Genomic DNA, 57671 nt, shown 5'->3' on the forward strand with positions numbered 1-57671 from the left:
TCAAAATGATTGTTGTGCCGATTGTGATCTCCACGCTGGTGGTGGGTATCGCGGGTGTTGGTGATGCCAAACAGCTCGGGCGTATTGGCGCGAAAACCATTATCTATTTCGAGGTGATCACCACTGTCGCCATCATTCTGGGGATCACCCTGGCGAACGTCTTCCAGCCCGGTGCCGGGGTGGATATGTCGCAGCTGGCAACCGTCGATATCTCGAAATATCAGAGCACTACAGAAGCGGTACAGAGCAGTTCCCACGGTATTATGGGCACGATTTTGTCTCTGGTGCCGACGAACATTGTGGCGTCGATGGCGAAAGGCGAAATGTTACCGATCATCTTCTTCTCGGTACTGTTTGGTCTGGGGCTTTCCTCCCTGCCCGCGACGCATCGTGAACCGCTGGTGACCGTGTTCCGCTCCATCTCTGAAACCATGTTTAAAGTGACTCATATGGTGATGCGTTATGCGCCGGTGGGTGTGTTTGCGCTGATTGCGGTGACGGTGGCTAACTTTGGTTTCTCGTCTCTGTGGCCACTGGCGAAACTGGTGCTGCTGGTGCATTTCGCCATTCTGTTCTTCGCGCTGGTAGTGCTGGGAATTGTGGCGCGCCTGTGCGGGTTAAGCGTCTGGATCCTGATTCGTATTCTGAAAGATGAGCTGATTCTGGCGTACTCCACTGCCAGCTCTGAAAGCGTGTTGCCGCGAATTATTGAGAAGATGGAAGCCTACGGTGCACCGGCGTCGATCACCAGTTTCGTGGTGCCGACCGGTTACTCTTTTAACCTTGATGGTTCGACGCTGTATCAAAGTATTGCCGCTATTTTCATCGCGCAGTTGTATGGCATTGACCTGTCCATCTGGCAGGAAATCATTCTGGTGCTGACGCTGATGGTGACCTCGAAAGGGATTGCTGGCGTGCCGGGCGTGTCGTTTGTGGTGTTGCTGGCAACGCTGGGCAGCGTAGGGATCCCGCTGGAAGGTCTGGCGTTTATTGCCGGTGTTGACCGTATCCTCGACATGGCACGTACGGCACTGAATGTGGTGGGTAACGCGCTGGCGGTGCTGGTGATTGCCAAGTGGGAACACAAATTTGACCGTAAGAAAGCGCTGGCTTATGAGCGCGAAGTGCTGGGCAAATTTGATAAAACTGCGGATCAATAATTGAGGATTGCCGGGGACATACACCCGGCAATGTGTGGATGCCTGATGCGACGCTTGCCGCGTCTTATCAGGCCTACGCCAGACAGCGCAATAGCTTGATTTAGGGTGATTTTGTAGGTCGGATAAGGCGTTTACGCCGCATCCGACATCAATATCTGATGCGACGCTTACCGCGTCTTATCAGGCCTACGCCAGACTGCGCAATAGCCTGATTTAGCGTGATTTTGTAGGTCGGATAAGGCGTTTACGCCGCATCCGACATCAATGCCTGATGCGACGCTTGCCGCGTCTTATCAGGCCTACATTAACCGTTAGTTAATTTTTCAAACTCTTCACACCCGGTATCAAACCCTTCCATACAGCTCAGGTTCAGCCAGTGCAGCGCCTTCTGTTTGTTCTTCTCGATAAAACCTTCTTCACCATTTAAGAACATCATTCCCGCCCAGTACTCGGAATAACCGGTTCGGGAAATCGCAGAGCTGCGTTTGAAATACCAGGTTGCCTTGTCATCGTCGGCCTTAATGCCCACGCCGTTGGCGTAAATCAAACCAAGCAGCATTTGGGCATCGACGGCGGAGTCGTTCTCCAGATCTTCCGAGGCGTTTTCTAACAGCGAAATCGCCTTTGGATAATCCGGTTTACCCGCTTGAGTATTCACCAGAATATGCGCCAGCGTCACTTCACCTTCTTTACTGCCTGCTTGCGCCGCTTTCTCTGCAAGAACTTTTGCTTGTGGATAGTCCAGACTGACCGGATTGGTGATTTTGATCTGCGCTAACAGTGCGCAGGCATCAGCATCACCGCTGTCGGCGGCTTTCTGTGCCCAATATTCGGCTTTGCTCAAATCGCCGGAGCTAAACCAGCTGTCGGCAAGAAAATATTGTGCGCGTCGGTCCCCGGCCTCTGCTGCCTTTAAATACTGACTGCCAGGCTCGGAGTCGTTCGCGTGGGCAAAGAATGTCAAAAACAACATCAATGCGATAATTTTTTTCATTTTGATAATACGATTGGGTAGGGAGTGACCAGTATAAAGAGTTCGAATGGATAAAAAAACAGCCTCCAACAGGAGGCTGTAGAAAGGACTGTATTACGCCAATGCCGCTTCGCGCAGGCGAGTTTTCAACTTGTTGTACTCGTCAATCACGTACTGCTCGGCGGCGCGCTGATCGGCGATCGGCTCGACGCGCACGGCGCAGTATTTGTATTCCGGCGTTTTCGTAATCGGGCTTAAGTTTTCGGTAACCAGCTCGTTACAGGCACCAATCCACCACTGGTAGGTCATGTAAATCGCCCCTTTGTTCGGACGATCGCTGACCTGCGCACGGGTGATAATTTTGCCTTTACGCGAGTGCACCCAAACCAATGCCTCATCTTCAATACCCAGACGTTTGGCGTCTTCGGTATTGATTTGTGCGTAGCCAGGTTCATCAGCCAGCGCCGCCAGTGCCGCACAGTTACCGGTCATCGAACGGCAAGAGTAGTGACCGACTTCACGCACCGTTGACAGTACCATCGGATACTCGTCGGTGAGTTTGTCGATTGGCGCTACCCAGTCGCAGGTGAAGAACTGCGCCAGACCGTTCGGGGTATCAAACTTCTCTTTAAACAAATAAGAAGTCCCCTGATCGGCATCTGAAGTATCGCGGCAAGGCCACTGAATGAAGCCCAGTTCGCCCATTTTCTCGTAAGTCGCACCGTAGAAATCCGGGCACAGGTGACGCAACTCGTCCCAGATCTCCTGGGTGTTGTTGTAGTGCATCGGATAACCCATACGGGTGGCGATTTCACTGATAATCTGCCAGTCCGTTTTCAGATCCCACTTCGGTTCAACCGCCTTGAAGAAACGCTGGAAGCCACGGTCAGCCGCAGTAAACACGCCTTCATGCTCGCCCCACGACGTTGACGGTAAAATGACATCCGCCGCCGACGCGGTTTTGGTCATAAAGATGTCCTGAACGATGACCAGTTCCAGATCTTCAAAGGCTTTACGTACTGCCGACAGCTCCGCGTCAGTTTGTAGCGGATCTTCGCCCATAATGTACGCGGCACGCACTTCACCATGCGCTGCGCGATGCGGCAGCTCGCTGATGCGATAACCGGTATGTGCTGGCAAACTCTCTACACCCCAGGCTTTGGCGAATTTCTCGCGGTTAGCCGGATCTTTCACGTACTGGTAGCCAGGGTAAGTATCTGGCAGCGCGCCCATATCGCAGGCACCCTGCACGTTGTTTTGCCCACGAACCGGGTTTACACCCGCATGCGGCTTACCGAGGTTACCAGTCAGCATCGCGAGGCTGGTCAGAGAACGCACGGTTTCCACGCCCTGGTAGAACTGGGTTACACCCATGCCCCACAGGATGGCGGCGCTTTTCGCCTGGGCATACATCCGAGCCGCCTGACGAATCTCACTGGCGCTGACGCCGGTGATATCTTCAACCGACTCCGGCGTGTAGCCTTCAACGATTTTACGATACTCTTCAAAGCCTTCTGTACGGGAAGCGACGAACGCTTTGTCGTACAGATTTTCTTCAATAATGACATGGCCCATCGCATTCAACAGCGCGATATTCGAGCCGTTTTTCAGTGCAATGTGCATGTCAGCAATGCGCGCAGTTTCAATTTTGCGCGGATCGCAGACGATAATTTTCGCCCCGTTACGTTTAGCGTTAATTACGTGATTCGCCACGATAGGGTGGGAATCCGCCGGGTTGTACCCGAAAACGAACACTAAATCGGTATTATCAATTTCGTTAATAGCATTGCTCATTGCGCCATTACCGACCGATTGGTGCAGACCTGCAACCGATGGGCCGTGTCAGACACGAGCGCAGCAGTCAACGTTATTGGTACCAATAACGGCGCGCGCAAATTTTTGCATTACATAGTTGGTTTCGTTACCCGTACCACGCGAGGAGCCGGTCGTCTGGATGGCATCCGGACCGTACTTCTCTTTGATGGCGCTCAGGCGCTCGGCAACGTAATTCAGTGCCTCATCCCAGGAAACAGGTTCGAGTTTGCCGCCACGCTGGCGACGAATCATGGGGGTTTTCAGGCGCGGGGTCAGGATCTGGGTATCGTTAATGAAGTCCCAGCCATAATAACCCTTCAGACACAGGGTACCCTGGTTGGTTTTCCCCTGCGCTGCCTCCGCCCGGACGATTTTGCCGTTATCGACGACCAGGTTGATTTTGCAACCTGATGCGCAATAGGGGCAAACCGTGACGACTTTTTTCATCGGTCTCGCTCCAGTTAATCAAATCACGCATACGCGCTCTCGACTACAGTATGCATCTTTTATGCCACATTTTATTTGGGGTCATTCCCTGATATTACGGGCACTATTTGTTCAAAACTCTGACGAAAAACAGGCTGTCGTCAGTTTTGACGTGACGAAACGAAATACCGCGTGACAGCCATCACGCGGCTGACATTTTATTTTTTCTCGAAGACGGGAGCCGCCTGATACCCGCCACCCAGCGATTTCATCAACTGAATGCTTTGGATCACCCGGCGGCTGTCCAGCATCAGTAATGACATCTCCTCGGCAAGCACAGGCAACCGGGCTTCGGTGGCCTGTAAGCGGCTGGTTAAGCCGCGTTGATAGGCGGCCTCGGCAGCGCGCTGGGTGAAGCGCGTTGCTTCCACGCGTTCAGCCTGCATCTCTCGCTCGTCGTTGAGCGTTTGCAGACGCGTGCCGTTGACGGCAACGTCGCGCACCGCATTCAGCACTGACTGGTTGTAACGTTCAATCATCATGTTGCTGGCGGCGCGCGTGCCTTCGAGATTGGCATTCAACCGTCCACCGTCAAACAGCGGCAATTTCAGACCAGGAATGAAGTTGAACTGGCGACTGGTTTTTTTGAATAAGGTATCCAGGTGGATAGAATCCAGGCCGAAAAACGCTTTGATATCAAAGCTCGGATAGAACAGCGCCCGCGCGGAATCCACCTGATCTAATGACGCCTGAACATACCAGCGCATGGCTTGCAGATCCGGGCGTCTGGCGAGCAACTCATAAGAGAGTGTCGCCGGAATACCGGTCTGGACTTGCGGTAATGCCACCGGTTTGATCTCCGGCATATCGCTGGCTCCTGCGCCAATCAATGCACGCAGAGATTCTCGCGTTTCGGTGATTTGCCCTTTAACGGCAGCAATTTGTTTATCGACCGCCAGAATCTGCGCCCGCGCGCCGTGGAAAGGCACTTGCGCTTCCAGGCCGTGCGCCACTTTGCTCTGGTGCGCTTTCACCGCGTAATCAATCACATCGCGAGTTTGTTCTAACAGATCGAGCATCTGATAGCTGGCCTGCATACTGTAATAAAGCTGCGCTACGCCCGTGGTCAGCGATAGCTCTACTGCTGCGGTTTCTGCCAGCGCTGCATTATGCGCGCCAATGGCGGCGGCAACCGCTGAGCGATGCACACCCCACAAATCAAGATCCAGTCCGGCAAACAAACCGACTGTGGCTTCCGTATAGTACGGCCCGTCCATACCCAGTGCTGGCGCATCCATAGCATAAGGGCTTAAAAAGCCGTTCGCCGAGACACGTTGGCGGTTGAGCATCCCTAACGCTGCGACCTGTAATTGTGAACCGGCATCTAACAAATCGGCCTGCGACTGCGCTTTTTCTTCCCGCAGTTTCGCTTCGGCGAGGGTGTGTGAACCACTTAGCGTCCGTTGGATCAAAGCATCCAACTGCGGGTCATTGAGTTGTTTCCACCACTGCGCCTGCGGCCAACCGGAGCTGGCAAGATGAATATCATCGGCCAGTTTGATTTGTTCCGGTTTGAGCTGTTGATGAGGCGCAGAATCCTTACGTACCAGGGCACAGCCGGAAATCAGCGTCGTGCTGCCGAGAATGCTGCACAACAGCAGGCGTGAAAGTTGACGATTGATCATTGCGTGGCTCCTTGTGCCTGTTCCGTGGCGGGCGTTAATGCCGGGGCTGTCCAGTCTGGCAAGCGGGCGAAAAGCTGGCAGACGTGTTGCTCCTGTTTTAATAAGGTCGGCAGAATGGCCTGCGAGGCGGGTGTTTCTTCAAGCGTTATTTGAGGAGAACGACTGAATGCGCTTGCCAGGCCGGCGGCGTATTTCTCCAGTGCGTCGGCAAACAGGCCTGCTCTGTCCGGCTGTAGTGCGTTATCCAGCGCCTGCGCCGAGTTCCAGGTTGCATCCCAGGCGTGAAGAATATCGCGGCCCTGACGAATAACCGTTTGCGAACGTTCAATCAGTAACGCGCGTTCTTCGCTATCCAGTTGACGTTCCAGCGCCACGCGTTGGCACATCTCTTCACAGGCATTAAACGCCGCATGCAGACCTATGCGAATTTGCAGATAAGTGCGCAGAGCCGTGACTTCCTGCTGGCGTGGGATCCGCATTACTTTACTCAACATACCCAGCGCGCCAGCCAGTTTTTGCGGCAGTGTGCGCGCTTCACTTTCAGGCCAGACAAAGGTGTAAATCACCGCGGACACCACGGTACCAATGATGATACCCAGGGCGCGATCGCGAATTTCCACCAGGTCGTACACCGGGCCAAAAACGTTTTCGAGCGTGGCGAGCGCGAAGGTGACCACCATCTGTGTGCCGATATAAGAAGAGCGTTCAGAGCTGGTGGCAATCCATGCGCCCAACAGGAAAATCGGTGCCAGCACAAACAGCAATTCGACAATATTGTCCAGCCAGGGCATGACCAGTAGCGTGAATAACAGCGCCAGAATTGCGCCGCAAAAAGCCCCGCCAAAACGCAACACCATCTTCTGGTACGACGAACCGACATTGGGGTTAGCGACGATCACGCAGGTCAGCATACAGGTGTGAATGCCTTCCCAGTCCACGCCGCTGTAGAAGGTGTAACAGATCAAACAGGCGAGCAGCGTTTTTACCGCGTAGCGCATATAGTCTGGATTGGTAAAAGCATCGGCGACCATTGATGGCGGTTTGGCGGCGGGCGTTGGCGGCGTATTCGGGTCCATCTGACCCAGTTGCAACAATGTCTGGCAGATATTCTCCAGGTTACATTCCCGTGCCGCCATCGCTTCACTTTCAGTGATCCGCCAGTCGCTTTGCCAGCACTGACCTTCGGCAATGGCATGCTGCAGTTTGTTGATTTCTGAGGCTAATTTTTGCCGAAATTCAATAATTGCCTGAGAATCAGCAAAAGAGGTGGGATCGTAGCGATTCAGCGTCGAGTAAATGTAGGTTACCGTTGCCACGCAGCTTTGCCACCATGCGCTCTGAGTTCGCCAGTTGGCATCGTCCGCGAGGCAAAAGACATTGAGTTTTTGCAGCGCCAGCGCCTCTCTTTCAATCCGCGTTTCGGGTAGCGGTGCGAGGCTGTCCGTCAGGTGGCTAATGGCATCATCAAGCCGATCATTAAGCACCTGATGCATCTGCGTGATAGCGCGGCTGGGAAACCACAGCACGCCGATTAACGTCATCAATAACGTCGGGTAGAGGCCGACAACAATACACCACAGGGTTAAGCGCACGACCACTTCCGGATAGTCGAGCATGGCGGGGAAGGTTTGCCCGTAAATAGCGACAATGGCGACGGCGAAAAAGACCAGCCCCAACCGATGGGTGCGCATCAAAAACATACAGCCCATCAGGATCGGTCCGGCAATGATCAATCGGATCAACGGTTCGCCATATGACCATTTGTAGATCAAAAACAGGCTGGCGATTTCCAGCATCGTGGCGACCACAAACAAGATCGCGACAAATTTGGTGTAAAACGCGTTCGACTGAATACCGTAAAACAGCACTGCCAGTGATAACGCCACAAAAGGGATCTCAAAAGTCATCGAGATCAGAATCACCAGCAAGCAGCCTACCCAGAGTTGCATAGTCTGCGGCACGCGACCTGGTCGCCGCTCGCTTAACTCTTCATGAAAGAACGCCAGCAGCCTGACCACCGGTAATGGCAGGGAGTTGAGCGCGCTCATTATTGCGGCTCAAGATTAGCGACTGCCGAAGCGCCGATGCGGAACATTTCCGGGTCAGGTTTTTCAACCATGATTTTGACCGGAAAACGCTGGGCAACGCGGACCCAGTTAATAGAACGAGACACTTTCGGCAGGCCGCCCAGCACCAGGCCGCCGTCATCCGGTAGCACGCCGTAGCCAATCGAATCCACTTTACCTGCGAAGGTTTTGCCGCTGTCGCTCATCAGGCGAATCGTTGCGGGTGTACCCGAGCGAATATTTTTCAGATCGGTTTCGCGGAAGTTGGCGATCACGTACCAGTGACGGGTGTCGATTAGGGTGAAAATAGGGCGCATGGCAGAAGCAAATTGCCCAACCGAAGTTTTGAGGGAAATGACTCGGCCATCAAACGGCGCGCGAACGGTTGCCATTTCCAGATGCAACTTGGTCAGGGCGATATCCGCTTCAACAGCTGCACGTTGGGCAACGAGTGCATCAATGCCGCTGACAGCGCTGGCGGCTGACTGCGCCTGTAACAATACGGCATTAAGATCTGCTTCTGCCGCACGCTGTGCGGTTCTTGCGCGGTCAACGTCTTCCGCTGAGACAAAACCTTCTTTCAGTAATGGCTCGGTGCGGCGTAATGTATCGCTGGCCTGTTTCGCGGCGGCACGGGCTTTTTCTACCGTGGCATTAACCGAGTCGGCACCAAACTGTTGTGCGTCAACGCTACGCTGGGTGAGCATAATTTGCTTATCCAGCGCCGCGAGGGAGGCTTCGGCTTTCGCCAGATTGGCTTCGTACGGGCGCGGGTCGATGCGGAACAGCAAATCGCCCTGTTTCACCGCCTGGTTGTCGGTGACCGCCAGTTCTACAATGCGACCGCTGACTTCCGGCACCACATCAATGGTATCTGCTGACGCGTAGGCGTCATTAGTTGATGGCGCACTGTCTACGCGCCAGATAACGAAAACAAGGGCAACCAGCGCCAACGCAACCACTAACAGAGCAGGGAATTTACTGCGAGGAGCTTTTTTCGGCGTACTTTCCATGAGCGCGTCTCAAATAGATTAGAAAAATGCCAGCCAGAACAGCATGGCGTAGAGAGCAAAAAGGGCGGTATAAATAATTCCGACAAATGCCAGATTGATATTTGCCCGCTGAATAATTCGCCTCGTGATGAGCGTCAAAATAAGGCTGGCAATGGCGCAGAAAAACCAGCTGGGATAATAAGCGCCGATCACCGGGATTGCCGGAGATAATGAGCATCCCGAAACCATGAAGACGGGAATTATCCAGGCTGTTTTTTTGAGTTGCATCGCCATGCGAGAGAGAACTGTTGGCATATTAAATACATCCTGTCTGCTGCGAACAATATCTGTAGTGAATATCAATATCCATTGAAGGCGTCAGTATGGCTATTTTCTCGATGAATAAAAATAGCTTTATTCAGCCACCGCATTCATAACTTATATATTTTATGTATTAATTGGTTGTATGTATTTTTAAAATAAATACTTTTGGGGGCTTAAGCGCCCCCAAAAGTGAGTGGCATTAATTTGGGGTTACGATATTCACCCACAAATCGAAATTATCCAGACAGGCAATAATTTCTTCCAGTTTCGCGCCATTGCCAATAATTTTGGCTTTCTTCGCTTTTACCAGATCCGCTATTTTGGCTTGTCCGGTCAGCACGGCGTGAAGATCTTCACGGCTGATGTAGAAAGAGGCGTTGGCTTCAGGTTGCAGCGTTTTACGGTAGTTAAGCACGCTATCGTTCAGCGTCAGGTTGAGGTTATCGCCGTTGCTCATATTGAAGTTCAGGCTGATATTCTTACCTGCGGCTTTCGCGCTATCGAGGCGAACGGCCATAAAGTCGAACAGCATTTCGACCGACATCCCGCGAAGGGTGTCCGGAGAACCGGTGGTGCCGTGGCTGAACTTATGCACCCCTTCGCGCAGCTCTTTTGCGCCGGTCAGGTAGAAACCGCGCCAGGTGGCGGACTCGGCCTGATAACCCAACTGTTCAAAGTTATTTGCTTGCAGATTCTTCGCCACCTGGTCACCCGGATTGGCGGCAATCAATTGTTTCAGCAACTCTGCTGACCAGCGGTAATCCCCTTGCTTGTTCGCTTCTTGCGCCAGGTTGATGACACGGGCGGAACCGCCCAGCGCTTTCACGTAACGTTTGCCCATCTCCACCTGACCGTACGGATGTAGGTTAGCTGGATTGCCGTCATAATAGCCGAGATAGAAGTTATACACTGCACGGGCGTTGTGGCTAACAGAACCGTAATAGCCGCGGCTGGCCCAGTTATTGGCAAGCGCAGGTGGCAGCTTAATCATGTCGCCGATTTCATTCATGGTGTAACCCTGGTTCGCCAGGTGCAGGGTCTGGTCGTGAATGTATTTGATAGTATCGCGATATTTACCAATATAATCATTGATATGCTTATTGCCCCAGACCGGCCAGGTGTGCGGCATAAACAGTACTTCCGCGTCGTTACCCCACATATCCAGCGTTTCGTTCAGATACGCTGTCCACTTGCTGGTATCGCGGGTTTTCGCGCCGCGCAGGGTGTAGAAGTTGTGCAGGGTATGCGTGGCGTTTTCGGCGGTACACAGGGCTTTCAGGGCCGGAATATAGAAGTGCATTTCGGCTGGCGCTTCGCTACCCGGAGTCATCAGAAAGTCAAACTCCAGACCGTCGATAACCATCTTCTCGCCAGTTCTGACAATCGTTTTGGTTGGCGCAATAATGCTCGGGTCGCCCGTTGCCAGCGTCACGCCCAGGCCGTTGCCCACGTTGCCTTGCGCGTTGTGCGGCAGTAACAGACCGTAAGAGTAGAGCGCACGGCGGCTCATGATGTTACCCGCCAGCACGTTTTCGCTGATGGCTTCGTCCATAAAGCCTGCCGGAGCGATCACCTGCACTTTGCCAGATTTAACATCCGCTTCAGAGATAATGCCTTTCACACCGCCATAATGGTCGGCGTGGCTGTGGGTGTAAATAACAGCAACAATCGGTTTTTGCGGACGATGCTGGAAGTAAAGGTCAAGTGCGGCTTTTGCGGCAGGCGGTGTCACCAGTGGGTCGATAACAATAATGCCTTTCTCGCCCTCAACGAATGTAATGTTAGAGATATCCTGGCCGCGCACCTGATACATTTTATCGGTGACTTTGAACAGGCCAGAAATGCCGTTGATCTGCGACTGACGCCACAGGCTGGGGTTTACGGTTTCCGGCGCAGCGGCATTAATATCAAATTTGTAATCATCCGCGCGGTAGTAAACTTTGCCATTCGCATCGCGCAGAATACCTTCATCCAGCAGCGGGGCGATAAATCCGCGCTGGGCATCGTCAAAATCCTGACGATCGCTAAACGGTAATGATTTGGCGTAATTCTGATTAACCTGTTGGGTATATTGAGTGGCGGCTTTCGCTTCATCTGTTGCGTGAGCGGTATTTACCATCATGCCGCTGGCGGCAGTTAACGCAATAACAATCCTGCTCAAACGGAATAACCGAGAGTTATTCATATAAATCTCCATTTATCATTTGTGTCGTAAATATGTAATCCATGCAAAATACGTCATTTAAAGCTGGCGTTATCATAATTGGGAAATTGCGATTTTAATAAGTGGAAGTGTGAGCGGAACGAGCCATTTTATTAGGCATTTGTGCTGAAGAGGGAAAAGTATGCGAATTTATTATCTCTGTAAATAATATGAGGTGTTTTATATATTTATTATATATATTGTACTTCGGCAAATACTGAGCACAATTAATCAATGCAACCGGTGTTTCTTATTAAAAAACGTACCGGAGCAATGGGCGGTCATGTCGCTGGCACCGCAGGATTCTGCGTTGCTGTGCCAGCCTTTTATTCATGGTCAATGAGTGAGGGGATTGATAAAGAAACCAGGTCGTCAGAGCGCACTGATTATCCGCATTACGCCAGTGAAGTTGCACTGGCTTTTGGTTCACGAGTGGTTGGCCTCGAACTGGCAAAAATGATTGTGGATGCGTGGCTGGGCGCGCAGTACGAAGGCGGTCGTCATCAACAACGTGTGGAGGCGATTACGGCAATAGAGCAGCGGAAAAATTGAGATTCATCCACTACTTGCATGGATGAGTAATGACTAATGTGGATAGAGTTTCTTTTTGAGGTTGGCTAATGAAACGTTTTCCGCTATTTCTTTTATTCACCCTGCTCACGCTGTCCACCGTTCCGGCCCAGGCCGATATTATCGACGACACCATTGGTAATATTCAGCAGGCGATTAACGATGCTTATAACCCTGACCGTGGGCGAGACTATGAAGATTCGCGCGACGACGGCTGGCAGCGTGAAGTGAACGACGATCGGCGCAGACAATATGACGATCGCCGCCGCCAGTTTGAAGATCGCCGCAGGCAGCTGGACGATCGCCAGCGCCAGCTGGATCAGGAGCGTCGGCAGCTAGAAGATGAAGAGCGGAGAATGGAAGATGAGTATGGGCGGTGATGTTGAGTTTAGAGCAGGCATCGCCCCTCACCCATCACTCCACCCCAATCTCCATCCCATCAAACCCCGCCTCAAACCCTGACGGCAGTACGTTCTCCATCAGCCACACATCAAGCTGATGGCTGATATGTGTCAGAACCACGCGCGGCGAGCGGATAACTTCATTCAGCGCCAGCACGGTGTTTAAATCACAGTGATTGCGTGGCGAATTCGCGCGCGGTGGGTGACTGCAATCAATCACCATCACCTGCGGCTGATTATTGCGTAAAAATTTCACCGTTTTTTCCGGCAGGCCTGCGGTGTCAGACAGCCACGCCACCCGGCTATGTGCCGTTTCCAGTAGATAGCCGAAAGTGAGTTTCGAATGGTTGAGCGGCAGCGGCGTGACCTGTAATCCCTGCAAATCAAACATCACAAATGGCTCCACCGTGTGGCTGAAATCAAGCAGGCCCGGATGTTTAAACAGATCGTCGCAGCCCTGTTCATCCGGCGGGCCGTAGACCGGGATCGAATCGCCCACGCCCCAGCGCAGCGGAAACAGCCCCTGCACGTGATCCATATGGTAGTGTGTCAGCAAAAACTGCTGGAACGATCCGGGCGACCAGCGATCGGCGAGACCGTGCAGCCCGGCGTCGATCAGGGTGATCGCGTCGTTAAACTTCACGACGCCGCTGCATGGCTGGCGGCGATACTGCGGTGAGCGCCGCGCTCTGGCGCAGGCCGCGCACTCACAGCCCCATGCGGGAACACCCTGTGCGCCGCCAGTGCCAGTAAGTGTGAGGGTCAGGCTCATGTTACAGCGCCTTGGTGAAGCGGAAGTGGCTCTGCTCGTAGCCTTCGCGCAGATAGAAACGGTGCGCGTCGTGGCGCTTGACGTTGGTGGAAAGCTCGGTCATTTCGGCCCCGGCCTGGCGAGCTTCTTTTTCCGCCCATGCCAGCAATTTGCTACCCACGTTCAAACCACGTGCCTGCGGCATCACCACCAGTTCCTGAATTTCGCCGATCCAGTTGACATGATGCAGATGAAACTGCAAATGCAGGCCGATCATGCCGACAACTTCGCCATCCAGCAGCGCCAGATGGTAGCGCATGTTCGGGTCGCGCAGATTGGCGTTAAACCCCACGCGAAACGCGTGGTGGTCAAACTCCGCCTGTTTTAGCTCGCAAATCAGCGCGTAAACCGCGTCGGTATCGTACTGCGTGGCCGGGCGAAGCTCACAAGCAGGCATGGTGTTTCTCCTTCTGATGGATCAGCGTCAGCAGCGTGTCGACCGACTGGCGCAGGCTGCCGTCATTGTTGAGCGTATGGCAATCCTGAGGAGTATAGCGGGCGGCGCGTGCGAGTCGGGCGTTAATTTCTGTCGCGTTTTCCCGTCCACGGTTTTCCAGGCGCTGGCGCAGGATCTCTGGCGAAACCTGTAAACAGATGGGCAGCAGCGCCGATTGATAGCGCGCCCGCGCCTGCGGCAGATGGGCGCGTGAACCGTTGACCACCACGTCGAATCCGGCGTGCAGCCAGAGGTCAATTTCCAGCCCGGCACCGTAATAGTAGCTATTAGCATGCCAGCTTAATGCGAAGAGTTGCTGCCCCGCGCGGGCAAAAAACTCCTGCTCACTCAGGGCGATATGATTTTCGCTTCCGGCGCTGGCATCGCGCGTGATGTAGCGATGCGCCACCAGTAACTGAGCTTGTTCCCGCAGGCGGAGCTCCGCCAGCAGGCTATCTTTCCCGGAGCCGGACGGCCCCATCAACCAAACCAGTTTTCCCATCATCACAACACCCTTTTCCCCTGACGCCAGACGTGGTCGATATGAATGTGATTACCCTTGCGATGCGCCAGCACCAGGTCGGCGCGTTTGCCCTCGCCAATCACCCCGCGATCCTGAAGATTCAGCGCCTGCGCCGGATTTTTAGTCACCAGCTTCACCGCCTGCGGCAGCGTAAAGCGGTTGCTCTCGTCATCGGCGACGCGAAATGCCGCATCGAGCAGGCTGGCGGGGTAGTAGTCGGAAGAGAGGATATCCAGCAGACCAAGCTGTGCCAGTTCACTGGCCGCCACGTTGCCGGAGTGCGAACCGCCGCGCACAATATTCGGCGCGCCCATCAATACATTCATGCCATGCTTGCGCGAAGCTTCCGCCGCTTCGAACGTGGTGGGAAATTCGGCGATTACGCTGCCAAGCTGGTGGGATTCGGCAACGTGCGCGTGCGTGGCGTCATCGTGGCTGGCGAGGGCAATTTGTCGCGCGCGGCACATTGCGGCGATGGTTTCGCGATTCGGCTGCGACCAGCGTGCGGCAAGCGCCAGCTGTTCCTCTTCGTACAGCTGCATCTGCGCATCGGTGAGCGAGTATTTGCCCTGATAATATTCGCGATACTTCTCGCGATTGGCGAACTGGCGCTGGCCCGGCGAGTGGTCCATTAGCGACACCAGCGTTACCGGCTCGCGCTGCACCAGTTTTTCAAACAGCGGCAGCGTGGTGTGATGTGGCAGTTCACAGCGCAGGTGCAGACGGTGCTCGGCGCGGTTGACGCCGCGTTTCTGCGTCTCTTCGATGGCGTTGATCATCTTCTCCAGATTCTCCAGCCGATCGCCGCCGTCGCGCACGTCGCCAATCGCCACGGCATCCAGTACGGTGGTGATGCCGCTCGCCACCATCAGCGCGTCGTGGCTGCTCATCGCCGAGTGGGCAGGCCAGTCCACTTTTGGGCGCGGAGTGAAGAATTTATCGAGGTTGTCGGTATGCAGCTCAATCAGCCCCGGCAGCAGCCAGCCGCCTTCGCCGTCCATCGCCTCTGGCAGGCGGCTCTGGCTTTCGGCAAAGGCGCGAATTTCGCCATCCTGTACTTCCAGTGAACCGTGCACCACTTCATTTTCCAGCACCAGTTTGACGTTATTGATAATCATGAAGAGACTCCCATTGGGTGCAGGCGGTCGGCGACGTCATTGCGTACGGCTTCGTCATGGAAGATACCGACGATGGCCGCGCCGCGGGCTTTGGCTTCGCAGATCAGTTCCACTACGGCGGCGCTGTTTTTGGCGTCCAGCGAGGCGGTGGGTTCATCCAGCAGCAGAATCGGATAGTCGACGATAAAGCCACGGGCGATGTTGACGCGCTGCTGTTCGCCGCCGGAGAAGGTCGATGGTGCCAGGTGCCACAGGCGTTCAGGCACGTTCAGGCGCGTCAGTAATCGGGCGGCTTTAGCGGCGCAGGCTTCACGCGGAACGCCGGTATCGAGCAGCGGCTGCATCACCACTTCCAGTGCCGAAATACGCGGGATGACGCGCAGAAACTGACTTACCCAGCCGACAGTGGTTTTGCGGATTTCCACCACTTTGCGCGCTGGGGCGGTGACCAGGTCTATCCATTCGTCACCGTGTTTAATCTGGATTTGCCCTTCGTCGGGCAGATAGTTGGCGTACAGCGAACGTAGCAGGGTCGATTTGCCGCTGCCGGAGTGACCGTGGAGCACCACGCATTCGCCCGCGTTGACGGTGAGCGAGGCGCGTTGTAAGACGGGCAGGCGCACGCCGTTTTGCTGGTGCAGGATGAAGGTTTTACTGACGTTTTGTACGTTAATCATTTTTCGCCTCGTGGTTCGCATATTGGGGAGCGGTGCGCGCATTGCCCCTCACCCTAACCCTCTCCCCGAAGGGGCGAGGGGACCGATTGTGCGCGGTGTTGAATATTGCGCCGGTTTTCTCCCTCTCCCTCCGGGAGAGGGCCGGGGTGAGGGGATCAGCGCGCACGGTGTTGCATTCAATTCTGCAAAACCGATGACACCAGCAACTGGGTATACGGGTGATGCGGGTCGTCGAGCACGCGGTCGGTTAACCCACTCTCCACCACCTGCCCCTGCTTCATCACCAGCAAACGGTCCGCCAGCAGGCGGGCGACGCCTAAATCATGGGTGACAATCACCACCGCCAGGTTCAGTTCCACCACCAGGCCGCGCAGCAGGTCGAGCAGGCGCGCCTGTACCGATACATCCAGCCCGCCGGTCGGTTCATCCATAAACACCAGCTTCGGATGCGTCACCAGGTTGCGGGCAATCTGCAAACGCTGCTGCATACCGCCGGAAAAAGTGGTCGGCAGGTCGTCGATACGGTTGGCGGGAATCTCCACCTCTTCCAGCCACTTCTGCGCGGTGGCGCGAATGTCGCCGTAATGACGCGCCCCGGTCGCCATCAGCCGTTCGCCGATATTGCCGCCTGCCGAGACCTGGCGGCGCAGGCCGTCGAGCGGATGCTGATGCACCACGCCCCATTCGGTGCGCAGCAGGCGACGGCGGTCGGCCTCGCTCATGCCATAGAGGGAACGGTTTTCATAGTGAATCTCCCCCTGTTGCGGCGTCAGACGGGCGGAGATTGATTTCAGCAGCGTGGTCTTCCCGGAACCGGATTCCCCGACAATGCCCAGCACTTCCCCCGGCCATAAATCAAAAGAGACATCGCTGAAGCCTTTGCCCGGCGCGTAAAGGTGGGTCAGGTTATTGACCGAAAGTAACGGTTGATTCATTGGCTTTTCGCCTCGCTCTGTTGGCGGCAATAATCGGTATCGGAGCAGACAAACATGCGGTTTCCGGCGTCATCCAGCACCACTTCATCGAGATAGCTGTGGGTTGATCCGCAAATCGCGCAGGGTTCATCCCACTGCTGAACGGTGAACGGGTGATCGTCAAAATCGAGGCTTTCCACGCGGGTAAACGGCGGCACCGCATAAATACGCTTCTCGCGCCCCGCGCCAAACAGTTGCAGGGCGGGCATCATGTCCATTTTCGGGTTATCGAATTTCGGGATCGGCGATGGGTCCATGACGTAGCGCCCGTTCACCTTCACCGGATAGGCATAAGTGGTGGCGATATGACCGAAGCGGGCGATATCTTCATATAGTTTCACCTGCATCACGCCGTACTCCTCCAGCGCGTGCATGGTGCGGGTCTCCGTTTCGCGCGGCTCGATAAAGCGCAGCGGTTCCGGGATCGGCACCTGGAAGATAATGATCTGATCTTCGGTCAGCGGCGTTTCGGGGATGCGGTGGCGCGTCTGGATAAGCGTCGCATCGTCCGTACGTTCAGTGGTGTTTACCCCGGTCACGCGCTTGAAAAAGTTGCGAATTGATACGGCGTTGGTGGTGTCATCCGCGCCCTGGTCAATCACCTTCAACACGTCGCTTTCGCCAATCACGCTGGCGGTAAGCTGTATGCCGCCGGTTCCCCAGCCGTATGGCATCGGCATCTCGCGCCCGCCAAACGGCACCTGATAGCCGGGGATCGCCACCGCTTTTAAGATGGCGCGGCGGATCATGCGTTTGGTCTGCTCGTCGAGGTAGGCAAAGTTGTAGCCGCTCAGATTAGCCATGGTTCTGCTCCTGTTGCAGACGTTTGAGTAGCTCCAGCTCGGCCTGGAAATCGACGTAGTGCGGGAGTTTGAGGTGCGAGACAAAGCCTGCGGCTTCGACGTTGTCGGCATGCGCCAGCACGAACTCTTCATCCTGCGCCGGGCCTGTCGCGTGCTCGCCGTACTCCGGAGCCTGCAACGCACGGTCAACCAGCGCCATTGCCATCGCTTTGCGCTCGCTCATGCCGAACACCAGCCCGTAGCCGCGCGTGAAGTGCGGCGGCTCATCCGGCGGGTCGATAAAACCGTTGACCATTTCACACTCGGTCATCAGCAGTTCGCCGATGTTCACCGCAAATCCCAGCTCTTCCGGCACAATAGACACGTCGATATAGCCACTGCGGATTTCGCCTGCGAACGGGTGATTACGTCCGTAACCACGCTGGGTGGAGTAGGCCAGCGCCAGCAAATAGCCTTCGTCTCCGCGCATGAGCTGCTGCAGGCGGGAGGAGCGTGAGCAGGGGTAAACCGGCGGCGTGCGGGTGATGTCATCCGGCTGTGTGCCGCTATCCTCTTCAAACTTCGCCAGCCCCTGACGCGCCAGCAGGCTGAAAACGTGCGGTGATGGGGCTTGCTCGCTGTCGGCGGTGGTCAGCGTCGGCGCTTCGCCATTCGCCAGCAGGGTGAAATCGAGCAGGCGATGGGTGTAGTCGTAGGTCGGGCCAAGCAACTGGCCGCCAGGAATGTCTTTATAAACGGCGGAGATACGGCGTTCGAGACGCATCTCGGTGGTGTCGAGCGGTTCGCTCACCGCCAGTTTTGCCAGCGTCGTGCGGTAGGCGCGCAGCAGGAAAATTGCTTCAACGTTATCGCCACTGGCCTGTTTCAGCGCCAGTGCGGCCAGTTCGCGGTCGGCAATGCCGCCTTCGGTCATCACGCGATCCACCGCGAGATTAAGCTGCTGTTCAATCTGGGCGACGCTCAGTTCAGGCAAATCGGTATCGCCCCGGCGTCGGCTCTCTTGCAGGGCGTGGGCGGCGTCGATCGCCTTCTCGCCCCCTTTCACGGCAACGTACATCAGCACACCTCCACATGAGTGGTTCGCGGAATAGCCAGCAGGCGCTCGCCGCAGGTCAGGATCAGGTCGATGCCGAGCGGGAACGGGTGCGGGCGCTCGGTGAGTTCGTGCAGAATGCACTCCGGCAGTTGCGGGGCGATCATCCGTTCTTCGGCAATACCCGCGCCGGTGAGGCGCAGCATGCGTCCGCCGCTCAGGCTGGTGACCTGTAAAATCAACGTCGCACCGGCTTCCGGCGCAACGGCGGTGCCGGTGGAAAGGGCGTTGAGCTGCTCGCTGGCAATCGCCTCATCCGTCACTGCGAAGGTCGCCTGTTCCGGCTGATTGACCAGCGGGGCGTTGGTATGAAAACGCAGGCTCTGGCTGACGATATCGTTACTTAATGGCGCGGAAAGCCACACCGGCGTGTCGTTATCAGCCAGCGTCAGCAATACGCTGGTAGAGGCAATATTCAGCGGCTGCCAGCCGCGTTTGAGTTGATGTAGGGCGACAATCACGCCCGGCTCGCTCATGGCCTTTAACAGGCGACGAAAACTGTGCTGGGCATCCTGCACGGGAAGCATAAAAGCGGTTTCCAGGGTCATGCGTTGTCTCCGCGAACCATCGTAAAGAAGTCGACCCGACTGGCGTTCACTTCGGCCTGGCGTGCGGCAATGCGTGCCATACGGTCAGCGTCCAGCGGGGCAATAAGGGTTTCTGATAAGTTTTGAAAGTGGCGAGATTGCTGCATCAGCGCGTCAATCAGCGCGCAGCGTTCGGCGTGCTGTTTGTCGCGCCCCAGCACCCAGCTGTAGCCGAGCGTGCCGTCAGTCAGGCGTATGGCGGCGCGGGTGAGCGTGGCGTCGCCGGCAAAAAAGCGTTCGCCGGTGCCACCCATCCGCGCCTGAATCTGTACCAGGCCGGTTTCGGCGGCGCGGATAATGTCATAGTCGGCGGTGATGTTTAGCGCTTTAAGGCGGTTAGCCAGTTCAGCCGGTTGGCTGTGCGCCAGCACGGACATCCAGTGCTGGCGGGTCGCGGTATCTGCGTGCATTCAGTGCTCCATAGTGAATTCAATCATGTCGGCGCGCGTCAGGCTGACGGAGTACTCCGCCGGGCTGCTTTCACCGTCACGGTGGTTAAGGGTGCGCACGCACAGCAGCGGCGACATATTCGGGATTTCAAGACGCTGGCACTCTTTGGCCTGGGCGCGGCGGGCGCTGATCCGCGTCTGGCTGCGGCGCAGCGCAATCCCCGTTTGCTCGTGCAAAAAATCGTGCAGCGAGCCGCTGTCGAAGCGTTGCAGCGTCGGCCAGAGAGTGAGGTCCGCAAAGTAGTGGTCGATTAAACAGAGTGCGACGCCGTTGACCCGGCGCAGGGTGCGCAGGTGGATAACGTTCTCGCCCTCGGTTATCCCCAGCGCGTCAGCGACGTGACCGGAGGCCGGGCGCAGCACGGACAGCAGTTTTTCGCTGGTGGGATGGCTACCCTGATCCAGCAGGTTCTGGCTAAAACGCGCCTGGGCGTTGAGCGGGTAATCGAACGGGCGCATCAGCACCAGCACGCCGACGCCCTGACGGCGCTGTACCCAGCCTTTTTCCACCAGTTGGTCGATGGCACGGCGCAGGGTGTGGCGATTCACCTCAAAGCGCGCTGCCAGTTGCTGCTCGGCGGGAAGATAGTCGCCGCAGCGGTAGTGTTGACGAAGCTCCTGCTCAAGTTTTGCGGCTATCTCCTGATAGCGTGTTGGGTAGCTGGTCGGATGTGTAGACAAGTGCATAGATATTAATGCCTCGCTTATCAGATAAAGTGCTTACGCAACCGTTGAGAGAGGAAATCCAGCAGGCTGACCGTGACGATAATCAGCACCATCAGGGCACAGGTTTGCTGGAACTGGAAACCGCGAATCGCTTCCCACAGCGTGACGCCGATCCCGCCAGCGCCGACCATGCCAACAACGGTGGCCGAGCGGACGTTGGATTCGAAGCGATAGAGGGAGTAGGAGATTAGCAGCGGCATCACCTGCGGCAGCACGCCATAGAGGATCTCTTCGAGCTTGTTGGCACCGGTGGCGCGAATGCCTTCCACCGGGCCGGGTTCAATTGCTTCTACCGCTTCGGAAAGCAGTTTGGAGAGCACGCCGGTGGTGTGGATAAACAGCGCCAGTACGCCAGCGAACGGACCGAGACCGACGGCGACCACGAACAGCATGGCGAAGACCATCTCGTTAATGGCGCGGCAGGCGTCCATCAGGCGGCGAACGGGCTGGTAAACCCACCACGGCACCAGGTTTTCGGCGCTCATCAGGCCGAAGGGGATGGAGAGAACGACTGCCAGCGCGGTGCCCCAGACGGCGATTTGCAGCGTGACGGCCATTTCGGTGAGGTAATCCTGCCACTGGCTGAAATCGGGCGGGAAGAAGTCGGCGGCGAACGTCGCCATGTTGCCGCCGTCTTTAATCAGCGTGAGCGGGGCCATTTCCGCGCCCTGCCACGAGACGACCAGTACGGCGAGAACAATGGCCCAGCTGAAGATCGAGAACCAGCTGCGCTTGGGTGGGGCAATGGTGATGGTTTGCATGTTTGGCTCCGTTTAATGTTTTCTCCCTCTCCCTGTGGGAGAGGGCCGGGGTGAGGGCACCAGCGTGCGCATTTCTTCCTCACCCTAACCCTCTCCCTCAAGGGAGAGGGGACCGATCGAGCACATTACTGCACCGCTTTACTCACCGAACTCATCGCGCTTAACGCGTTGTTCAGGCGGTCCAGGTCATCCAGTTGCGCCTGAATGGCGCTGGTTTTTGCCAGCTTGTCCTGCTCATTCAGCCCTTTATTGCCTTTCACGCCCTGCATCTCTTTAAACAGCGCGAGCTGGCGAATCGGCACCAGTTGCAGGTCGCTGGAGGCGCGGAACGGGGCCCAGCCCAGGCGCTCCAGCACCGCTTTCTCTTCCGGCGTTTTGCCGTAGTTCATAAAGAAGTCGTAGATCTTGTCTTTGGTGGTTTCGGAAAGATTTTTGCGCCAGACGATCGGATCGCCTGGGATCAGCGGCGATTTCCAGATCACCTTCAGTTCTTTGAGCTTCTCCGGTGCGGAGGTTTTCAGCTTGTCGAGGTTCTCGGTGTTGTTGGTCGCCACATCCACCTGCTTGTTGGCGACGGCCAGCGCGTTGGTTTCATGCCCGGCGTTGACGGTGCGCTTGAAGTCGCTGGCGGAGATATTGTTTTTGGCGAAGACGTAGTAGCCGGGGACGAGGAAGCCAGAGGTGGAGTTAGGATCGCCATTGCCGAAGGTGAGATCTTTACGCTTTGCCAGCAGATCGTTCAGGTTGTTGATCGGACTGTCTTTGTTGACGATCAACACGCTCCAGTAACCCGGCGATCCATCCGCCGCGACCGTCTGGGCGAAGACCTGACCGTTGGCGCGATCCACCGCTTCCATCGCCGACAGATTGCCGTACCAGGCGATGTCCACTTTGTTGAAGCGCATCCCCTGGATAATGCCCGCGTAGTCCGGGGCAAAGAAGGCGTTGACCTTTACGCCCAGCTTCTTCTCCATATCCTGTAAGAACGGCGTCCATTGCGGTTTCAGGTTTTGCTGTGATTCCGTTGAAATAATGCCGAAATTCAGCGCCTTTTCCTGCTCTTCGGCGTGCGCCGGGCTTAACAGGGTGCTGAGGCTGAACATGCTGGTGAAGGCCAGCGAGGCAATTATCTTAGCGTTCATTCGTTTTCCTCAATGATGGGGATGTCAGGCAGCTTTCGCGTTCTCTTCGACGCGGTTAATGCTGCGGTAGAGATGGTCAAAACGTTCGTTATCAAACTGTTGGCTGCTGCCGTCGTAGAAGACGTGCCCCTGGCGCAGGGCGACGATGCGTTCGCAGTAGCGCAGGGCGTAATCCACCTGATGCAGCGTCACCACCACGGTGATGCCGTCGTTCTGGTTGATGTCGCGCAGGGTATCCATCACGATGCGGGCCGATTCCGGGTCCAGCGAGGCGATCGGTTCATCGGCCAGAATCACCTTCGCCTGCTGCATCAGCGCACGGGCAATCGCCACACGCTGCTGCTGTCCGCCGGAGAGGGTGGAAACGCGCTGATGGGCAAAGTGCACCATGCCAACGCGGGTCAGCGCCTGTAACGCGCGCTGTTTCTGCTCGCGGGTGAAGTAGCTAAAACAGGTGCGCCAGAATGGCGTGCTGCCGAGCGCGCCAATCAGCACGTTCTCCAGTACGCTCAGGCGATTCACCAGGTTGAATTGTTGGAAGATGTAGCCGGTGTTGGCGCGGCTTTTGCGGATATCGCGGGCCAGGCGGCCTTCGCGCTGGACTGTGCGGCCCAGCAGCTCGATATGGCTACCGGCAGATTTATCGCCGGTAATCAAACCGCTTAAATGACGTAAAAGGGTGGATTTGCCGGAACCGGACGGCCCAAGCAGAGCCACCATTTCACCGTGATGAATGTTCAGATCAACCGCATGCAGCGCCTGATGCTGATTGAAGGTTTTGGCGAGCTTCTCGACACGGATAATCGTTTGCATGATGCAGCCTCCCTAAAAAAGTGGCTCCATCGTGGCGGATTATCGTGACGATTTTGTTAACTAAAAGTGACTAACAGATGAAGAGTTAACGGGAATTCGATGACAGTGCGGGAGGGCGGGCCTCCCGGCGGGTTAGTGCGTTGGTTGTTGTTTGACGACATTAATCATCCACGGTACGCCAAATTTATCGGTGACTTTGCCGAAGCCATGCGCCCAGAAAGTTTCCTGCCAGGCCATTTCGATTTTTCCGTTAGCAGCAAGGTTATCAAACCAGCGTTTTCCTTCTTCGACCTGTTGCGAATCGAGTACCAGTGTAAAACCGGAGTAGCTGGCTTTTCCTGACGGTATGGCATCGCTCATCATGATATCGCTTCCGGCAATACGCACGTTAGCATGGGCGATAGCGGTATCGGGAAATTGCATACCGGAAGGGCAGTTCTCGGCGCTGTCCTGCGCTGATTTCGGCATTTCGCCGAAGCTGATTTTATAAAGCAGTTCCGCGCCCAACGTGCGTTGATAATAGGCAATCGCATCGGAACAGTTACCAGCAAAAGAGAGGTAGGGACTTAACGGCATGATGGTGACCTCAGTTAAGAGAAGCCAGTTAAGTGTAGTTCGAAAATTATACAGATGAGCGGGGGCTGATAAGACTCGGTAAGCGTCGCATTAGGCACCGTTGCCGGATGGTGCGAGAATTTGTAGGCCTGATAAGACGCGCGAGCGTCGCATCAGGCAGTCGGCACCGTAGCCGGATGCGGCGCGAGCGCCTTATCCGGCCTACCGATCATGTGCCAATATTACATTGAGCAATACAATCAGTTCTTTTTCACAAACTCAGATTTCAGTTTCATCGGACCAAAACCGTCGATTTTGCAATCGATGTTGTGGTCGCCTTCAACCAGGCGAATGTTTTTCACTTTGGTACCGATCTTCAGCATCGAAGAGCTACCTTTCACCTTCAGATCTTTAATGATGGTAACGCTGTCGCCATCAGCCAGAAGATTGCCGTTAGCATCTTTAACGATCAGCTCGTCGCTTTCCTGTGCAGGTTCTGCGTCGTTCCATTCGTAGGCACATTCCGGGCAGATGTACATGCCGTTATCTTCGTAGGTGTATTCGGAGTTGCATTTTGGGCAGTGTGGTAATGACATGTGGATTTCCTCAAAAGTCAGCAGGGCAAAAGCGCCAAAAAACGGCAGATTGCCGAAAAAGGCCGCAATTATACACAAAATCCCTGAGTTTGTCGGGGGTACTGCTGATTTTAGACGACGATCGTTTTCATTTGAAAGGAAACGCAAAAAGAAAATAATCTTTTTGCCTCCATTTATTATTTAAGATAAGGTTAATGCTCTACTTGTTCTTTTTTTAATTCAAATGATATTTTTATCTTTCTGACGTTTTAAACGTATCGGAAGACGTTATTTATTCTAATAAAAAACAACACTCTAAATATAAAATTATTTCTTGCAGTAATTATAAAAGCCGAAAACAGAACTCAAAAACAATCTGGCTAAATAAAAGTAATAAAATTTGCTTTAAGGAAAAATTTTCTATGTACACACAGACCCTGTATGAGTTAAGTCAGGAGGCTGAACGCCTGTTACAGCTTTCTCGCCAACAGTTGCAGTTACTGGAAAAAATGCCTCTCTCTGTACCCGGAGACGATGCGCCACAACTGGCTTTACCCTGGAGTCAGCCTAATATCGCCGAACGTCACGCGATGCTGAATAATGAGTTGCGTAAAATTTCCCGACTGGAAATGGTGCTGGCGATTGTCGGTACTATGAAAGCAGGGAAATCAACCACCATTAATGCTATTGTTGGTACGGAGGTTCTGCCTAATCGCAATCGCCCAATGACTGCGCTGCCGACGCTTATTCGCCATACGCCCGGGCAAAAAGAACCGGTACTGCATTTTTCACATGTCGCGCCAATCGACTGTTTAATTCAACAATTACACCAGCGCCTGCGTGACTGCGATATTAAGCATCTGACCGATGTGCTGGAAATAGATAAAGATATGCGTGCGCTTATGCAGCGGATCGAAAATGGCGTCGCTTTCGAAAAATATTATTTGGGTGCCCAGCCTATTTTTCATTGTCTGAAAAGTTTGAATGATTTGGTGCGACTGGCGAAGGCGCTGGACGTCGATTTTCCTTTTTCTGCTTACGCCGCCATTGAGCATATTCCCGTGATTGAAGTGGAGTTTGTCCATCTGGCGGGGCTGGAGAGTTATCCCGGTCAGTTGACGTTACTGGATACCCCTGGGCCAAATGAAGCCGGGCAACCGCATCTGCAAAAAATGCTTAACCAGCAGCTGGCTCGCGCCTCGGCGGTACTGGCGGTGCTGGATTATACGCAACTGAAATCGATCTCCGATGAAGAGGTCCGTGAGGCGATTTTGGCGGTGGGGCAATCGGTGCCGCTGTATGTGCTGGTCAATAAGTTCGATCAACAGGATCGTAACAGTGACGACGCCGACCAGGTGCGGGCACTGATTTCCGGGACGCTGATGAAAGGCTGTATTACGCCACAGCAGATATTTCCAGTGTCGTCGATGTGGGGCTACCTGGCGAATCGGGCGCGTAATGAGTTAGCCAACAACGGTAAGTTACCCGCGCCAGAGCAACAACGCTGGGTGGAAGATTTTGCCCATGCCGCGCTCGGCAGGCGCTGGCGTCATGCCGACCTGGCGGACCTCGAACATATTCGTCATGCTGCCGATCAGTTGTGGGAAGATTCGCTGTTCGCCCAGCCAATTCAGGCGTTGCTTCATGCCGCTTACGCTAACGCCTCGTTGTATGCTCTGCGATCTGCCGCGCATAAACTGTTGAATTACGCGCAGCAGGCGCGGGAATACCTGGATTTTCGTGCGCACGGGTTAAACGTCGCTTGTGAACAATTGCGGCAAAATATCCACCAGATCGAAGAAAGTTTGCAGCTATTTCAACTCAATCAGGCTCAGGTGAGCGGCGAGATTAAACATGAAATCGAGCTGGCCCTGACCTCCGCCAACCTCTTTCTGCGTCAACAGCAAGATGCGGTGAATGCCCAGTTAGCCGCGTTGTTTCAGGATGATTCGGGGTCATTAAGCGAGATTCGTACCTGCTGTGAGACACTGTTACAGACGGCGCAGAACACCATCAGTCGCGACTTTACGCTGCGTTTTGCCGAGCTTGAATCCACTCTTTGCCGGGTGTTAACCGATGTTATTCGGCCCATTGAGCAACAAGTCAAAATGGAATTGAGCGAGTCAGGGTTTCGTCCTGGGTTTCATTTTCCTGTTTTTCACGGCGCAGTTCCCCACTTCAACACTCGCCAGTTGTTCAGTGAAGTCATCTCCCGCCAGGACGCAATGGACGAGCAGAGCACGCGTTTAGGCGTTGTGCGTGAGACTTTTTCGCGCTGGTTGAATCAGCCCGACTGGGGACGGGGAAATGAGAAATCCCCGATAGAGACGGTTGATTACAGTGCGTTGCAACGAGCATTAAGCACAGAAGTCGATCTTTATTGCCAACAAATGGCTAAAGTTCTGGCAGAGCAGGTCGATGAATCTGTTACGGCAGGCATGAATACTTTTTTCGCTGAGTTCGCTTCATGTTTGACGGAATTACAGACGCGTTTACGCGAAAGTCTGGCTCTGCGTCAACAAAATGAATCGGTGGTCAGGCTGATGCAGCAGCAATTGCAGCAGACTGTGATGACTCATGGCTGGATTTACACCGACGCTCAGCTGTTACGCGATGATATTCAAACACTTTTCACGGCAGAACGATATTGACCAAGACGTTGCTGGACGGCCCCGGTCGTGTGCTGGAGTCGATTCATCCCCGCTTTTTAGTGGATCTGGCGCAGGGCGATGATGCCCGCCATCCACAAGCCCATCAGCAGCAGTTTCGTGAACGACTGATGCAGGAACTTCTTGCGCGTGTGCAGCTTCAGGCATGGACGAACGGCGGGATGTTAAATGCGCCGCTTAGCCTGCGTCTGACATTGGTGGAAAAACTGGCGTCGATGCTGGATCCCGGTCATCTGGCGCTGCTGCAAAAAATGGATCACCGCCAGCACTCTGCTTTCCCGGAGCTCCCCCAGCAAATTGCCGCCTTGTATGAGTGGTTTTCAGCCCGTTGTCGCTGGAAGGAAAAGGCGTTAACGCAACGAGGCCTACTGGTGCAGGCAGGTGATCAGAGCGAGCAAATTTTTACCCGCTGGCGTGCTGGGGCGTATAACGCCTGGTCGTTGCCTGGGCGCTGTTTTATCGTTCTGGAGGAGTTGCGCTGGGGGGCATTTGGCGATGCCTGCCGTCTGGGAAGCCCGCAAGCGGTGGCGTTGTTGCTGGGTGATTTGCGCGTGAAAGCGACACAACATCTGGCAGAGAGTATTAATGCGGCAACGACCACTCGTCACTATTACCATCAGTGGTTTACCTCTTCAACCGCCCCGACGGGTGGGGATCATGCTGATTTTTTAAGTTGGCTGGGAAAGTGGTCCACGGCAGATAAACAACCCGTTTGCTGGTCAGTGACCCAACGCTGGCAAACTGTCGCACTGGGGATGCCACGACTCTGTTCAGCGCAGCGTCTGGCGGGGGCAATGGTCGAGGAAATCTTCTCTGTAAATTTGGTGTAAATAATCAGTTACATCAATGACTCCTAAACGAAAATCATGTGTGAAGTTGATCACAAATTTAAACACTGGTAGGGTAAAAAGCTCATTAACTGCCCAATTCAGGCGTCAACTGGTTTGATTGTACATTCCTTAACCGGAGGGTGTAAGCAAACCCGCTACGCTTGTTACAGAGATTGCATCCTGCAATTCCCGCTCCCCTTTTGCGGCCGTCGCGCTGATTTTTCTGGCGTTTGCGGAAATGGGCCAACTCTGCGAGGAAAGCTATGCTGAAAAGGAAAAAAGTAAAACCGATTACCCTTCGTGATGTCACTATTATTGATGACGGTAAACTGCGTAAAGCCATTACCGCAGCATCACTGGGTAATGCAATGGAATGGTTCGATTTTGGTGTTTATGGTTTTGTTGCTTACGCATTAGGTAAAGTTTTTTTCCCGGGGGCTGACCCCAGCGTGCAGATGGTTGCTGCACTTGCCACTTTCTCCGTTCCCTTTCTGATTCGACCGCTTGGCGGACTCTTCTTTGGTATGTTGGGCGATAAATATGGTCGCCAGAAGATCCTCGCTATCACTATTGTGATTATGTCGATCAGTACGTTCTGTATTGGCTTAATACCGTCCTACGACACGATTGGTATTTGGGCACCGATTCTGCTGTTGATCTGTAAGATGGCACAAGGTTTCTCGGTCGGCGGTGAATATACCGGGGCGTCGATATTTGTTGCGGAATACTCCCCTGACCGTAAACGTGGCTTTATGGGCAGCTGGCTGGACTTCGGTTCTATTGCCGGGTTTGTGCTGGGTGCGGGCGTGGTGGTGTTAATTTCGACCATTGTCGGCGAAGCGAACTTCCTCGACTGGGGCTGGCGTATTCCGTTCTTTATTGCTCTGCCGTTAGGGATTATCGGGCTTTACCTGCGCCATGCGCTGGAAGAAACTCCGGCGTTCCAGCAGCATGTTGATAAACTGGAACAGGGCGACCGCGAAGGTTTGCAGGATGGCCCGAAAGTCTCGTTTAAAGAGATTGCCACTAAATACTGGCGCAGCCTGTTGACATGTATTGGTCTGGTAATTGCCACCAACGTGACTTACTACATGTTGCTGACCTATATGCCGAGTTATTTGTCGCATAACCTGCATTACTCCGAAGACCACGGGGTGCTAATTATTATCGCCATTATGATCGGTATGCTGTTTGTCCAGCCGGTGATGGGCTTGCTGAGTGACCGTTTTGGCCGTCGTCCGTTTGTGCTACTTGGTAGTGTTGCACTGTTTGTGTTGGCGATCCCGGCGTTTATTCTGATTAACAGTAACGTCATCGGCCTGATTTTTGCCGGGTTACTGATGCTGGCGGTGATCCTTAACTGCTTTACGGGCGTTATGGCTTCTACCTTGCCAGCGATGTTCCCGACGCATATCCGTTACAGCGCGCTGGCGGCGGCATTTAATATTTCGGTGCTGGTTGCCGGTCTGACGCCAACGTTGGCGGCCTGGCTGGTCGAAAGCTCGCAGAATCTGATGATGCCTGCCTATTACCTGATGGTAGTGGCGGTGGTTGGTTTAATCACCGGCGTAACCATGAAAGAGACGGCGAATCGTCCGTTGAAAGGTGCGACACCGGCGGCGTCAGATATACAGGAAGCGAAGGAAATTCTCGTCGAGCATTACGATAATATCGAGCAGAAAATCGATGATATTGACCACGAGATTGCCGATTTGCAGGCGAAACGTACCCGCCTGGTGCAGCAGCATCCGCGAATTGATGAATAAGCTGAAACGGATGGCCTGATGTGATGCTGTCTTATCAGGCCAATTGAACTCTTAAGGTTCACTTAATCTCTGACGCGCATACTCTCCTCCAGGTTAACGGAGGAGAGTGCAATGAAAAACCGTGTTTATGAAAGTTTAACTACCGTGTTCAGCGTGCTGGTGGTCAGCAGCTTTCTTTATATCTGGTTTGCCACGTACTGATCTTTTTTCAGCCGTATCCAGGCCCGTGTGCCAGAAGTCTCTTGCCGGTTTTGCAGGAAAAACTGCCCGTGATGCAACTGTGTAATGCGGCTGACAATACTTAACCCCAGACCAATCCCGCCATAACGGCTGTCCATACGTACAAACGCTTTACTCAACTCCCCGCATTTACTCTCATCAATACCCGGTCCTTCATCTTCAACGGCCATGACCGCTCCGCCATCTTCTTGCAGCTTAATCATAATGTTGCTGCCTTGCGGGCTGTAACGATGGGCATTTTCTACCAGGTTTCGCAATAACATCCGCAGCAGGGTTGCATCACCCTGAACGATGATGTCGGCGGCGCTCTCTGGCAATAGCAGGGTTTGCTGGCGCTGGTCGAGCATGGTACTGAGTTCGTCATACGAGGGGAGAATGACATCTTCCAGCAGTTTTACATGTTGATAATTACCGGAAGAAAATGACTGTCCGGCACGCGCCAGTTGCAGTAGCTGGGAGACACTCTCCATCATCTGATCAAGTCGTGCCACTAACGGTGCTACATCAATGTGATGCGTTTTCGCCAGCAGTTCCAGATGCAAACGCACCCCCGCCAGTGGCGTTCGCAGTTCGTGCGCGACGTCAGCGGTAAACAACCTTTCGTTATCCAGCGTGTTGGTCAGGCGACTGACCAGATCGTTTAACGCTGAAACCACCGCTTCGATTTCGAGGGTGGCGCTGTGAATGGCAATGGGCGTTAAGTTGTCGGCGGTGCGCGCTTCCAGCTCTTTTTGCAGCTCCGCCAGCGGGCGGGTGATGCGGCGTACCGCCTGATAGCAGATAAATAGCGTCAGGCTGACCATAAAGACGCCAGGGACAATCAGGCTGGCGACCGCCTCGCGGATCTCACGCATGATGTGGCGATCGTTGTTACGATTGTCGCGTAGCGCCTGCTCAAACAGCTGAATCTGCTCGGTACTTTCATGCCATAGCCAGAAGACGCTGATCAGCTCAAACACCAACAAAATGGCCCCGATGGTCAATATCAGCCGTTGGCGCAGCGATATTGGTCGGCGCAGAAAACGCATCAGATTCAATTAGTTTTCCTCATTCGCGACCAGCATATAGCCAAAGCCGCGCACGGTGCGGATACGGGCTTTGCCCACTTTGTCGCGCAGATTGTGGATATGCACTTCCAGGGTGTTGGTCGAGGGTTCATTGTCCCAGTTATAGATGTCGTTGTAGAGAATTTCCCGATGCACCGGACTGCCTGCTTTGAGCATTAACCGTGATAGCAGAGCATATTCTTTGGGCGTCAGAATCAACTCTTCACTGCCCATCCATACCTGACGGCGACCCATATTCAGCGTCAGATTGCCAACAATCAGCTCACTTTCACCCTGATTATTATGGCGTCGTAGCAGGGCGCGGATACGGGCATGTAACTCTTCCAGCGCAAAAGGCTTCACCAGATAGTCATCGGCACCGACATCCAGCCCGGCGATTTTGTCGGTCAGCGTATCGCGAGCGGTGAGGATCAGTACCGGCAGGGTATATTTTTTCTGCCGGATACGGGCGAGAAAATGCAGCCCATCTTCATCGGGTAAGCCTAAATCCAGTACCACCAGGCTGTAATGACCGGTCTCAAGGCTTTGTTCCGCCATCCGCGCGGTTGTCACGCCATCGCACGCGTAGCCTTCGGTTTGCGCCGCCAGAATCAATCCCTGCAATAACAGCGTATCGTCTTCAACAATCAGAATTTTCATTCACTCACTCTCCTGCAAGTTTGCAGAATATCATCCGCAGCCTGGTAATACTTCGTCTCAACGCCAGTTAATCCCAATAGCGTGGAGAATAAATTGTCTTGTGAATAGTGTTGCGTTTGCGCCTGTTTCTGTAGGCAACTTTGGTCAACCTGATACCGTTTTTGATAATCCTCAGACAGCCACAGCAGCATCGGCACCTGTTTTTGGCTATCCGGGGCGATGGCATAAGGCAAACCGTGCAGATAGATGCCATTTTCACCTAACGATTCACCGTGGTCAGAAAGATAAACCAGGCTGGTGGTAAATTTACCCTGATGTTCTTTCAGTAGATTAATTGCTTTATCAACAATATAGTCGACGTAGACCAGCGTATTGTCGTAAGTGTTTACCAGTTGCTCTTGGGTACAGGTCTGGATCTCGTTGGTGTCGCAGGTAGGGGTAAATTTCCTGAACTGTGGCGGATAGCGATTGTAATAGGTCGGGCCGTGACTGCCGATGGTGTGTAAGACAATTACGCCATCACCTTGCAGGTTATTGATGTACTCTTCCAGCCCGTGGAAAAGCACTTCGTCATAACATTCGCCGTTGATACACTGACCAGGCAGGTTCAGCGCAGTGACGTTCTGGTGAGGCACGCGATCGCAGACGCCTTTGCAGCCACCATCGTTGTCATTCCACAGCACGTTTATGCCCGCCCGCTGAATGATATCCAGCACGCCTTCCTGATGTTGTGCCAGTTCTTCTTTGTAATGCTCACGCGGCATATCCGAGAACATGCATGGTACTGAAACTGCCGTTGCCGTGCCGCAAGACGCAGTATTGGGGAAATAGACCACGTTATCTTTCGCCAGCCGCGGGTTCGTTTCACGCGGGTAGCCGTTGAGGGAGAAGTTCTCCGCCCGCGAGGTTTCGCCGACAATCAGGATGGTCAAATTTTTACGTTTCTCGTTCTGCATTAACGGGTTGCGGTGCGCGTCTTCACCAATTCGCACCAGCGGCAGATTTGCCAGTCGCTGATGGGAGTACCATGACCAGCTGGCAACAATGCTGTTAGAGGGGCTTAAGGACTTCACCAGCTCTTTGTTGTTGCGAAACAGCGAGGCGTAGTCTTTATAAAACAGTGCGGCGACCAGCAGAATCAGGAGCACAGAAACCAGAATATTGGCTCCACGGAAAAGAACACTGCGCAGGCGCGAGGTGGCAGGTTTGATTTTAATCCAGCAGGCAATCAGCGCAGCAAGCACGCCGCTGAATCCCAGCGTTAATAACATTTGCGGTGTCATCAGCGCATAACTTTCTGCTGGGGTGGTATCAATAATATTGGCAATCATCGAGCGGTCGATGACGATGCCGTAAGTCATTATGAAATATTGTGCAGCCGCGCCAACCAGAATAAACAGGCAGGCCAGCGGTCGATTAAGCCATAAGAAAGAGCTTAGTGTCAGGACAATATTAATCACGCTGAAAGCGACGACCGGCATCGACAAGAAAACCAGTACGTTATGCAGCGAGTCCAGCGGCAGCGCCTGCAACACCTGTTTAAAAAAGGCAATATTCAGGCAGATAGAGATATAAAAAGCGGCCAACAATAGCCAGGCGAGTAAATTCAAAGAGGGTCTATTTAGTAGGCGCTTCAACATCACGGTGTTTCCATCGAACAAAGTGCGCATATGCTCGCAAAGCAAAATTAAGCCAACCTTAAGTTCTTAAGGTTGGCTTTTATGTTTGCTGGATTAAGGGGAATTAATCTTTGCTTATTGGTGCATCTAAGGGATACGGGTTTTTATGCAGCCGGTTGTAATTCAGCGCATACATGGCGGTGATGACCATCAGGGTGACAAATGACCACATAACCTCTTTCGCCCCGGACCCCACCACGGCCCAGATGCAGTAGAGGAAGGCAATGGTAGTAACTGCCAGATATGCCGGGCGTGCTTTACCAAAGTGACCGTGGCCGAGCAGCAGTAACGCCGCACAGGTGTAAAGATATGGCACCAGTGTAAAGATGACCGACACGGAAGAAACCAGACCGAACTCTTTAGTCGCGTTTGGCGAAATGCTACTGAGCTGGAAGATGGTCATCAAAATACCGACGATAATCAGCCCTGCCACTGGCGTACCCGCTTTGTTTACACGGGCAAAAATCGGTGGGAACAGCCCGTCATCGGCAGCGGCTTTCGCCGTTTGACCCGCCAGCAACGTCCAGCCGCCCAGTGAACCTAAGCAACCCGCAGCTGCGCAGAAAGAAACAATGGCCCCGGCGGTGTCACCCAGCGCCATCCGTGCGGCATCACCGAATGGCGAAGCAGAAACGCGCAGTGCGGCATTAGGGATCATCCCCATAATCGCGGTGGTAGAAAGTACATAGCAAACGGCGGCAATCAATACCCCACCAATGGTGGCGATAGGGACGTTGCGTTTCGGGTTTTTCACCACACCTGCGGCAACGGAGGCACTTTCCACACCGATGAACGACCACAGCGTAACGTTAAGGGTACTTTGAATCGCGCCGAAGGTGCCCAGGCCGCTGACGTTCCATGCCGCCATATAGGTTTCACCACGGAACCAGAACCAGCCAAATACGGCAATCCCGACGATGGGGATCAGCGCCAGCACGGTGGCAACGGCCTGCACGCGGGTGATCATTTTCGGACCGACAATGTTCAGCAGGACGAAGATCCACAGCACCACGACGCAGGTGATGGTTAATACCAGTGGATCTTTCAGAATCGGGAAGAAGTAACTTAAATATCCTACGCCAATGACCACCATGGCGATATTGCCGATCCAGCAGGCCAGCCAGTAGAGGACGTTGGTTTGATAACCGAGAAACGGGCCAAAGCAGCGGCGGGCGTAAGCGTAAGAACCACCAGGACTTGGGTCGAGGAACGACATTTTGGCGTATACCATCGAGAGCCCCAGCGCACCGATAATCGTCACCAACCATCCATAAATGGCAATCCCGCCAGTGGAGGCCAGGTTTGCAGGTAACAGAAAAACACCTGACCCCATAATATTCCCCGACACCATCAGGGTGACGGGGATTAAGCCCACTTTGTGAGCATCAGCATCCGAAGACATAATTAAACTCCTGCGAAGGCGAGCTTCGTGACAATAAATTACGTCATATCATACGCCTGCATTCGATAGTTGAATTATTATCGACCGGGTTATCGCTGATGCCGTTATTAATATAGCTCTTCGTTAAGGTTAAAAATCAGGCGACAGTGCGTTCTCTGTGCTGACTAACATAATGCAGAGGCGTCATACCGTAGAAGTCTTTAAAGACAGAAATAAAGTACGACGTACTGTTGTAGCCACACGACTGTGAGACCTGAGAGATATTTTTACCGTCCATCATTAATTCATTGACGGCATAACGCATGCGGCAGGTGGTGATTATTTGGCTATAACTGGTGTTTTCGCTTTTCAGCTTTTTCTTTAACAGACTTGGGCTAAGACATAAACAACTGGCTACCATACTAAGATTCCAGTCTTTGTGGATATCGCTTTCAATAATTTGATAAACGCTGTCACTTACACAATTACGTAACATATACATCATTAATGAAAGGAATTTTTTACTGTCGAGAAAACGGGATAGCACAGTGAATAATAATGCACGTGTTCGTTCCTTTTCTGACTCAGTTTCAGCGGGCATCATGCTATGTTGCGCGGCAACGCGAAAGACGTCTGGCGTCAGGCATGGCAGGGTGAGGATGGGCGTAGCACTACGTTGCCATACTGGTATTTGCGAGAGATCTTTATTCAGAAACCGGAGGTAATCTTTGATGATGTCGTGACTAATATGAGCAACCAAAGTGTTATTAAGAGAGGAGACGTCGATAATATTATTTTCACAATTTAATAACGCCATATGGTTAGCTTTAAGGCTAATAGGTTCTTTCCCATTCACCCTTATCCAGACATCTTTTTCAGTCAATAAAACAATACAAGGTTGGTCGCTGCAAATCCTCATACATGTACTCCTGAGTGCGAATAAAAGACCAGTTCTCGCTAAAGCAAAGCGATACCGGGAAATGGTTATATAATTGTATGATGAATATAAACATGCATAAAAATAACGAGTTTTACTAATATTACAAATTTTTATAGTAATTTCTCATGTACATATTTTTTTACAGGATAAATAACAGGCGAAAAAAAGCGCGGGGTGGGACCGCGCAAAAAGTATGACATTTTTGTTTGCAGCAATTTTTATGAAAACGTTGCCATACTAAAAAGGCCTCAAGCCAGGCGGCGTAATGTTATTTAACAATTACGCCTTCAGCGGAATAGTGGTTACGCTTTCACACACATGACGTGGTAAATACCGTCAATAATTTCAGTCCCTTCAGTTTCGTGTTCAAATCCAGGGAAATGATGGTCCCAGGATTGCAGGGAGCGTAAATAACTTACCTGTGGACTGTTTTTATCGCCGAAGTTTTCACCAGACAGTAGCATCGGGATTCCTGGCGGATACGGGATAACTGAGTTTGCCGCGATGCGTCCAGGCAGATTTTCAATGGATACCAGTTCGACATTGTTATCGACAATTGCGTTGTACGCTTCACGCGGGGTGATTTCCGCCACCGGCAGGCCGGAATAGGCTTCGTTCAACCGTGCGCCAGGGTTATTTTCTTTTAGCCAGACAAACATGGTGTCACCCAGATCGTGAATCCCCATATTCGCGTAAGTGTCAGGATATTGTTCAACAAGTTCCGGCATCACCTGCGCCAGCGGTGTGTTGGCGTCGTAGTGGCGTTTGAAGGAGCAAAGGGTGTTAACCAGAGTTCCCCATTTCCCACGGGTTACGCCCATAGAGAACAGGAACATAATCTGGAAGTCAGTGGTGCGGGTAGGCACAATGCCGTGGCGACCAAGCCAGGCAGTGACCAGCGCCGCCGGAACACCGGTTTCTTCCAGTTCACCATCTTCACCCATTCCCGGTGCGAGAATGCTGACTTTAATTGGGTCGAGCATACTCCAGTTATCCGGAATATCTTTGAAGCCGTGCCAGCTTTCGCCCGGATGCATTACCCAGCAGTCCTGAACGGTGGTCAGCAGTTTGGTTGGCGCGTCAGCAAAGTCGTAGGTTTTGCCGGTTTGTGGATCGGTGACCACTTCTTTGTTCCACGGTTTGAAGAACCAGCTACCGTCATGGGTGAACTCTTTATACAGCCGTGCCATCGCTTGACGGAAATCAACCGCTTCGTCGATCACTTCCTGGGTCAGTGACAGGCCGCTGTTGCCGTCCATCATCGACACCGCCACGTCGTTAGATGCACAGATGGCATACAGCGGGGATGTGGTGGCATGCATCATGTATGCCTGGTTGAAGCGGGAGAAGTTAATCGCCCCACGACCTTCACGCACATGAATGTAAGAGGCCTGTGACAGCGCATTCAGCAGTTTGTGGGTTGAGTGGGTGGCGAAAACGGTAGGACCGTTGTGATCGCCAGGTTCACCGCGCATGGCATAGTGATCGGCATAGATCGGGTTGAAACGTGCATAACCGTACCAGGCTTCGTCAAAGTGCAGACGATCGGAAGTTTTTTCCAGCAGATCCTGCGCTTCTTTAGCGTTATAACACACGCCGTCATAGGTGCAGTTGGTCACCACGCAGTAAGACGGTTTTTGCCCGACTTTGTCTTTGGTCAGCGGGCTTTCACTGATTTTCTTCTGCAAGGTTTCAGGTTGCATTTCCTGCGGATAGATTGGCCCGATAATGCCGTAGCGGTTGCGGCTTGGCACCATGTAGACCGGTTTCGCGCCCGTCAGCATCAAGCCTTGTTCGATGGATTTATGGCAGTTACGGTCAACGACCACTACATCGTTATCGGTCATGCAAGCCTGCATGATGGTACGGTTAGAGCCGGAAGTACCGACGACTACCGACCAGGAGCGATCGGCACCAAATACGCGTGCGGCATATTTTTCGCTTTCGCCAAATGCGCCAGTATGGTCAAGCAAAGAACCGAGGGAAGTCCGTTCGATGCCCATGTCGGTGCGGAACAGATTTTCACCATAGTAGTCATGGTAAAAACGTCCGGCGGGTGTTTTGGTAAAGCCAACGCCGCCCTGGTGGCCTGGCGCTGCCCAGGAATATTCATGGATGTCGCTATATTTCATCAGCGCGCTGAACAGTGGCGGCAACAGCTGCTGGCGGTAGCGGGTCATTGCGGCAACGGCGCGTCCGGCGATAAAGTCGGCGGTATCTTCCAGAATCCAGGCGAATTCATCGACAAGCTCCAGCAGATCTCGGTCTATTGCGGCGAGGGCTTTTTCCCGATCGCCCAACAGGAAGACCGGCACGTTTTGTTGGCGCTCATGAAGCTTACCGATCAATTGTCTGACGTTTTGATGTTCGTCCGGATGTTCCATTTGATAGCTGAACATCAGGCAGTCAATGGCTTCGTTTGAAGAGAGAATGGCAAAGCCATCATCAAAGGAGGTGGATTTAATCACGGTAACATTTTGCTGGCTTAAAGCATCTGCCAGACGCTCAACGGCGTTACCGACCCAGGTGTCCTGATGGAGAAACTCGCTTTCAACAATTAATACTTTCATCATTGCTTACCCGGTTATGAAGGAATCTTCGTTGCGGGCAAGTATCTTCCGGCCTTTTCGGGCTGTAAAGCGCATGAAAAACAAACATTTTTTAAATATTCATTTTTATAAACAATATGTTATGTGATTATTTTGATTTATTTCCACTGCTTATTATCGACGGCTAAACTATTTTTTTGGCTGATACTGATATCGTCTTTAGCCGGGAAACGTCTGGCGGCGCTGTTGGCTAAGTTTGCGGTATTGTTGCGGTGACATGCCGACATATTTGCCGAACGTGCTGTAAAAACGGCTACTCGAACGAAAGCCTGCCGTCAGGGCAATATCGAGAATACTTTTATCGGTATCGCTCAGTAACGCGCGAACGTGGTTGATGCGCATCGCGGTAATGTACTGTTTCATCGTCAATTGCATGACCCGCTGGAATATCCCCATTGCATAGTTGGCGTTAAGTTTGACGTGCTCAGCCACATCGTTGATGGTCAGCGCCTGATCATAGTTTTCGGCAATAAAGCCCAGCATCTGGCTGACATAAAATTGCGCATGGCGCGAGACGCTGTTTTTGTGTGTGCGCGAGGTTTTATTGACCAGAATCGGTTCCCAGCCAGAGAGGCTAAATCGCTTGAGCATCAGGCCAATTTCATCAATGGCGAGCTGGCGAATTTGCTCGTTCGGACTGTTCAATTCCTGCTGCCAGCGGCGCACTTCAAACGGGCTAAGTTGCTGTGTCGCCAGTGATTTGATCACCATGCCGTGAGTGACGTGGTTAATCAGGTCTTTATCCAGCGGCCAGGAGAGAAACAGATGCATCGGCAGATTAAAAATCGCCATGCTCTGACAGTTTCCGGTATCTGTTAGTTGGTGCGGTGTACAGGCCCAGAACAGCGTGATATGTCCCTGATTGATACTCACTTTTTCATTGTTGATCAGGTATTCCACATCGCCATCGAAAGGCACATTCACTTCGACCTGACCATGCCAGTGGCTGGTGGGCATGATATGCGGTGCGCGAAACTCAATCTCCATCCGCTGGTATTCCGAATACAGCGACAGCGGGCTGCGGGTCTGTTTTTCGTCGCTGCTGCACATAAACGTATCTGTATTCATGGATGACTCTCTTTCCTGGAATATCAGAATTATGGCAGGAGTGAGGGAGGATGACTGCGAGTGGGAGCACGGTTTTCACTCTCTTCCCAGAGGGGCGAGGGGACCGTCCGAGCATTCTGAGGCCGAAAACTCTGCTTTTCAGGTAATTTATTCCCATAAACTCAGATTTACTGATACTTCACGCAGGATCTGAGTTTATGGGAATGCTCAACCTGGAAGCCGGAGGTTTTCTGCAGATTCGCCTGCCATGATGAAGTTATTCAAGCAAGCCAGGAGATCTGCATGATGTCTGCACCCAAAATTACATTTATCGGCGCTGGTTCGACGATTTTCGTTAAAAATATTCTTGGTGATGTGTTCCATCGCGAGGCGCTGAAAACGGCGCATATTGCCCTGATGGACATTGATCCCACCCGCCTGGAAGAGTCGCATATTGTGGTGCGCAAGCTGATGGATTCAGCAGGGGCCAGTGGCAAAATCACCTGCCACACCCAACAGAAAGAAGCCTTACAGGATGCCGATTTTGTCGTAGTGGCATTTCAGATTGGCGGTTATGAACCTTGCACGGTGACTGATTTTGAGGTCTGTAAGCGCCACGGTCTGGAACAAACCATTGCCGATACGCTGGGGCCGGGCGGTATTATGCGCGCGCTACGTACCATTCCTCACCTGTGGCAAATTTGCGAGGACATGACGGAAATCTGCCCCGATGCCACCATGCTCAACTATGTTAACCCAATGGCGATGAATACCTGGGCGATGTATGCCCGTTATCCGCATATCAAACAGGTAGGGCTGTGCCATTCGGTGCAGGGAACGGCGGAAGAGCTGGCGCGTGACCTCAATATCGACCCGGCTACGCTGCGTTACCGTTGCGCAGGTATCAACCATATGGCGTTTTACCTGGAACTGGAGCGCAAAACCGCCGACGGCAGTTACGTGAATCTCTACCCGGAACTGCTGGCGGCTTATGAAGCAGGGCAGGCACCGAAGCCGAATATTCATGGCAATACTCGCTGCCAGAATATTGTGCGCTATGAAATGTTCAAAAAGCTGGGCTACTTCGTCACGGAATCGTCAGAACATTTTGCTGAGTACACGCCGTGGTTTATTAAGCCAGGTCGTGAGGATTTGATTGAGCGTTATAAAGTGCCGCTGGATGAGTACCCGAAACGCTGCGTCGAACAATTGGCAAACTGGCATAAAGAGCTGGAGGAGTATAAGAACGCCTCCCGGATTGATATTAAACCGTCACGGGAATATGCCAGCACAATCATGAACGCTATCTGGACTGGCGAGCCGAGTGTGATTTACGGCAACGTCCGTAACGATGGTTTGATTGATAACCTGCCACAAGGATGTTGCGTGGAAGTGGCCTGTTTAGTTGATGCTAATGGCATTCAGCCGACCAAAGTCGGTACGCTACCTTCGCATCTGGCCGCCCTGATGCAAACCAACATCAACGTACAGACGCTGCTGACCGAAGCCATTCTTACGGAAAATCGCGACCGTGTTTACCACGCCGCGATGATGGACCCGCATACTGCCGCCGTGCTGGGCATTGACGAAATATATGCTCTTGTTGACGACCTGATTGCCGCCCACGGCGACTGGCTGCCAGGCTGGTTGCACCGTTAAGAGGTAATCGCTTCCGGCGCTCTGGTGATTAAGCCAAAGCGCCGTAGCTGGCGGTAATGAAAGCGAGCGAGGAACATCACCGTCGTTAATGCACCAAGTAGCGCGCAGAACATATCGGATTGTGTGTCCCATTGGTCGCCTTGGGTACCGAGAAAATCATCCGCTCCCTGACCCATTGCCAGCGCTGCCCACCACTCGATTAATTCATACATCGCGCTTATCGCCAGCGCCACGCAGCAGACCAGAAACGCCACCATTTTACGTCCGCGCACGTACATCCCGCGAACGAGAATTTCTCGCGCCACCAGTGCAGGCACCAGCCCCTGGAAAAAATGCCCCAGCTTGTCATACGGATTACGGCTCAATCCCAGCCATTCTTGCACGTCAAAACCAACGGGGACTTTCGCGTAGGTGTATTGTCCGCCGACCATCAGGATGATGGCATGAAAGAAAATGAGCGTATAGAGCAGCGGCGTTAACGGGTAACGTCTGGCGGTGGCAAGCAGTAGCGGCACGACAATAATCACCGGCGTCACTTCCATCAGCCAGGTGAGTTTGTCATGGGCCGAAATGCCGGTATAAATCAGGATTAACGTTAGCGCCAGTGCGCCGGTGTTAAGAATTAACGGCTTGAGTGTGCGGGTCATGGTGAGTTCGCAAGTCAGGAAAAATACTGACTATTCACCAGCAAGCGTGAAATTACAATCGCAAAAGAGGTGGCCCAGGGGGATCACCTGGCAGCATGCTGCCAGGCGCTGGGCCGAAGAGGTTACTTAGTGCAGTTCGCGCACTGTTTGTTGACGATTTGCTGGAAGAAGTCGTTGCCTTTGTCATCGACCAGGATAAACGCCGGGAAATCTTCTACTTCGATTTTCCAGATAGCTTCCATACCCAGCTCCGGATAAGCGACGCATTCCAGATGCTTGATGCTCTGCTGCGCCAGTACCGCCGCCGGACCGCCGATACTACCGAGGTAGAAGCCGCCGTGTTTATGACACGCGTCGGTGACCTGCTGACTGCGGTTACCTTTCGCCAGCATGATCATGCTGCCGCCGTGGGATTGCAGCAGATCCACGTAGGAGTCCATACGACCTGCGGTGGTTGGGCCAAGTGAACCTGATGGATAACCGGCAGGCGTTTTCGCCGGACCCGCGTAGTAGATCGGGTGATCTTTGATGTACTGCGGCAGTTCTTTACCGGCGTCAATCAGCTCTTTCAGCTTGGCGTGTGCAATATCTCGACCCACGATAATGGTGCCGGTGAGCGACAAGCGGGTGGATACCGGGTATTGCGAAAGCTGGGCGAGGATCTCTTTCATCGGGCGGTTAAGGTCGACTTTCACCGCTTCGCCTTCACCGGCCTGACGCAGTTCTTGTGGAATGTACTGGCCTGGATTGTGTTCCAGTTTTTCGATCCAGATACCTTCGCGGTTGATTTTCGCTTTAATGTTACGGTCAGCGGAGCAGGAGACGCCCATACCTACCGGGCAGGATGCGCCGTGACGTGGCAGACGGATCACGCGGATGTCGTGCGCGAAGTATTTACCGCCAAACTGCGCGCCAAGGCCGAGTTTCTGGGCCTCTTCCAGCAGTTCCTGTTCAAGCTGGACATCGCGGAACGCCTGACCATGTTCGTTCCCTTCGGTCGGCAGTTCATCGTAATAGTGAGCGCTTGCTAACTTGACGGTTTTCAGGTTGGTTTCCGCAGACGTACCGCCAATCACAAACGCGATATGGTACGGCGGGCAGGCTGCAGTACCGAGTGTACGCATTTTCTCGACGAGGAAGTTTTTCAGTTTGCCGGGAGTCAGCAGGGCTTTGGTTTCCTGGTAGAGATACGTTTTATTGGCAGAGCCACCGCCTTTGGCGACGCAGAGGAATTTGTATTCGTCGCCATCTACCGCGTACAGGTCGATTTGCGCAGGCAGGTTCGTGCCGGTGTTGACCTCTTTGTACATGTCCAACGGCGCGTTTTGTGAGTAACGCAGGTTATCTTCGATATAAGTGTTATAGACACCTTTCGACAGCGCTTCTTCATCGCCACCGCCGGTCCACACACGCTGACCTTTTTTACCGACGATGATCGCGGTGCCAGTATCCTGGCAGGTTGGCAGCACGCCTTTGGCGGCGATTTCTGAGTTTCTTAAGAATTGCAGCGCCACGTACTTGTCGTTTTCGCTGGCTTCTGGATCGTGAAGAATAGCAGCAACCTGTTTCTGGTGTGCCGGGCGGAGCATGAACGAAGCGTCATGGAAGGCTTGCTGCGCCAGCAAGGTCAGGGCTTCTGGTTCCACTTTCAGGATGGTTTCGCCGTCGAAGTCGGCAACGCTAACGTAATCGGACGTGAGTAGATAGTATTCGGTATTGTCTTTCCCCATCGGGAAAGGTGCCTGGTAGATAAAGGGTTTGTTTGACATAGCTTCCAGCCTGTAACTCTGTATTTGTTATTCGAAAATGGCGTGCCGCGCAGTCACGGGCGGCACGCTAAGTGCATTTATAAGAACCCGTACATCGCAGCGAAGATCCAGCCGAAGACGCACGATACGCTCACACCAATCAACCCCGGCAGAATAAAGCTGTGGTTGATGACGAAGCGACCGATGTGGGTGGTGCCGGAACGGTCAAACTGAATCGCTGCCAGGTCGCTCGGATAAGTCGGCAGGATGTAATAACCATAGCAAGCCGGTGCTGAAGCCACGATGTATGCCGGGTCAACGCCGATCGCCAGCGCGACCGGAACAATCGCCGCTAGCGCCGCGGCCTGAGAGTTTACAAACTTGGAAACCAGCAGCAGAACAATGGCATAGGCCCACGGATACTCTTTCACCATTTCACCCAGTACGCCCTGAATTTCAGACATATGCGCACCGAACATGGTTTCCGCCATCCATGCGATACCGTACACCGCCACGATGGCGATCATACCGGAACGGAAGACTTCGTTTTTTGAGATAGACGCAGGATTGGTTTTGGTCAGGATAATAATCAGCGCCCCGGTTAGCAGCATAAACATCTGAATAACCAGTACCATCGACAGCGGTTTGCCACCGAAGGATGGACGCAGGTCCGAATCAGCACCAAGAAGTGCAACTACAGCGATTGCCCCGAGGAAGATCCACATTGCCAGCCAGTTGCTTTTCGGCAGTTTTTTATCCAGCAGCGTCGCGGTATCACCGTAAACATACTCACGGTTTTCCGGTACGGAGATGAATTTCTGGAACTCTTCATCTTTATCCAGATCTTTACCGCGGAACCAACTGAAGATACCGATCGCCAGGATACCGATTAACGTCGATGGAATGGTGATTGCCAGCAGGTCAAGGAACTCAAGATGGCGACCATCAAAGGTGACATTACCCAGCATCGCAACCAGAGATACGACCGCAACCGACACTGGGCTTGCGATAATCCCCATCTGTGCACCGATAGAACTTGCCGCCATCGGACGTTCCGGACGGATGTTGTTCTTAATAGCAACGTCGTAGATGATCGGCAGAATGGTGTAAACCACGTGGCCCGTACCGCAAAGAATGGTCAGCGTGCAGGTTACAAACGGTGCGACAATGGAGACATATTTCGGATTGCGGCGCAGCAGCTTCTCGGCAATTTGCAGCATGACATCAAGACCGCCCGAAGCTTGCAAGGTCGCCGAGGCCGCCACCACCGCAATGATAACCAGCATGACATCAACCGGTGGTTTACCTGGCTGAAGGTGGAAGACGAAGACCAGAATGACCAGGCCGATACCGCCTAATAAACCCAGCGCGATACCGCCCTTTCTGGCACCATAAAACAGACATATCAGTATTATGATAAGTTGGATAGTAAATAACATGTGTAAACCCTCGCGATAATCCTATTTAAATTTTTGCTGAATAGATCACAGTCACGTTCTGTTTTGTATGAACTGTTTTCAGAGCTTGACTAAATATCCGTTTGGTCGTTACCGGCTTGAGTAAATACCTCACAGTGAATATTGGCTGATTAAAGCAGCGGCAAATTTATGCACTGTGATAAGCGGTTTTTTCAGAGAGAAATACTCTCTGGCGATGGGTTTATAGTTTGTACTACGCAGATGTTAATGTTTTGTTTGCTGTTATCTTATTGATATTTATCGGTCTGTTTTTTGTTCTCAGGGCAGATATCATTAGGTTTATAGATTAATCTGATCTACCCATTTGTGGGTAAAAATACACATAATGTGGGTGACATAATAGTTAATTAACTTTTGTTAGCGTTTTGAAATTAAAAACACCGTTCACCTGAAGAGATATTAATTTTTAGCGATGATGGAGGGATAATTATATTTGATCTGGCACAAGTTTTACTGATGAACGATGTAACTTGTGCCAGGGGTATTTTGCATTACGGTAATAATTATTACTTACAGATAACCAGCGATCCGTTATTGGCAATATTGTTTCAGTAGTGAGTAGTGTTCTGCCTGAATACGGTAACGGTAAACTGGACGCCCCGTGACGCCATAATGGATACTGGTGAACAAGATGTGGCAGTTGACCAGCCAAATGAGGTATTTACGGCAGGAAACACGCGAGATGTTAACCTCGTTAGCCAGCTCGTCGGTTGAAAACTCATAGTCCTGATGCGCGTCAATCCACTGGCACAGCGTGCGTAACGTCTGCGGCGTTAAGCCTTTTGGCAAGCGACGAGGATCCTGCTCGTTGGAGCTGCTGCCGTGGATTAGCTGATCAAGCTCGGCCTGGTCATAATACTGATGTTTTTCCAGCGCCATTTTCTTTTGCCGCCAGCCGGTGAGCGCCTCTTCAAAGCGGGTAGCCTGGAAGGGTTTGATCAGGTAATCCACGACTCCGTAATGCAGCGAATCTTTAATGGTTGCCGCATCGGCAGCGGAGGAGATGACAATCACATCACTTTTGCAACGTGCGTTATGCAGGACAGGCAGTAAATCGAGCCCGTTCTCTTTTTGCATATAGATATCGAGCAATATCAGGTCGATAGGCGTATCGCTATTGAAGATAATCTCTTTGGCTTTCTCCAGCGTCGAGGCCGTTCCACAGCATTGAAAGCCTGGGATTTGTGCCACGTATCGGCGATTCAGCTCCGCGACCATTGCGTCGTCATCGATAATTAATACATTGATCATCTGTTCGACCTCTCCCCGTCCCAGGGTATCTGGACAAAAAATTGTGTGAAAATCCCGGGTTCCGATTCCACGGCGATGCTGCCGCCGAGATTTTCTACCTGTTGTTTGACAAGTGCTAAACCGACGCCTCGCTCGCTTCCTTTTGTCGAGACACCTTTGTCAAAAATGTGATCGATTTTGTCGGGTGCGATCCCCGGTCCATCATCGTTAACTTCACAGTGCAGCCAGCCGTGACGGTAGTGCAATGTTACGCTAATTTCGCCACCGGGTTCCGGCCCTAATGCTTCCAGCGCGTTTTCTATCAGATTTCCCAACGTGGTAATCAGCGTCGCGACCTGGTCCTCACTGCCGCTGTCTGGCAGCTGGCTTTCACTGTTTAAAATCAGCGTATGGCCTAAATCGGTCGCGCGGTTAATCTTGCTGATTAAAAAACCAGCGATAACCGGAGATTTGATCTTACCCAGCAGAGAGCCAATCTCTTCCTGATAGTTATTGGCTGTTTTGAGAATGTAATCTTCCAACTGCTTATAACTCTTCAGATGCAATAATCCGAGAATCACATGCAATTTATTCATAAATTCGTGGGATCGTTCACGAAGTGCGTCAGCATAGTTGACCAGACCGTCGAGTCGCTGCATCAGTTTACGTACTTCAGTTTTGTCCCTGAAGGTTGAAATGGCACCGATGATAACGCCATTACTGCGCACCGGAACGGTGTTGATCAGTAATAGCCGATCTTTAATCGTAATCTCTTCGTCGCGCCGCGGGGTACCGTCGCGTAACACTTCCGAGACATCTACCACCTGTGACCACGAGTGGCTTAGCGTCGACAGTTTCTCATCGTCCTGCGACTTACGGTAATTCAGCAATTCTTGTGCGGCATCGTTGATCAGCGTGACCTCGCCGCGATCGTCCACGGCAACGACGCCTTCTTTGATAGACTGCAACATAGCCTGGCGTTGCTCAAACAGCGTGGAGATTTCGTAGGGTTCCAGGCCGAAAAGGATTTTTTTCAGTACTTTAACCAGAATGCAGGTGCCAATCAGCCCGACCAGCATGCCAAATAATACCGACCAGATGATGCTCCAGCGACTGTCATTGATCTGTTGGGTCACGCGACTTAACTCAAGGCCGATCGCCACCACGCCAATTTGTTTATGATTTTCATCGTAGATGGGGGTAAATACGCGTAAAGCCTGCGCCAGAAAACCGCGATTGATAGCGACATTTTCTTCGCCATTCAGCGCTTTAAGGATGTCATCACCTTTAAATGGCTGACCAATACGCTGGGCTTCAGGATGCGAGTAGCGAAGACTTTGCATATCGGTAACGACAATAAACAGCAGATCGTTGCGTTTGCGCACGGCTTCCGCGATGGCCTGGATGCCGCTCTCCTGCGGTTTTTTCTGCAAGCCCTGACGGATTTCCGGCGAGTCGGCGAGGGTACGCGCCACTGCCAGTGCCTTGTTGGCTAGCCCGTCTCGCGTCATATCACTGATTTGCGAGAAGTAAATCAGATGCACCACCAATAGCACCGAGAACAGTACCGCGCTGACCATTAAGATCACAGTGGTACTCAATTTCATCGGACGTTTGCGTAACATACGGTAGGGCAATGAATGTCTCATCAGCTTCCTTGTGTGACAAATTTCTTAAGCATTATCTCTGATGAGGCGGGTAATTCAAAGGGAGTAAGAATGATTGGCTATATAGGGGAAGAGACTCTGGCAACGGAAACTGCCAGTGCTGTATGAAGATTCCGGGGCTATGCTTATAGTGAAAACCATACTGATGAGAGAGGGAAGGTCATGGATCAGGCGCTACTGGACGGGGGTTATCGCTGTTATACCGGCGAAAAGATCGATGTCTATTTCAACACTGCAATATGTCAGCATTCTGGCAATTGCGTACGTGGCAACGGCAGGTTATTTAACCTCAAACGTAAGCCGTGGATCATGCCGGATGAAGTTGATGTCACCACTGTAATGAAAGTGATTGATATGTGCCCGAGCGGCGCGCTGAAATACCGTCATAAATAAGCGAGGGTAAAATGGAAATACGCGAAGGCCACAATAAATTTTACATTAATGACGAACAGGGCAAGCAAATTGCTGAAATTGTCTTTGTGCCGACCGGCAAGAATTTAGCGATTATCGAACATACCGATGTCGATGAAAGCCTGAAAGGGCAGGGGATTGGTAAACAGCTGGTTGCGAAAGTCGTGGAAAAAATGCGTCGGGAAAAACGAAAAATTATCCCATTATGTCCATTTGCGAAACACGAATTTGATAAAACGCGTGAGTATGATGATATTCGCAGTTGATGGGAGAGTACAGAGTCACGATATTTTTCATGCTCTCCGCGGTGTGATGCAGGAGAGAATCTGAAGGGTAGGGGGATGAACAAAGAATGGTCAGAGAGAGCGTTTTCTTGTCCCAAGTCATCCCCTTTACTGAGCAAAAAAAAAAGAATATCTCCTATATGAGAATCATCGATCGGGGTTAATAAGTTGTGCGGCCCCAGATCGTTTAATATTGATAGGAGTCATATTATGGAAGGTAAAAACAAGTTCAATACTTATGTTGTTTCTTTTGATTATCCATCATCTTATTCCTCAGTGTTCTTAAGGTTAAGATCATTGATGTATGATATGAATTTCTCCTCTATCGTGGCTGATGAATATGGGATACCACGACAATTGAATGAAAATTCCTTCGCAATAACGACATCGTTAGCCGCAAGTGAAATCGAAGATTTAATCAGGCTCAAATGCTTAGACTTACCGGATATTGATTTTGACCTCAACATTATGACAGTTGATGACTATTTCCGTCAGTTTTACAAGTAGTCAGGAAGGATAAGAAGAACATAAAAAATGGCACTATTCTCTAAAATATTAATTTTTTATGTGATTGGTGTGAACATATCCTTTGTCATTATCTGGTTTATCTCACATGAGAAAACACATATTCGTTTACTTAGTGCATTTCTGGTCGGAATAACCTGGCCAATGAGTCTGCCTGTGGCATTGCTTTTTTCTCTCTTTTAGGAGCTGTAGTTGAGTGGACCCGCTGGTTATCTTGAAACGAAGCGTCTCTCCTCGAAACTGGATTTGTGGAACGACGAACGAAGCAGTCGTCTGACTGCTTCGTTCGTTAAAATGAAATTTATTTCTGTGGACGCATCGCCGGGAAGAGAATAACGTCGCGAATAGTATGGCTGTTAGTAAACAGCATAATCATTCGGTCGATACCAATACCCAGACCCGCGGTTGGCGGCAGACCATATTCCAGCGCAGTCACGTAATCTTCGTCATAGAACATGGCTTCGTCGTCACCTGCAGCTTTAGCGTTAACCTGTTCCTGGAAACGTTCCGCCTGATCTTCTGCGTCGTTTAATTCGCTAAAACCATTACCGATTTCACGACCACCGATGAAGAATTCAAAACGGTCGGTGATTTCCGGGTTAACATCATTACGGCGCGCCAGCGGTGACACTTCTGCCGGATATTCCGTGATAAAGGTTGGCTGAATCAGATGTGCTTCTGCCACTTCATCAAAGATCTCCGTGACAATGCGTCCCAGCCCCCAGCTTTTCTCTACCGTAATTCCGATAGATTCAGCTAATGCTTTAGCAGCATCAAAATTATCCAGATCCGCCATATCGGTTTCTGGACGATATTTTTTGATTGCTTCGCGCATGGTGAGTTTTTCAAACGGTTTGCCGAAATCAAACACATGCTCGCCATAAGTGACTTTAGTGGTACCCAGTACCTCTTGTGCCAGGGTGCGGAACAGTGACTCCGTCAGTTCAATCAAATCATGGTAATCCGCATATGCCATGTAGAGTTCCATCATTGTGAACTCAGGATTATGGCGAACAGAAATACCTTCATTACGGAAGTTACGGTTGATTTCGAATACCCGTTCAAAACCGCCTACAACCAGACGTTTCAGATACAGCTCCGGCGCGATACGCAGGTACATATCTAAATCCAGAGCGTTATGATGGGTAATAAACGGGCGAGCAGATGCCCCACCTGGAATTACCTGCATCATTGGGGTTTCTACTTCCATAAAACCGCGAGCGACCATGAACTGACGGATAGCGGCCAGAATTTTTGAACGGACAACAAACGTTTGACGGGATTTATCGTTAGCGATGAGGTCCAGATAACGTTGACGATAACGGACTTCCTGATCCTGTAAGCCATGGAATTTATCCGGCAATGGACGCAGTGCCTTAGTCAGCAGGCGTAACTCAGTACAGTGAATGGAAAGCTCACCAGTTTGCGTCTTAAACAGCGTACCGCGGGCACCGATAATGTCGCCGAGGTCCCATTTTTTAAACTGATCATTATAAACACCTTCTGGCAGGCTATCTCTTGCAACGTACAGTTGAATACGGCCACCGACATCCTGCAACGTTACAAAGGAGGCTTTCCCCATGATACGACGGGTCATCATTCGGCCAGCAACCGAGACTTCAATGTTTAAGGATTCCAGTTCCTGGTTATCCTTCGCATCAAACTCTTCGTGCAACTGGTCAGAGGTATGGTCGCGGCGAAAATCATTAGGAAACGCCACACCTTGCTGACGCAGTGCCGCCAGTTTTTCGCGGCGATTTCTCAGTTCATCGTTAAAATCAATAGCCTCATTGGCTCCCCGTGTTTCTTGTTCAGACATTTTGGTTCCTCTAAATCCAGCTTTCAATTTAGCGTAGATAAAGAGACAGATCGGTACACTGTATTATCTGCCTCGACTATTAATAACTCAGTTTATCTTATCGAAACTAACGCTTACCTCAAGTTGATATCACTAATAAATAACCATAAAAATGGTTTAAATGACTTATTAATCTCAATTTAATAGTGTGATAAACTGAAAGTTAATTTATTCATAACCAATTGTTTTTACGACAGTTAATCGTTGCTCTCCTGTATCATATTCGTCGGCGTGCTAAACAGAAAACGGGCAGCAAAGGCCAATACGACGATGATCGCGACACAAGCCAACGTCCACTCTCCCATCTGAGAAAAGAATCGCTGGTAAGCTGCAATTGCCATACCGCTAATTTGCGACTCTGTCGTCTGCTGTGCCACTACGCCTGCCAGCCAGTTGGCGACCGCGCCTGTTGCCAGCATATAAATCCCGGTTAATACGCCAGACATTTTCAGACGCGTGATTTGCGCAATCGCCACCGGGTCAATAAAGAGTTCGGCAAAGCCCATTAGCGCCAGCCCGGATATCATCACGCCCATTGACGCTTGACCGTCAGCCGCTGCATGTCGGGCATCAAATGCCAGCAACATAAAGCCACAAGCCATCAGCAGTAAGCCAAAGGCAAACTTCAGCCAGACGCGCAATGTTGAGTTGCCGTGGCTTTCTGGCGACGCCAGCCAGGCCAGAACAACCCCAGCGAGCATCACCGCAATTGCGTTCACTGACTGGAATAGTGCAGTAGGTACTTCAATATTGAATGCCTGACGATTCACAAAGCGATCGATAAACAAACTGATGGTACTGCCGCCCTGTTGTGCCAGTACCCAGAACAACGTCCCGACAAACATCAACAATACAATTTGCCAAAGAGCACGACGGTGTTCGGGGTATTTGATCATCATGCGGGCAATGATTTGTGCAGCAATAAGGCAAACGATCGCCAGCAAATATCCGGACCAGTCGTTCTCCAGCAGTAGGGTAAAAAATACTGGGGCTAAACAGAGCATCACCACTAACCAGCTCCATACCGGTAAGGCAAATTTCACGCGAGTGAGCGCTTTTTTATCCATACTACGCGTTGACTGGAAATGACGATGACCGCTTAAGAAAATCAACAAACCGATAAACATGCCGCCACCCGCAAGGGCAAAGCCAACATGCCATCCATACCACTGAGCAGCCAGGCCGCAGGCGATGGGGGCTGCGATAGAACCGATATTGCCCGCAGCATACAGCAGCGAAAAACCGCCATCACGTCGATGATCGTTCTCGTCGTAGAGCTCGCCAAGCAAACAGCTGATGTTTGATTTGAATAAACCGTAGCCACAAATAATGATTGCCAGCGCCAGATACAGGCTAAAGGTTGAATTTGTATCAATGCCCAGCACTACATGGCCAAGGGTCATTAACAGCGCGCCGGCAATTACCGCAGTACGATTGCCGAGCAGGCGGTCGGCAAGCCAGCCGCCGAGAATAGGGGTAACGTAAACCAGAGATGCATATGCGCTGAACAGGCTGATGGCATGGTTATCATCAAAACCAAGCTGATGGGTGAGATAGAGAATGAGTAAGGCACGCATGCCGTAAAAACTGAAGTACTCCCAGATTTGGATCGCCACGATATAGTATATCGCGCGCGGCTGTGAGGGTGTTTTCATGTGTTCTCCTTATGAGCAAAAAAGGGAAGTGGCAAGCCACTTCCCTTGTACGAGCTAATTATTTTTTGCTTTCGTCTTTCAATACCTTAACGGTATAGCGACCATCAGCCTGACGGTATGCACCGTGAATATCGGTTTCAAAGCCCGGATAGTGAGCGCCGATTTCACACAGCATCTGCAGGAACTCCAGCACCGGACGGCTTTCTTCGGTGATCATTTCACCCGGCATTACCAGAGGAACTCCCGGCGGATACGGAAGGATCATATTGGCGTTAATACGACCTACCATTTCGTCGAGGTAAACTTCTTCGGTCATACCGTGCAGCTCTTTCTGGAACGCAGCATATGGAGTCATTACCATAGTCGGCAGCACTTCAAATGCGCGATACATCAGATCCGGCAGATTGTGGTGAACAATCAGTTTGTGGATATTCTGAGCCAGTTCCTGAATACGCATGTTTTCATAGAATTCAGGATCTTCACGATACAGAGACGGCAGCATGTTTTTCACACGCAGGTTCAGGTCGAACGCACGTTTGAAGTCAGTCAGAGCACGCAGCAGGCTCAGTGCTTTGGTCTTATCGATACCGATGCTGAACAGGAACAGCAGGTTATACGGACCGGTTTTCTCAACAACGATGCCATGTTCGTCGAGGTATTTCGCCACGATGCTGGCCGGAATACCGAAGTCGCTCATGGTGCCGTCTTTTTCCATCCCCGGAGTCAGCAGGGTGACTTTAATCGGGTCAAGATACATGTGCTCATTGTCGATGTTCTTGAAGCCGTGCCAGGAGCTGTCAGAACGCAGCGGCCAGCATTCAGTGGTATCGATATGATCCGGCTGCCATACATCAAAGAACCAGCCATCAGATTCCGTTCTCAGGCGTTTGATCTCTTTACGGAACTTGATCGCACGTTCAATGGAACCGTTGATCAGACGCTTACCAGCATTACCTTTCATCATCGCCGCAGCGGTTTCAGTGGACGCCACGATACCGTAGTGCGGAGAAGTGGTGGTGTGCATCATGTAGGCTTCGTTAAAGGTTTCTTCGTTTACATCACCTTTAACGTGGATCATGGAAGCCTGAGAGAACGCCGCCAGCAGTTTGTGAGTAGACTGGGTTTCGTAAATCACTTTCCCTTCTACACGGCCACCGCTCATACCGCATTTACCTTCGTAAATCGGTGAGAAGTTGGTGTAAGGCACCCACGCGGAGTCAAAGTGGATGGATTTCACATCCAGCGTTTTCTTAATGAAGTCGGTGTTGTACAGCAGGCCATCATAGGTAGAGTTAGTAATTACGGCATGTACCGGCCAGGTCGCGTTTGGTGTTTCTTTTACGCGCTTAGCAATGGTAGCGTGCTGGAATTCACTCTGTGGGATACCACCAAGAATACCGTAAGCGTTACGGGTCGGGCGGAAATAGATTGGCGTAACATCGCTCATCATCATCAGGTGGGTCAGCGATTTGTGGCAGTTACGGTCAATCAGAATGGTGCTGCCTGCCGGAGCAGAGTACATACCAACAATTTTGTTCGCAGTGGAAGTACCGTTGGTCACCATGTAGCTGCGGTCTGCGTTAAATACGCGAGCGATATACTGTTCTGCTTCTTTGTGTGGACCACTGTGATCCAGCAGAGAACCCAGTTCAGATACTGAAATGGAAATATCAGATTTCATGGTGTTCGGACCAAAGAAATCATAGAACAGGCTACCTACCGGGCTTTTCTGGAATGCAGTACCGCCCATGTGACCAGGAGTACAGAAAGTATATTTACCTTCACGAACATATTTAAACAGTGCTTTGGTCAGCGGAGGCAGAATAGTGTTGATATATTCGTCAGTGGTCTGCTTGATCTTGTTAGCAATATCATCAGCAGCACCCAGCGCATATTCAAAGAAGCTAATCTGTAAACGCAGGTCATTCAGGCTGACATCGAGAGTGGAATACGTATTAGCGAACGCGTACAACGGCAGGTTCTCGTTCATTTTGCTAATTTCTTCGCACAGCTCGAGATTATATTTATCCCAGTCAAAAATAACACCGCACAGACGCGCATTGTTTTCGATCAGTTTTAATAAGTCGTCACGGTCATTCGGGTAAACAATCTGGAAGTTCAGACGTTCAAGCGCGCGATGAAGTTCACGGATGGGTTCTTCTTTAAAATAAACCCCCATGTGATTCAATATTGCAATAACGTTCATAGTCATATCTCCAGGTAAAAAAGGCCCCTCCCAACACATGGGACAAAATGAAAGGAGGAGCCTCGGAAAATACTTTTAATTAATGTGCGTTAGACGCTGTGTGGTTATCCATTGAGTGGCTCTGGCGCTCGTGCATTTTGCGAGCGTAGAACATCAGGATAATCAGGCTGACGATGAAGGTACCTGCCAGCTCGAAGGAGCTTGCGCCCATTAGCGCGATGAAGCAGAACACGCAACCCAGTACAGAGCAGATCAGGCTGACAAAGTTGCGGATGTTAACGCCTTCAAAACGAATCAGGTCAACGCAAGAGTAGAAGTACGGCAGCATAGTCAGCAGTACTGCGATACCGGTCAGTTCACCGAACAGGTCAGATGCTTTACCACCGGCAGAGTTCATCAGAGTGATGAGGATCATCAGGGCAGTCATTTTCACTGCAGCCAGCAGCAGACCTTTTTTCGGAATACCGTTGCTGTCGACTTCACCATAAACTTTCGGGAAGTTACCGTCGTTAGCGGCACGCACACCTGCCTGACCTACCAGCATCATCCAGGAGCCCAGAGAAGTCAGGCACGCAAAAGCGGTGAATGCAGAAACCATCGGCGCAGCCCAGTTACCCAGGATAGTAGAAGCACTGATTGCAAACGGAGCACCGGAGCCTGCCATTACAGAAGACGGATACATACCGGAAAGCACCTGAGTCGCAGCGATGTAAACAATACCTGCTAAACCAGTACCCAGCATGGTTGCCAGCGGAACGGTACGTTTCGGGTTTTTAACCATACCAGTACTTACCGCTGCGGATTCAACACCCACGAAGGCCCACAGGCAGAGCAGAATACTTTTAATGATCGCATGACCATCAGTAGTACCTGCGGTATTCCAGTTAGCAGCATAAGTTGCAGCATCAAACCAATGCCAGCCAACAATAGCAGTCATAACTACAGGAATAAGAACCAGCACCAGACCAATAGTGGTTAAACGGCTTACCCAGGTACCGCCGAGCATATTTACAAAGGTAAATACCCAGACGATAGCAATACAAGCGATACCCGCCGGAACAGGATCATTTAATACAGGGAAGAAGGTGGAAAGATAAGATACAGCGGTAATACCAATCGCCAGGTTACCAATCCAGTTAGCATGGTAATAAAGAACACCTGTCTGAAAACCAAATGCAGGAGAAATTTCTCCGGCATAAGCAATTGGGCCACCTTGTTGCGGGTTTTTTGTTGCCAGTCGGGCATATACATAAGCCAACGACATTGCACCAATAATAGAGATAATCCAACCCCAGATAGCAATACCACCGATACTTGCAAGGTTCGCAGGCAATAATGCAATGCCGCTCCCCATCATATTACCGGCAACAACACCGGTACAGGCAAATAGCCCGATCTTCTTGGCAGAACTCATGCTCTTCTCCTAATTTCATTTTTGAATTTGGAGTCCGGGTCATGATGCGTAACTATTTACTGACCAGACCAAACTGGCGACAAGATTACTCAAAAAAAAAGATTAATCCTAAAGATTAGGTGAAATAACACAAAAGTTTCTGTAAGTGAGAACTTGAGGTTTTTTATTAACACATCAGGATCGCAAGTTGATATCATGAAAAGATAAACATTCAATGTTTACAATAGATTGCAGAATATTCCATGGTTAAATTTATGTGATAAAAATTATGCGGCAAATAAATTGCCGCAACATATTATACCAACAATAACATACAAAAAATCAACAACAAATATTCCCGAGCATGAGTCAACCCGGGAGTCACTTATTCTGAGGCGAGAAATTTGTCGAGATAAGGTACAACATAAGGAACAGAAGTCTGGAATATACCATTTTCAATCCAGTAAAGGGTGTTTGCCCCTGGGCGTAAATTAAAGGCGGTGAGATATGCATCAGCTGCTTCCCGGTTCATCCCCTTCATTTCATAAACCTTGCCAAGCAACACATAATTTAGCCAGGACATTTCAAGATCAATGCCAGTATTTATCGCCTGGTAAGACTCATCTGTTTTACCTTTTACCAGAGCACTGACCGCTTTTATTTGATATATAATGGACAGGTTGTTCAATTCCGGCAGTGTAACAATGTTATCTATTTCTGTATTCAGTGCTGCTAATTGTTTTTCATCTAAAGGATGTTGAGAATGGCGCACGATATCAACTAATGCTTTTTCTGCTCTCGCGTAGGTAAATTCGGGGGATGATTGAACAATCTCACCTAGTAATTCACTGGCACGGTTCAATGATTTATCATCGCCATGCAGTAAATAATCATGTGCCTGATAAAAATTAGTTAATAACGCACCACGATGAGGCAAAATTTGCTGGAGCATCTCCTGCATTCGTTGTGGCCACGGTTGGTTTAACGCTTTTGATAAACTCTCCAGTAAATCATTTTGAATCGCCAGCTGATTACCGTTAGTGATGACATAACGTTTATCCAGCATGGTTGAACCATCTGCATTGTCTACCAATTTTACCGACATAAAGCATTGTTGAGCACGGTATTGGCGCTGATTAACAAACGCAATAGATAATGTTTTACCGGAACTGCTCGGTTCATCAATGTTGTAGTTGATTTTGTCATGCACCATAAAGGTGGAGAAGGTGTTAAGTGATGTCGCCACCAAATCACCCACGCCTATCGCGTAAGAGAGCTGATACGGGGAACTCCAGCTGTTACAACTTTTATTTACCATATTAATGTCAATATCGCGTGGATTGAGCAAAATACGCGATTTGCTCATAGGAAGACGTGTATCAAGA

Annotated in this window: 52 protein-coding genes (2 of these 52 running past the window's edge); 12 read left to right on the forward strand and 40 right to left on the reverse strand. The window is 51.8% G+C overall.

Features of this window, described 5'->3' with window-relative positions:
* Positions 1-1160: the 3' portion of a glutamate/aspartate:proton symporter GltP gene (gene gltP / locus QUE34_RS24775; protein WP_000789589.1), read on the forward strand. 154 nt of this gene lie to the left of the window's left edge; the window shows 1160 of its 1314 coding nt (coding positions 155-1314); the start codon falls outside the window, past its left edge; it ends in the stop codon at positions 1158-1160.
* A gap of 304 nt (positions 1161-1464) precedes the next feature.
* On the opposite strand, the gene yjcO is transcribed toward gltP, so the two are convergent.
* From yjcO to yjcS, 7 genes are all read right to left on the reverse strand, one after another.
* Positions 1465-2154 carry a Sel1 family TPR-like repeat protein YjcO gene (gene yjcO, locus QUE34_RS24780; RefSeq protein ID WP_000719886.1) on the reverse strand — a complete coding sequence of 230 codons (690 nt, stop codon included), beginning with the start codon at positions 2152-2154 and terminating at the stop codon, positions 1465-1467.
* A gap of 93 nt (positions 2155-2247) precedes the next feature.
* Entirely contained in the window at positions 2248-4395 is a 2148-nt protein-coding gene (gene fdhF, locus QUE34_RS24785) for a formate dehydrogenase subunit alpha (protein WP_001300547.1), read from the reverse strand.
* Between the two features lie 197 nt (positions 4396-4592).
* Positions 4593-6059 (reverse strand): multidrug efflux transporter outer membrane subunit MdtP, encoded by a 1467-nt coding sequence (gene mdtP, locus QUE34_RS24790; RefSeq protein WP_032304306.1) that lies wholly within the window; start codon positions 6057-6059, stop codon positions 4593-4595.
* On the reverse strand, positions 6056-8107 hold the full coding sequence (gene mdtO, locus QUE34_RS24795; RefSeq protein ID WP_032304308.1) for a multidrug efflux transporter permease subunit MdtO: 2052 nt from the start codon (positions 8105-8107) through the stop codon (positions 6056-6058). The genes mdtP and mdtO overlap by 4 nt, the downstream gene beginning before the upstream one ends.
* Positions 8107-9138: a multidrug efflux transporter periplasmic adaptor subunit MdtN gene (mdtN, locus tag QUE34_RS24800; RefSeq protein ID WP_105268552.1), complete on the reverse strand. Its 1032-nt coding sequence runs from the start codon at positions 9136-9138 to the stop codon at positions 8107-8109. Before mdtN ends, mdtO begins: the two co-directional genes overlap by 1 nt.
* An 18-nt stretch (positions 9139-9156) precedes the next feature.
* A complete protein-coding gene (locus QUE34_RS24805; protein ID WP_001305715.1) occupies positions 9157-9432 on the reverse strand; it encodes a YtcA family lipoprotein in 276 nt (91 codons plus the stop codon).
* 208 nt (positions 9433-9640) lie between these two features.
* On the reverse strand, positions 9641-11626 hold the full coding sequence (gene yjcS / locus QUE34_RS24810; protein WP_103253804.1) for an alkyl sulfatase YjcS: 1986 nt from the start codon (positions 11624-11626) through the stop codon (positions 9641-9643).
* A 252-nt stretch (positions 11627-11878) separates the two neighbouring features.
* On the opposite strand from yjcS, the gene QUE34_RS24815 reads away from it, so the two are divergent.
* Both QUE34_RS24815 and yjdP read left to right on the forward strand, forming a co-directional pair.
* On the forward strand, positions 11879-12196 hold the full coding sequence (locus QUE34_RS24815; protein WP_001183291.1) for an RpiB/LacA/LacB family sugar-phosphate isomerase: 318 nt from the start codon (positions 11879-11881) through the stop codon (positions 12194-12196).
* A 68-nt stretch (positions 12197-12264) separates the two neighbouring features.
* The gene (yjdP, locus tag QUE34_RS24820) at positions 12265-12594 is read left to right on the forward strand and encodes a DDRRRQL repeat protein YjdP (RefSeq protein ID WP_000819739.1); all 330 of its coding nucleotides are present in this window, start codon (positions 12265-12267) and stop codon (positions 12592-12594) included.
* Positions 12595-12628: 34 nt separating this feature from the next.
* Here the strand turns inward: yjdP and phnP are convergent, their stop codons facing one another.
* The 16 genes from phnP to QUE34_RS24900 all read right to left on the reverse strand — a co-directional run bounded on the left by phnP (position 12629) and on the right by QUE34_RS24900 (position 24679).
* Positions 12629-13387: a phosphonate metabolism protein PhnP gene (gene phnP / locus QUE34_RS24825; RefSeq protein WP_103253805.1), complete on the reverse strand. Its 759-nt coding sequence runs from the start codon at positions 13385-13387 to the stop codon at positions 12629-12631.
* 1 nt (position 13388) lies between these two features.
* Entirely contained in the window at positions 13389-13823 is a 435-nt protein-coding gene (gene phnO / locus QUE34_RS24830; RefSeq protein WP_103253806.1) for an aminoalkylphosphonate N-acetyltransferase, read from the reverse strand.
* Entirely contained in the window at positions 13810-14367 is a 558-nt protein-coding gene (gene phnN / locus QUE34_RS24835) for a ribose 1,5-bisphosphokinase (protein WP_103253807.1), read from the reverse strand. Before phnN ends, phnO begins: the two co-directional genes overlap by 14 nt.
* A complete protein-coding gene (phnM, locus tag QUE34_RS24840; protein WP_105268553.1) occupies positions 14367-15503 on the reverse strand; it encodes an alpha-D-ribose 1-methylphosphonate 5-triphosphate diphosphatase in 1137 nt (378 codons plus the stop codon). The genes phnN and phnM overlap by 1 nt, the downstream gene beginning before the upstream one ends.
* Entirely contained in the window at positions 15500-16180 is a 681-nt protein-coding gene (gene phnL, locus QUE34_RS24845; RefSeq protein WP_103253809.1) for a phosphonate C-P lyase system protein PhnL, read from the reverse strand. Before phnL ends, phnM begins: the two co-directional genes overlap by 4 nt.
* Positions 16181-16356: 176 nt before the next feature.
* Positions 16357-17115: a phosphonate C-P lyase system protein PhnK gene (gene phnK / locus QUE34_RS24850; RefSeq protein WP_001075518.1), complete on the reverse strand. Its 759-nt coding sequence runs from the start codon at positions 17113-17115 to the stop codon at positions 16357-16359.
* Complete coding sequence (gene phnJ, locus QUE34_RS24855; RefSeq protein ID WP_000002284.1) at positions 17112-17957, reverse strand: alpha-D-ribose 1-methylphosphonate 5-phosphate C-P-lyase PhnJ; 846 nt, start codon at positions 17955-17957, stop codon at positions 17112-17114. Before phnJ ends, phnK begins: the two co-directional genes overlap by 4 nt.
* Positions 17950-19014: an alpha-D-ribose 1-methylphosphonate 5-triphosphate synthase subunit PhnI gene (phnI, locus tag QUE34_RS24860; protein WP_001353525.1), complete on the reverse strand. Its 1065-nt coding sequence runs from the start codon at positions 19012-19014 to the stop codon at positions 17950-17952. The genes phnJ and phnI overlap by 8 nt, the downstream gene beginning before the upstream one ends.
* Positions 19014-19598: a phosphonate C-P lyase system protein PhnH gene (gene phnH, locus QUE34_RS24865; RefSeq protein WP_103253811.1), complete on the reverse strand. Its 585-nt coding sequence runs from the start codon at positions 19596-19598 to the stop codon at positions 19014-19016. Before phnH ends, phnI begins: the two co-directional genes overlap by 1 nt.
* Entirely contained in the window at positions 19595-20047 is a 453-nt protein-coding gene (gene phnG / locus QUE34_RS24870; protein WP_088541541.1) for a phosphonate C-P lyase system protein PhnG, read from the reverse strand. The genes phnH and phnG overlap by 4 nt, the downstream gene beginning before the upstream one ends.
* Entirely contained in the window at positions 20048-20773 is a 726-nt protein-coding gene (phnF, locus tag QUE34_RS24875) for a phosphonate metabolism transcriptional regulator PhnF (RefSeq protein WP_103253812.1), read from the reverse strand.
* A gap of 20 nt (positions 20774-20793) precedes the next feature.
* Entirely contained in the window at positions 20794-21573 is a 780-nt protein-coding gene (phnE, locus tag QUE34_RS24880; RefSeq protein WP_103253813.1) for a phosphonate ABC transporter, permease protein PhnE, read from the reverse strand.
* Between the two features lie 125 nt (positions 21574-21698).
* A complete protein-coding gene (gene phnD / locus QUE34_RS24885) occupies positions 21699-22715 on the reverse strand; it encodes a phosphonate ABC transporter substrate-binding protein (protein WP_000991995.1) in 1017 nt (338 codons plus the stop codon).
* Between the two features lie 24 nt (positions 22716-22739).
* Positions 22740-23528 carry a phosphonate ABC transporter ATP-binding protein gene (phnC, locus tag QUE34_RS24890; protein WP_001193403.1) on the reverse strand — a complete coding sequence of 263 codons (789 nt, stop codon included), beginning with the start codon at positions 23526-23528 and terminating at the stop codon, positions 22740-22742.
* A 132-nt stretch (positions 23529-23660) separates the two neighbouring features.
* A complete protein-coding gene (yjdN, locus tag QUE34_RS24895) occupies positions 23661-24104 on the reverse strand; it encodes a VOC family metalloprotein YjdN (RefSeq protein WP_001131334.1) in 444 nt (147 codons plus the stop codon).
* A 239-nt stretch (positions 24105-24343) separates the two neighbouring features.
* Positions 24344-24679 carry a zinc ribbon domain-containing protein YjdM gene (locus QUE34_RS24900; protein ID WP_001300891.1) on the reverse strand — a complete coding sequence of 112 codons (336 nt, stop codon included), beginning with the start codon at positions 24677-24679 and terminating at the stop codon, positions 24344-24346.
* A gap of 401 nt (positions 24680-25080) precedes the next feature.
* Here QUE34_RS24900 and crfC point away from each other — a divergent pair, with 401 nt between their 5' ends.
* The 4 genes from crfC to pmrR all read left to right on the forward strand — a co-directional run bounded on the left by crfC (position 25081) and on the right by pmrR (position 30124).
* Complete coding sequence (crfC, locus tag QUE34_RS24905; protein ID WP_103253814.1) at positions 25081-27309, forward strand: clamp-binding protein CrfC; 2229 nt, start codon at positions 25081-25083, stop codon at positions 27307-27309.
* Positions 27306-28157: a diguanylate cyclase regulator RdcB family protein gene (locus tag QUE34_RS24910; protein ID WP_105268554.1), complete on the forward strand. Its 852-nt coding sequence runs from the start codon at positions 27306-27308 to the stop codon at positions 28155-28157. Before crfC ends, QUE34_RS24910 begins: the two co-directional genes overlap by 4 nt.
* A 263-nt stretch (positions 28158-28420) precedes the next feature.
* On the forward strand, positions 28421-29923 hold the full coding sequence (proP, locus tag QUE34_RS24915; RefSeq protein ID WP_001298520.1) for a glycine betaine/L-proline transporter ProP: 1503 nt from the start codon (positions 28421-28423) through the stop codon (positions 29921-29923).
* A 111-nt stretch (positions 29924-30034) separates the two neighbouring features.
* Entirely contained in the window at positions 30035-30124 is a 90-nt protein-coding gene (gene pmrR / locus QUE34_RS24920; protein ID WP_000797657.1) for an LpxT activity modulator PmrR, read from the forward strand.
* On the opposite strand, the gene pmrB is transcribed toward pmrR, so the two are convergent.
* The 7 genes from pmrB to melR all read right to left on the reverse strand — a co-directional run bounded on the left by pmrB (position 30100) and on the right by melR (position 39570).
* Positions 30100-31200, reverse strand: coding sequence for a two-component system sensor histidine kinase PmrB (gene pmrB, locus QUE34_RS24925; RefSeq protein WP_160529938.1), 1101 nt, complete (start codon positions 31198-31200; stop codon positions 30100-30102). The genes pmrR and pmrB overlap by 25 nt on opposite strands.
* Positions 31201-31869, reverse strand: coding sequence for a two-component system response regulator BasR (gene basR / locus QUE34_RS24930; protein ID WP_103253816.1), 669 nt, complete (start codon positions 31867-31869; stop codon positions 31201-31203).
* The gene (gene eptA / locus QUE34_RS24935; RefSeq protein WP_103253817.1) at positions 31866-33509 is read right to left on the reverse strand and encodes a phosphoethanolamine transferase EptA; all 1644 of its coding nucleotides are present in this window, start codon (positions 33507-33509) and stop codon (positions 31866-31868) included. The genes basR and eptA overlap by 4 nt, the downstream gene beginning before the upstream one ends.
* A gap of 103 nt (positions 33510-33612) precedes the next feature.
* Positions 33613-34950, reverse strand: a complete 1338-nt coding sequence (gene adiC / locus QUE34_RS24940) for an arginine/agmatine antiporter (protein WP_000093154.1) — start codon at positions 34948-34950, stop codon at positions 33613-33615.
* Positions 34951-35086: 136 nt separating this feature from the next.
* On the reverse strand, positions 35087-35848 hold the full coding sequence (gene adiY, locus QUE34_RS24945) for a DNA-binding transcriptional activator AdiY (protein WP_001217059.1): 762 nt from the start codon (positions 35846-35848) through the stop codon (positions 35087-35089).
* 323 nt (positions 35849-36171) lie between these two features.
* Positions 36172-38439 (reverse strand): arginine decarboxylase, encoded by a 2268-nt coding sequence (gene adiA / locus QUE34_RS24950; protein ID WP_103253822.1) that lies wholly within the window; start codon positions 38437-38439, stop codon positions 36172-36174.
* A gap of 198 nt (positions 38440-38637) precedes the next feature.
* Positions 38638-39570 (reverse strand): transcriptional regulator MelR, encoded by a 933-nt coding sequence (gene melR, locus QUE34_RS24955; protein WP_257855034.1) that lies wholly within the window; start codon positions 39568-39570, stop codon positions 38638-38640.
* Between the two features lie 258 nt (positions 39571-39828).
* On the opposite strand from melR, the gene melA reads away from it, so the two are divergent.
* Positions 39829-41184: an alpha-galactosidase gene (gene melA / locus QUE34_RS24960; RefSeq protein ID WP_032304332.1), complete on the forward strand. Its 1356-nt coding sequence runs from the start codon at positions 39829-39831 to the stop codon at positions 41182-41184.
* Here the strand turns inward: melA and QUE34_RS24965 are convergent.
* The 5 genes from QUE34_RS24965 to QUE34_RS24985 form a co-directional block, all read right to left on the reverse strand.
* Entirely contained in the window at positions 41181-41831 is a 651-nt protein-coding gene (locus QUE34_RS24965) for a DUF2238 domain-containing protein (RefSeq protein WP_032304334.1), read from the reverse strand. The genes melA and QUE34_RS24965 overlap by 4 nt on opposite strands.
* Before the next feature lie 122 nt (positions 41832-41953).
* On the reverse strand, positions 41954-43600 hold the full coding sequence (fumB, locus tag QUE34_RS24970; RefSeq protein WP_000066704.1) for a class I fumarate hydratase: 1647 nt from the start codon (positions 43598-43600) through the stop codon (positions 41954-41956).
* A gap of 77 nt (positions 43601-43677) precedes the next feature.
* Positions 43678-45018 carry an anaerobic C4-dicarboxylate transporter DcuB gene (gene dcuB, locus QUE34_RS24975; protein WP_000899522.1) on the reverse strand — a complete coding sequence of 447 codons (1341 nt, stop codon included), beginning with the start codon at positions 45016-45018 and terminating at the stop codon, positions 43678-43680.
* 570 nt (positions 45019-45588) lie between these two features.
* Positions 45589-46308, reverse strand: a complete 720-nt coding sequence (gene dcuR / locus QUE34_RS24980) for a two-component system response regulator DcuR (RefSeq protein WP_000611290.1) — start codon at positions 46306-46308, stop codon at positions 45589-45591.
* Positions 46305-47936: a sensor histidine kinase gene (locus tag QUE34_RS24985; RefSeq protein WP_001216477.1), complete on the reverse strand. Its 1632-nt coding sequence runs from the start codon at positions 47934-47936 to the stop codon at positions 46305-46307. The genes dcuR and QUE34_RS24985 overlap by 4 nt, the downstream gene beginning before the upstream one ends.
* Positions 47937-48116: 180 nt before the next feature.
* On the opposite strand from QUE34_RS24985, the gene yjdI reads away from it, so the two are divergent.
* The 4 genes from yjdI (at position 48117) to ghoT (ending at position 49357) form a co-directional block, all read left to right on the forward strand.
* Positions 48117-48347 (forward strand): 4Fe-4S mono-cluster protein YjdI, encoded by a 231-nt coding sequence (gene yjdI / locus QUE34_RS24990; protein ID WP_032304336.1) that lies wholly within the window; start codon positions 48117-48119, stop codon positions 48345-48347.
* Positions 48348-48358: 11 nt separating this feature from the next.
* Positions 48359-48631: a GNAT family N-acetyltransferase gene (locus tag QUE34_RS24995; protein WP_000405650.1), complete on the forward strand. Its 273-nt coding sequence runs from the start codon at positions 48359-48361 to the stop codon at positions 48629-48631.
* A 228-nt stretch (positions 48632-48859) separates the two neighbouring features.
* Positions 48860-49156 (forward strand): type V toxin-antitoxin system endoribonuclease antitoxin GhoS, encoded by a 297-nt coding sequence (ghoS, locus tag QUE34_RS25000; RefSeq protein ID WP_000398619.1) that lies wholly within the window; start codon positions 48860-48862, stop codon positions 49154-49156.
* Positions 49157-49183: 27 nt separating this feature from the next.
* Positions 49184-49357: a type V toxin-antitoxin system toxin GhoT gene (ghoT, locus tag QUE34_RS25005; protein WP_001173343.1), complete on the forward strand. Its 174-nt coding sequence runs from the start codon at positions 49184-49186 to the stop codon at positions 49355-49357.
* Positions 49358-49475: 118 nt separating this feature from the next.
* Here the strand turns inward: ghoT and lysS are convergent, their stop codons facing one another.
* From lysS to cadC, 5 genes are all read right to left on the reverse strand, one after another.
* Positions 49476-50993, reverse strand: coding sequence for a lysine--tRNA ligase (gene lysS / locus QUE34_RS25010; RefSeq protein WP_001295074.1), 1518 nt, complete (start codon positions 50991-50993; stop codon positions 49476-49478).
* Between the two features lie 236 nt (positions 50994-51229).
* On the reverse strand, positions 51230-52687 hold the full coding sequence (gene dtpC / locus QUE34_RS25015; RefSeq protein WP_032304338.1) for a dipeptide/tripeptide permease DtpC: 1458 nt from the start codon (positions 52685-52687) through the stop codon (positions 51230-51232).
* A gap of 58 nt (positions 52688-52745) precedes the next feature.
* Positions 52746-54893 carry a lysine decarboxylase CadA gene (gene cadA / locus QUE34_RS25020; RefSeq protein ID WP_032304339.1) on the reverse strand — a complete coding sequence of 716 codons (2148 nt, stop codon included), beginning with the start codon at positions 54891-54893 and terminating at the stop codon, positions 52746-52748.
* 79 nt (positions 54894-54972) lie between these two features.
* Positions 54973-56307: a cadaverine/lysine antiporter gene (gene cadB / locus QUE34_RS25025; RefSeq protein WP_000092915.1), complete on the reverse strand. Its 1335-nt coding sequence runs from the start codon at positions 56305-56307 to the stop codon at positions 54973-54975.
* Positions 56308-56671: 364 nt separating this feature from the next.
* On the reverse strand, positions 56672-57671 hold the 3' portion of the coding sequence (gene cadC / locus QUE34_RS25030; RefSeq protein ID WP_001187201.1) for a lysine decarboxylation/transport transcriptional activator CadC. Its footprint extends 539 nt past the window's final position; the window shows 1000 of its 1539 coding nt (coding positions 540-1539); its start codon lies off the right edge, out of view; it ends in the stop codon at positions 56672-56674.

Source organism: Escherichia sp. KS167_9B, assembly GCF_030295215.1.
GTDB lineage: Bacteria > Pseudomonadota > Gammaproteobacteria > Enterobacterales > Enterobacteriaceae > Escherichia > Escherichia coli_F.

What these genes read in the sequence shown, in the direction of transcription:
- phnF (WP_103253812.1), bottom strand. Translation starts at nt 20,773, where the DNA reads ATGCACTTGTCTACACATCCGACCAGCTACCCAACACGCTATCAGGAG.
- QUE34_RS24995 (WP_000405650.1), top strand. Translation starts at nt 48,359, where the DNA reads ATGGAAATACGCGAAGGCCACAATAAATTTTACATTAATGACGAACAG.
- mdtP (WP_032304306.1), bottom strand. Translation starts at nt 6,059, where the DNA reads ATGATCAATCGTCAACTTTCACGCCTGCTGTTGTGCAGCATTCTCGGC.
- phnI (WP_001353525.1), bottom strand. Translation starts at nt 19,014, where the DNA reads ATGTACGTTGCCGTGAAAGGGGGCGAGAAGGCGATCGACGCCGCCCAC.
- dtpC (WP_032304338.1), bottom strand. Translation starts at nt 52,687, where the DNA reads ATGAAAACACCCTCACAGCCGCGCGCGATATACTATATCGTGGCGATC.
- phnJ (WP_000002284.1), bottom strand. Translation starts at nt 17,957, where the DNA reads ATGGCTAATCTGAGCGGCTACAACTTTGCCTACCTCGACGAGCAGACC.
- phnK (WP_001075518.1), bottom strand. Translation starts at nt 17,115, where the DNA reads ATGAATCAACCGTTACTTTCGGTCAATAACCTGACCCACCTTTACGCG.
- mdtN (WP_105268552.1), bottom strand. Translation starts at nt 9,138, where the DNA reads ATGGAAAGTACGCCGAAAAAAGCTCCTCGCAGTAAATTCCCTGCTCTG.
- yjcO (WP_000719886.1), bottom strand. Translation starts at nt 2,154, where the DNA reads ATGAAAAAAATTATCGCATTGATGTTGTTTTTGACATTCTTTGCCCAC.
- dcuR (WP_000611290.1), bottom strand. Translation starts at nt 46,308, where the DNA reads ATGATCAATGTATTAATTATCGATGACGACGCAATGGTCGCGGAGCTG.
- phnM (WP_105268553.1), bottom strand. Translation starts at nt 15,503, where the DNA reads ATGATTATCAATAACGTCAAACTGGTGCTGGAAAATGAAGTGGTGCAC.
- dcuB (WP_000899522.1), bottom strand. Translation starts at nt 45,018, where the DNA reads ATGTTATTTACTATCCAACTTATCATAATACTGATATGTCTGTTTTAT.
- QUE34_RS24805 (WP_001305715.1), bottom strand. Translation starts at nt 9,432, where the DNA reads ATGCCAACAGTTCTCTCTCGCATGGCGATGCAACTCAAAAAAACAGCC.
- QUE34_RS24965 (WP_032304334.1), bottom strand. Translation starts at nt 41,831, where the DNA reads ATGACCCGCACACTCAAGCCGTTAATTCTTAACACCGGCGCACTGGCG.
- phnG (WP_088541541.1), bottom strand. Translation starts at nt 20,047, where the DNA reads ATGCACGCAGATACCGCGACCCGCCAGCACTGGATGTCCGTGCTGGCG.
- ghoT (WP_001173343.1), top strand. Translation starts at nt 49,184, where the DNA reads ATGGCACTATTCTCTAAAATATTAATTTTTTATGTGATTGGTGTGAAC.
- yjdP (WP_000819739.1), top strand. Translation starts at nt 12,265, where the DNA reads ATGAAACGTTTTCCGCTATTTCTTTTATTCACCCTGCTCACGCTGTCC.
- yjdN (WP_001131334.1), bottom strand. Translation starts at nt 24,104, where the DNA reads ATGCCGTTAAGTCCCTACCTCTCTTTTGCTGGTAACTGTTCCGATGCG.
- eptA (WP_103253817.1), bottom strand. Translation starts at nt 33,509, where the DNA reads ATGTTGAAGCGCCTACTAAATAGACCCTCTTTGAATTTACTCGCCTGG.
- adiC (WP_000093154.1), bottom strand. Translation starts at nt 34,950, where the DNA reads ATGTCTTCGGATGCTGATGCTCACAAAGTGGGCTTAATCCCCGTCACC.
- QUE34_RS24900 (WP_001300891.1), bottom strand. Translation starts at nt 24,679, where the DNA reads ATGTCATTACCACACTGCCCAAAATGCAACTCCGAATACACCTACGAA.
- ghoS (WP_000398619.1), top strand. Translation starts at nt 48,860, where the DNA reads ATGGAAGGTAAAAACAAGTTCAATACTTATGTTGTTTCTTTTGATTAT.
- melA (WP_032304332.1), top strand. Translation starts at nt 39,829, where the DNA reads ATGATGTCTGCACCCAAAATTACATTTATCGGCGCTGGTTCGACGATT.
- phnP (WP_103253805.1), bottom strand. Translation starts at nt 13,387, where the DNA reads ATGAGCCTGACCCTCACACTTACTGGCACTGGCGGCGCACAGGGTGTT.
- phnE (WP_103253813.1), bottom strand. Translation starts at nt 21,573, where the DNA reads ATGCAAACCATCACCATTGCCCCACCCAAGCGCAGCTGGTTCTCGATC.
- proP (WP_001298520.1), top strand. Translation starts at nt 28,421, where the DNA reads ATGCTGAAAAGGAAAAAAGTAAAACCGATTACCCTTCGTGATGTCACT.
- pmrR (WP_000797657.1), top strand. Translation starts at nt 30,035, where the DNA reads ATGAAAAACCGTGTTTATGAAAGTTTAACTACCGTGTTCAGCGTGCTG.
- cadA (WP_032304339.1), bottom strand. Translation starts at nt 54,893, where the DNA reads ATGAACGTTATTGCAATATTGAATCACATGGGGGTTTATTTTAAAGAA.
- lysS (WP_001295074.1), bottom strand. Translation starts at nt 50,993, where the DNA reads ATGTCTGAACAAGAAACACGGGGAGCCAATGAGGCTATTGATTTTAAC.
- phnN (WP_103253807.1), bottom strand. Translation starts at nt 14,367, where the DNA reads ATGATGGGAAAACTGGTTTGGTTGATGGGGCCGTCCGGCTCCGGGAAA.
- phnH (WP_103253811.1), bottom strand. Translation starts at nt 19,598, where the DNA reads ATGACCCTGGAAACCGCTTTTATGCTTCCCGTGCAGGATGCCCAGCAC.
- QUE34_RS24985 (WP_001216477.1), bottom strand. Translation starts at nt 47,936, where the DNA reads ATGAGACATTCATTGCCCTACCGTATGTTACGCAAACGTCCGATGAAA.
- yjdI (WP_032304336.1), top strand. Translation starts at nt 48,117, where the DNA reads ATGGATCAGGCGCTACTGGACGGGGGTTATCGCTGTTATACCGGCGAA.
- basR (WP_103253816.1), bottom strand. Translation starts at nt 31,869, where the DNA reads ATGAAAATTCTGATTGTTGAAGACGATACGCTGTTATTGCAGGGATTG.
- phnC (WP_001193403.1), bottom strand. Translation starts at nt 23,528, where the DNA reads ATGCAAACGATTATCCGTGTCGAGAAGCTCGCCAAAACCTTCAATCAG.
- adiY (WP_001217059.1), bottom strand. Translation starts at nt 35,848, where the DNA reads ATGAGGATTTGCAGCGACCAACCTTGTATTGTTTTATTGACTGAAAAA.
- crfC (WP_103253814.1), top strand. Translation starts at nt 25,081, where the DNA reads ATGTACACACAGACCCTGTATGAGTTAAGTCAGGAGGCTGAACGCCTG.
- cadB (WP_000092915.1), bottom strand. Translation starts at nt 56,307, where the DNA reads ATGAGTTCTGCCAAGAAGATCGGGCTATTTGCCTGTACCGGTGTTGTT.
- QUE34_RS24815 (WP_001183291.1), top strand. Translation starts at nt 11,879, where the DNA reads ATGCAACCGGTGTTTCTTATTAAAAAACGTACCGGAGCAATGGGCGGT.
- adiA (WP_103253822.1), bottom strand. Translation starts at nt 38,439, where the DNA reads ATGAAAGTATTAATTGTTGAAAGCGAGTTTCTCCATCAGGACACCTGG.
- yjcS (WP_103253804.1), bottom strand. Translation starts at nt 11,626, where the DNA reads ATGAATAACTCTCGGTTATTCCGTTTGAGCAGGATTGTTATTGCGTTA.
- phnD (WP_000991995.1), bottom strand. Translation starts at nt 22,715, where the DNA reads ATGAACGCTAAGATAATTGCCTCGCTGGCCTTCACCAGCATGTTCAGC.
- phnO (WP_103253806.1), bottom strand. Translation starts at nt 13,823, where the DNA reads ATGCCTGCTTGTGAGCTTCGCCCGGCCACGCAGTACGATACCGACGCG.
- fumB (WP_000066704.1), bottom strand. Translation starts at nt 43,600, where the DNA reads ATGTCAAACAAACCCTTTATCTACCAGGCACCTTTCCCGATGGGGAAA.
- phnL (WP_103253809.1), bottom strand. Translation starts at nt 16,180, where the DNA reads ATGATTAACGTACAAAACGTCAGTAAAACCTTCATCCTGCACCAGCAA.
- mdtO (WP_032304308.1), bottom strand. Translation starts at nt 8,107, where the DNA reads ATGAGCGCGCTCAACTCCCTGCCATTACCGGTGGTCAGGCTGCTGGCG.